This window comes from Amycolatopsis sp. cmx-11-32, from assembly GCF_047608695.1.
Taxonomy (GTDB): domain Bacteria; phylum Actinomycetota; class Actinomycetes; order Mycobacteriales; family Pseudonocardiaceae; genus Amycolatopsis.
Map to the genome: position 1 here is coordinate 342,124 of NZ_JADNQN010000008.1, position 40,666 is coordinate 382,789.

Annotated in this window: 37 protein-coding genes; 13 read left to right on the forward strand and 24 right to left on the reverse strand. The window is 68.3% G+C overall.

What is annotated here, in order from left to right:
- The first annotated feature begins 26 nt into the window (after positions 1 to 26).
- Complete coding sequence (gene lpdA, locus ACM6LR_RS25185; protein WP_414941013.1) at positions 27 to 1,412, forward strand: dihydrolipoyl dehydrogenase; 1,386 nt, start codon at positions 27 to 29, stop codon at positions 1,410 to 1,412.
- A 619-nt stretch (positions 1,413 to 2,031) separates the two neighbouring features.
- On the opposite strand, the gene ACM6LR_RS25190 is transcribed toward lpdA, so the two are convergent.
- Together ACM6LR_RS25190 and ACM6LR_RS25195 are read right to left on the reverse strand one after the other, a co-directional pair.
- Entirely contained in the window at positions 2,032 to 2,403 is a 372-nt protein-coding gene (locus ACM6LR_RS25190; RefSeq protein ID WP_026467493.1) for a PH domain-containing protein, read from the reverse strand.
- A 28-nt stretch (positions 2,404 to 2,431) separates the two neighbouring features.
- Positions 2,432 to 2,767, reverse strand: coding sequence for a hypothetical protein (locus ACM6LR_RS25195; RefSeq protein ID WP_414941012.1), 336 nt, complete (start codon positions 2,765 to 2,767; stop codon positions 2,432 to 2,434).
- 203 nt (positions 2,768 to 2,970) lie between these two features.
- On the opposite strand from ACM6LR_RS25195, the gene ACM6LR_RS25200 reads away from it, so the two are divergent.
- Positions 2,971 to 3,741, forward strand: coding sequence for an FHA domain-containing protein (locus ACM6LR_RS25200; RefSeq protein WP_414941010.1), 771 nt, complete (start codon positions 2,971 to 2,973; stop codon positions 3,739 to 3,741).
- An 18-nt stretch (positions 3,742 to 3,759) separates the two neighbouring features.
- Here the strand turns inward: ACM6LR_RS25200 and ACM6LR_RS25205 are convergent, their stop codons facing one another.
- The 3 genes from ACM6LR_RS25205 to ACM6LR_RS25215 form a co-directional block, all read right to left on the reverse strand.
- Complete coding sequence (locus tag ACM6LR_RS25205; RefSeq protein ID WP_414941009.1) at positions 3,760 to 3,927, reverse strand: hypothetical protein; 168 nt, start codon at positions 3,925 to 3,927, stop codon at positions 3,760 to 3,762.
- Positions 3,928 to 4,082: 155 nt separating this feature from the next.
- The gene (locus ACM6LR_RS25210; protein ID WP_414944621.1) at positions 4,083 to 5,168 is read right to left on the reverse strand and encodes a winged helix DNA-binding domain-containing protein; all 1,086 of its coding nucleotides are present in this window, start codon (positions 5,166 to 5,168) and stop codon (positions 4,083 to 4,085) included.
- Positions 5,168 to 6,304 (reverse strand): epoxide hydrolase family protein, encoded by a 1,137-nt coding sequence (locus ACM6LR_RS25215; RefSeq protein ID WP_414941007.1) that lies wholly within the window; start codon positions 6,302 to 6,304, stop codon positions 5,168 to 5,170. Before ACM6LR_RS25215 ends, ACM6LR_RS25210 begins: the two co-directional genes overlap by 1 nt.
- Before the next feature lie 62 nt (positions 6,305 to 6,366).
- Here ACM6LR_RS25215 and ACM6LR_RS25220 point away from each other — a divergent pair, with 62 nt between their 5' ends.
- Positions 6,367 to 7,320, forward strand: a complete 954-nt coding sequence (locus tag ACM6LR_RS25220; RefSeq protein ID WP_414941005.1) for a helix-turn-helix transcriptional regulator — start codon at positions 6,367 to 6,369, stop codon at positions 7,318 to 7,320.
- On the opposite strand, the gene ACM6LR_RS25225 is transcribed toward ACM6LR_RS25220, so the two are convergent.
- Complete coding sequence (locus tag ACM6LR_RS25225; protein ID WP_414941004.1) at positions 7,298 to 7,759, reverse strand: GNAT family N-acetyltransferase; 462 nt, start codon at positions 7,757 to 7,759, stop codon at positions 7,298 to 7,300. The genes ACM6LR_RS25220 and ACM6LR_RS25225 overlap by 23 nt on opposite strands.
- A 100-nt stretch (positions 7,760 to 7,859) precedes the next feature.
- Here ACM6LR_RS25225 and ACM6LR_RS25230 point away from each other — a divergent pair, with 100 nt between their 5' ends.
- Positions 7,860 to 8,771 (forward strand): NADP-dependent oxidoreductase, encoded by a 912-nt coding sequence (locus ACM6LR_RS25230; protein ID WP_414941003.1) that lies wholly within the window; start codon positions 7,860 to 7,862, stop codon positions 8,769 to 8,771.
- Positions 8,772 to 8,853: 82 nt separating this feature from the next.
- On the forward strand, positions 8,854 to 9,750 hold the full coding sequence (locus ACM6LR_RS25235) for a LysR family transcriptional regulator (protein ID WP_414941002.1): 897 nt from the start codon (positions 8,854 to 8,856) through the stop codon (positions 9,748 to 9,750).
- A gap of 4 nt (positions 9,751 to 9,754) precedes the next feature.
- Here the strand turns inward: ACM6LR_RS25235 and ACM6LR_RS25240 are convergent, their stop codons facing one another.
- From ACM6LR_RS25240 to pstC, 6 genes are all read right to left on the reverse strand, one after another.
- Entirely contained in the window at positions 9,755 to 10,498 is a 744-nt protein-coding gene (locus ACM6LR_RS25240; RefSeq protein WP_414941001.1) for an SDR family oxidoreductase, read from the reverse strand.
- 8 nt (positions 10,499 to 10,506) lie between these two features.
- Positions 10,507 to 11,274: an oxidoreductase gene (locus tag ACM6LR_RS25245; protein WP_414941000.1), complete on the reverse strand. Its 768-nt coding sequence runs from the start codon at positions 11,272 to 11,274 to the stop codon at positions 10,507 to 10,509.
- A 176-nt stretch (positions 11,275 to 11,450) separates the two neighbouring features.
- Entirely contained in the window at positions 11,451 to 12,989 is a 1,539-nt protein-coding gene (locus tag ACM6LR_RS25250; protein WP_414940998.1) for a substrate-binding domain-containing protein, read from the reverse strand.
- A complete protein-coding gene (locus ACM6LR_RS25255; protein WP_414941190.1) occupies positions 12,986 to 13,786 on the reverse strand; it encodes a phosphate ABC transporter ATP-binding protein in 801 nt (266 codons plus the stop codon). Before ACM6LR_RS25255 ends, ACM6LR_RS25250 begins: the two co-directional genes overlap by 4 nt.
- A gap of 41 nt (positions 13,787 to 13,827) precedes the next feature.
- On the reverse strand, positions 13,828 to 14,964 hold the full coding sequence (gene pstA / locus ACM6LR_RS25260; protein ID WP_414944622.1) for a phosphate ABC transporter permease PstA: 1,137 nt from the start codon (positions 14,962 to 14,964) through the stop codon (positions 13,828 to 13,830).
- A complete protein-coding gene (gene pstC, locus ACM6LR_RS25265; RefSeq protein ID WP_414940996.1) occupies positions 14,961 to 15,950 on the reverse strand; it encodes a phosphate ABC transporter permease subunit PstC in 990 nt (329 codons plus the stop codon). The genes pstA and pstC overlap by 4 nt, the downstream gene beginning before the upstream one ends.
- 217 nt (positions 15,951 to 16,167) lie before the next feature.
- On the opposite strand from pstC, the gene ACM6LR_RS25270 reads away from it, so the two are divergent.
- The 3 genes from ACM6LR_RS25270 (at position 16,168) to ACM6LR_RS25280 (ending at position 21,565) form a co-directional block, all read left to right on the forward strand.
- A complete protein-coding gene (locus tag ACM6LR_RS25270; RefSeq protein WP_414940995.1) occupies positions 16,168 to 18,528 on the forward strand; it encodes a hypothetical protein in 2,361 nt (786 codons plus the stop codon).
- Complete coding sequence (locus ACM6LR_RS25275; RefSeq protein WP_414940994.1) at positions 18,525 to 19,439, forward strand: sortase; 915 nt, start codon at positions 18,525 to 18,527, stop codon at positions 19,437 to 19,439. The genes ACM6LR_RS25270 and ACM6LR_RS25275 overlap by 4 nt, the downstream gene beginning before the upstream one ends.
- Before the next feature lie 230 nt (positions 19,440 to 19,669).
- Positions 19,670 to 21,565: a S8 family peptidase gene (locus ACM6LR_RS25280; RefSeq protein ID WP_414944623.1), complete on the forward strand. Its 1,896-nt coding sequence runs from the start codon at positions 19,670 to 19,672 to the stop codon at positions 21,563 to 21,565.
- Between the two features lie 70 nt (positions 21,566 to 21,635).
- On the opposite strand, the gene ACM6LR_RS25285 is transcribed toward ACM6LR_RS25280, so the two are convergent.
- On the reverse strand, positions 21,636 to 22,736 hold the full coding sequence (locus ACM6LR_RS25285; protein ID WP_414940991.1) for a substrate-binding domain-containing protein: 1,101 nt from the start codon (positions 22,734 to 22,736) through the stop codon (positions 21,636 to 21,638).
- Between the two features lie 156 nt (positions 22,737 to 22,892).
- The gene (locus tag ACM6LR_RS25290) at positions 22,893 to 23,300 is read right to left on the reverse strand and encodes a DUF1508 domain-containing protein (protein ID WP_414944624.1); all 408 of its coding nucleotides are present in this window, start codon (positions 23,298 to 23,300) and stop codon (positions 22,893 to 22,895) included.
- 221 nt (positions 23,301 to 23,521) lie between these two features.
- Between ACM6LR_RS25290 and ACM6LR_RS25295 the strand changes: the two genes are divergently transcribed.
- A complete protein-coding gene (locus ACM6LR_RS25295; protein ID WP_414940989.1) occupies positions 23,522 to 24,262 on the forward strand; it encodes an SDR family oxidoreductase in 741 nt (246 codons plus the stop codon).
- 87 nt (positions 24,263 to 24,349) lie between these two features.
- On the opposite strand, the gene ACM6LR_RS25300 is transcribed toward ACM6LR_RS25295, so the two are convergent.
- The gene (locus ACM6LR_RS25300) at positions 24,350 to 25,387 is read right to left on the reverse strand and encodes an SDR family oxidoreductase (protein ID WP_414944625.1); all 1,038 of its coding nucleotides are present in this window, start codon (positions 25,385 to 25,387) and stop codon (positions 24,350 to 24,352) included.
- A 71-nt stretch (positions 25,388 to 25,458) separates the two neighbouring features.
- On the opposite strand from ACM6LR_RS25300, the gene ACM6LR_RS25305 reads away from it, so the two are divergent.
- The 3 genes from ACM6LR_RS25305 (at position 25,459) to ACM6LR_RS25315 (ending at position 28,044) form a co-directional block, all read left to right on the forward strand.
- Positions 25,459 to 26,358 carry a LysR family transcriptional regulator gene (locus ACM6LR_RS25305; RefSeq protein ID WP_414940987.1) on the forward strand — a complete coding sequence of 300 codons (900 nt, stop codon included), beginning with the start codon at positions 25,459 to 25,461 and terminating at the stop codon, positions 26,356 to 26,358.
- 99 nt (positions 26,359 to 26,457) lie between these two features.
- Positions 26,458 to 26,904 (forward strand): hypothetical protein, encoded by a 447-nt coding sequence (locus ACM6LR_RS25310; protein WP_414940986.1) that lies wholly within the window; start codon positions 26,458 to 26,460, stop codon positions 26,902 to 26,904.
- Positions 26,905 to 26,970: 66 nt separating this feature from the next.
- The gene (locus ACM6LR_RS25315) at positions 26,971 to 28,044 is read left to right on the forward strand and encodes a hypothetical protein (RefSeq protein ID WP_414940984.1); all 1,074 of its coding nucleotides are present in this window, start codon (positions 26,971 to 26,973) and stop codon (positions 28,042 to 28,044) included.
- Here ACM6LR_RS25315 and ACM6LR_RS25320 read toward each other — a convergent pair.
- From ACM6LR_RS25320 to ACM6LR_RS25350, 7 genes are all read right to left on the reverse strand, one after another.
- Complete coding sequence (locus ACM6LR_RS25320; protein ID WP_414940983.1) at positions 28,010 to 29,455, reverse strand: ATP-binding protein; 1,446 nt, start codon at positions 29,453 to 29,455, stop codon at positions 28,010 to 28,012. The genes ACM6LR_RS25315 and ACM6LR_RS25320 overlap by 35 nt on opposite strands.
- Positions 29,452 to 30,141, reverse strand: a complete 690-nt coding sequence (locus tag ACM6LR_RS25325; protein WP_414940982.1) for a winged helix-turn-helix domain-containing protein — start codon at positions 30,139 to 30,141, stop codon at positions 29,452 to 29,454. Before ACM6LR_RS25325 ends, ACM6LR_RS25320 begins: the two co-directional genes overlap by 4 nt.
- 22 nt (positions 30,142 to 30,163) lie before the next feature.
- On the reverse strand, positions 30,164 to 30,526 hold the full coding sequence (locus ACM6LR_RS25330; RefSeq protein WP_414944626.1) for a hypothetical protein: 363 nt from the start codon (positions 30,524 to 30,526) through the stop codon (positions 30,164 to 30,166).
- A gap of 127 nt (positions 30,527 to 30,653) precedes the next feature.
- On the reverse strand, positions 30,654 to 32,432 hold the full coding sequence (locus ACM6LR_RS25335; RefSeq protein ID WP_414944627.1) for a choline/carnitine O-acyltransferase: 1,779 nt from the start codon (positions 32,430 to 32,432) through the stop codon (positions 30,654 to 30,656).
- Entirely contained in the window at positions 32,429 to 33,277 is an 849-nt protein-coding gene (locus ACM6LR_RS25340; RefSeq protein WP_414940979.1) for a class I SAM-dependent methyltransferase, read from the reverse strand. Before ACM6LR_RS25340 ends, ACM6LR_RS25335 begins: the two co-directional genes overlap by 4 nt.
- Before the next feature lie 16 nt (positions 33,278 to 33,293).
- Positions 33,294 to 34,145: an arpA protein gene (locus tag ACM6LR_RS25345; protein ID WP_414940978.1), complete on the reverse strand. Its 852-nt coding sequence runs from the start codon at positions 34,143 to 34,145 to the stop codon at positions 33,294 to 33,296.
- Between the two features lie 150 nt (positions 34,146 to 34,295).
- The gene (locus ACM6LR_RS25350; RefSeq protein WP_414944628.1) at positions 34,296 to 36,893 is read right to left on the reverse strand and encodes a bifunctional FO biosynthesis protein CofGH; all 2,598 of its coding nucleotides are present in this window, start codon (positions 36,891 to 36,893) and stop codon (positions 34,296 to 34,298) included.
- A gap of 143 nt (positions 36,894 to 37,036) precedes the next feature.
- Between ACM6LR_RS25350 and ACM6LR_RS25355 the strand changes: the two genes are divergently transcribed.
- Positions 37,037 to 38,629: a transposase gene (locus ACM6LR_RS25355; RefSeq protein ID WP_414944629.1), complete on the forward strand. Its 1,593-nt coding sequence runs from the start codon at positions 37,037 to 37,039 to the stop codon at positions 38,627 to 38,629.
- A gap of 4 nt (positions 38,630 to 38,633) precedes the next feature.
- Here the strand turns inward: ACM6LR_RS25355 and ACM6LR_RS25360 are convergent, their stop codons facing one another.
- Positions 38,634 to 39,392 carry an SDR family oxidoreductase gene (locus ACM6LR_RS25360; protein ID WP_414944630.1) on the reverse strand — a complete coding sequence of 253 codons (759 nt, stop codon included), beginning with the start codon at positions 39,390 to 39,392 and terminating at the stop codon, positions 38,634 to 38,636.
- An 8-nt stretch (positions 39,393 to 39,400) separates the two neighbouring features.
- Entirely contained in the window at positions 39,401 to 40,198 is a 798-nt protein-coding gene (locus ACM6LR_RS25365) for an alpha/beta fold hydrolase (RefSeq protein ID WP_414944631.1), read from the reverse strand.
- Positions 40,199 to 40,666: the final 468 nt, after the last annotated feature.

Consider the following 40,666-nt stretch of genomic DNA (forward strand, 5'->3'; position numbering starts at 1 on the left):
TCCCGGTGAAGAGTAGGTTTCGAGGTATGAGTGCACACTATGACGTCGTTGTCCTGGGGGCCGGTGTCGGCGGGTACGTGGCGGCGATCCGGGCATCGCAACTGGGGCTGAGCGCGGCGGTCGTGGAGGAGAAATACTGGGGCGGGGTCTGCCTGAACGTCGGCTGTATCCCCTCGAAGGCACTGCTGCGTAACGCCGAACTCGCGCACATCGTGACCAAAGAGGCGAAAACCTTCGGGATCCAGGTCGAGGGTCAGGTCACCTTCGACTACCAGGCCGCCTTCGACCGCAGCCGCAAGGTCGCGGACGGTCGCGTCAAGGGCGTGCACTTCCTGATGAAGAAGAACAAGATCACCGAGTACGACGGGCACGGCACGTTCCTCGACGCCAACACCATCGAGGTCAACGGCGAGCGGATCACCTTCGACAATTGCGTGATCGCCACCGGTGCCAGCGCGCGCCTGCTGCCGGGCACCACGCGCAGCGACCGCGTGGTCACCTACGAACAGCAGATCATGGAAAACGAGCTGCCGGAAAGCATCGTCATCGCCGGCGCGGGCGCGATCGGCGTCGAATTCGCCTACGTGCTGCACAACTACGGCGTGAAGGTGACCATCGTCGAATACCTCGACCGTATCGTCCCGCTCGAAGACGCCGAGGTCTCCGCCGAACTCGCGCGCCGCTACCGGAAGCTCGGCATCGAGGTGCTGACCTCCACCAAGGTCGAAACGATCGACGACACCGGCGAGCAGGTCCTGGTCACCGTGTCGAAGAACGGCGAGCAACGCGTCCTGGAAGCGGACAAGGTGTTGCAGGCCATCGGTTTCCAGCCGAGGATCGAAGGATACGGTCTGGACAAGACCGGCGTGGAACTGACCGAGCGCGGCGCCATCGCCATCGACTCGCGCGGCCGCACCAACGTCCCGCACCTCTTCGCGATCGGCGACGTCACCGCGAAACTGATGCTCGCGCACGCGTCGGAGTCCATGGGTGTCGTCGCCGCCGAGACCATCGCGGGCGCCGAGACCATGGAACTCGACTTCGTGATGATCCCGCGCGCGACCTACTGCCAGCCGCAGATCGCCAGCTTCGGCTGGACCGAGGAGCAGGCCCGCGAAAAGGGCTTCGACGTCCAGGTGGCGAAGTTCCCCTTCTCCGCCAACGGAAAAGCGCACGGACTCGGCGAGGCCGTCGGTTTCGTGAAGATCCTCAGCGACGCTACGCACGGCGAGTTGCTGGGCGCGCACCTGATCGGTCCTGAGGTGACCGAACTGCTGCCGGAACTGACTTTGGCGCAGCAGTGGGACCTTACGGTGCACGAGATTTCGCGGAACGTGCACGCTCACCCGACTTTGGGGGAAGCGGTGAAGGAAGCTGTGCACGGGCTGGCGGGACACATGATCAACATGTAGTGCCCCTCGTGAGCGGTAAGGGCGGTTGCGGCATGGGCGAGCGGGGAAGATTCAGGACGTTCAACCCAGATCGACCCGCTCCTCGATCAGCTCACCCAGACCGACGCTTTCGGCCAGCCGCATCACCGGCACGATCCCCGCGCATGACACGAGATTCTCTTCATCGAACCTCACCGACACCGCGCCGGCACTATGAGACAATCGCATCCAGCAGATGCCCTCTCGCTCAGTGGATCATTTTCCTTCGCAAGAACAATCATTCCAAGCCAGAGGGCATCTGCGCGCCCACGACACGACAAACCAACAACATCCGACGGTGGATCCAGGTTCGACGTCCTGAATCTTCCCCGCTCAGCCGTGTCGGGGTTGATCAGCGGAGGATCGGGACGTTGAGTGTCCCCGATCTTCCGTTGACCAAGGTCCGGACCGGAGTAGCCTCGCGACGATGTAGGAATTGGGACACTGGACGTCCCAATTCCTACATCGTCAGCTCTCGGGCAGGTAGGCAATGCCAGTGTCAGGTCCGTCCGCACGCGACACGCATGCCAACTCGCGACCCGCCGGACCCAACGCCCTCCCTCTTGCCGACCAAGCAAGTAGTCGACTACTTGCGGGGGAGCTAAAGGGTGTGGGTGGCGATCAGTTGGCCGATCGCCCGGATGTCCGAGCCCCGGAACTCCAGTCGTACGTTTCCCAGCCCGCTGAACCAAAGGTCCAGCTCGGCGTCCAGGTCGAAGGTGCCCGCGGTTTCGATCGAGAACGCCTGGATCCGGTTGTAGGGCAGCGAAGTGAAGTCCTTCTTCTTGCCCGTCATGCCCTGGACGTTCACCGCGATCAGCCGCTTGTTCGTGAACACCACGAAGTCGCGCACCGCCTTGAACGACGAGATGATCTCTTCCCCGGGGATGATGATCGGCTGCACCGTCGGCGCGATGTCCTTCGGTTTGCACGGCGTGAGCTTGAAGACGGTGTCCTTGGAGAAGTCAATCATGCTTCCCACAGTACGGAATTCCGACGGATCAGGCCTTGGGCGTGAACTTCACGACCGCCTTGCCGTCCTTGACCGCGTTCACCGTGTAGGCGATTCCGTTCGTCGCTCCGGCGCTGCCGCTGAAGGATGATCGCGTACCGCTGGGGAGGGCGGCCGAGAGGGTGACACCGTCGGCCGACACGGAATCGACCGCGATGTGGGTGACACGCAGCCGGGCTTCGAAGGCGATTTTGTCCTTCGGCTTCAGGATGACCTCGCAGTCGCCGTCCCGGCATGCCTTGAGGTCGGTGCCGTCGGCGGCGACCAGCGGGCCGTCCGGCCGGGCGATGCCCGACGACGACGGCGGAGCGATCGAAGACGGCACAGGCGAAGGTGCAGACACAGGAGTGGGCGAAGACGCAGGCGGCGAAGCGGCCGGAGGCTCGGATCCGCAGCCGGCCAGGGCCGCGGCGGACACGAGCAGGAAGCCGGCCACACGCAGAGTAGACATAGGCTGAACCTAAGCGACGCCACCGGGACCCCTCCCCGGCGGCGGCTCGCATACTGCCGGGGACAGGAGGAGGCACGATGAAGCGGCTCACCACGGCACACGAAAGCCTGGCGCTCGGCGTGCCCCGGTCGGCTCCTGGCGCGGTGTTCGCCCTCACGCTCGCGGGCGGCGTCTCCGTCGATCCCGGCGAGGGCGGCGAGATCTCGTTCGGGCGCAACCGGCCGCAGGTCGACGTCTGTGTGGGGGAGAACGACCTGCAGGTCAGCCGCAGGCACGGGCTGCTGAATTTCACCGGCGGGCATTGGTGGGTCAGCAACACCGGCCAGCTGCCCATCCGCCTGCCGAACTCCCGGTGGCTGTCCCAGGGCGAGGAGCCGATTCCTCTCTCCGACGGTTACACACCGCTGTTCGTCCGCGGCTCGGGCCGCCGTGAACATCTGCTCGAGTTGTACGTCGCCGGTCCTGACGGCGGGCAGCCCGCCACCCGGCACGGTGACGTCACCGTGCCGCCCCGCCGCTGGCGCCTCAGCGCGGACGAACGCCTGGTCCTGGTCGTCTTCGGCCAGCGCTACCTGTTGCACGACCTCAACCCGCAGCCACTGTCCCGCCGGCAGACGGCCGTGGTGCTCGGTGAACTCCGCCCCGACGAGACGTGGACCAGCCGCCGCGTCGAGCACATCGTCATCGACGTCCGGGCGCGGTTGTCCGCCGGAGGTGTTTACGGCCTCCGGCGCGAGGAAGTCGGCGAACCGGTGGGCAACGCGTTGAACGACAACCTGTTGCGCGAACTGGTGCTCTCCACCACCCTCGTCCCACCGGACCTCGTCCTGCTCGACGCGCTGGGCTGATCAGTCCACTGAGGACGGTCAATTGACGCCTTCCATCGCCGCCTTCGCGACGTCGCTGCCCCTGTCCGCTTCGCCGGCGACCTTCACCAGTGCGGCCGTCGCCTGGTCCCGGCTTTCCTCGGCTTTCACGCGTCCCGCCGATGCCGCGTTGACACCGAAGAACGCGCCCACCACCGTGCCGATCACCGCATGACCGCCGCCACCGCGATGACCGCGAGCGCGCTCAGCCCCGCCAGCACCGTCATGAATCCGTAGTTCTTGCCCATGGCCCGCTCCCTTCAGGCTCTTGAGGCAATGCTTCGCCCGAACGCCACCACTCGTTACGGCAAAAGGCCGGACCGTTACCCGTCGATGCCGAAACGTACGTCATGGCTCTCGCCCGGCACCACGAATTCCAGTAGGTGTGTGCCTTCCTCGGCGATCAAATCCTGATCTCGCAACGGTTTCCGCGATTCGATCGTCAGAGTCGCCTCTTTGATCGCCCAAACGGCCAGGAAATCGCCATCGACGAGCAGGGTGCCCCGGCGGCCACCGTTACCCGGTGGCAACGGCACGCGGCGGCCGTCGGGGATCACCCGCGCGCGATCGGCGTGGGAAAGCAGGACGTTGTCGTACTCGGGCAGGAACCGGGGTGGAGCGGGGGTCTCCGGATCGGGTCGTGGAGCGTCCGGGACGTCGAACAGTTCCTTCCCCTCGGCGTCGGTGAAAGTGCGCAGCCGCGGCCGGAGCCGTTCGAAGACCTCCTTGAGTTTGGTCAGCCCCGACCAGATCCGCGCGTCCCGGACGGTCGCCGGGCCGAACGCCGTGAGGTAGCGCAGCACCAGGTCGTCGAGGGAGACGCCGTCCGTGATCGGCTCGCCGATCCAGTCTTCGAGCAGGGAGAACGCGACCGGGCCGCGCTGTCCCCACAGGCCACGCGGTGTCACGTGCGCCAGCGGAAGGAGGCTGTTGACCGCGTAGGCGAGGACGGCGGGATCGGCGTCGGGCCACCGGTCCGCCAGGGCCGTCCGGATCTCGGGGCGGGTGTGGGGCCGCTCGGCCAGTAGCCGCCGCCCCGCTTCGGCGATCGCGGCCAGGTCGAGCCCGGCGACCTCCCGCGAGTAGTGGCCGAGGAAACCGCGCTCGACCACCGGTTTGATGGTGGGCCACAGTGCGAGGCCGTCTTCGGCCGTCACCAGGTGCACGGTTCCCCGCATCAACGTCGACCGGACGACCTCGCGGGCGACCAGCGGCTTCGCCAGGTCGTCCACCCGGAAGTCCCGCAGCCGCGACCACAGTCCCACATAGGACGAGTCGGGCGCCTGCGCCTGGAGGCCGGCCAGGTGCTCGATCGCGGCGACGGCGGGCAGGTCGGAGCGATCCAGCAGGAGCTGCCGGGCCAGGGTCGCGCGGTTGAGCGCACGCGGGCTCAGCGTCTCCGTCGCCATCAGCGGTGCCCGCGAAAGAAGGTGCGGAGGTCTTCGGTGAGCAGCTCGGGGACCTCCATCGCCGGGAAATGGCCACCGGTGTCGTACTCGGACCAGTGATCCAGCGGACCGTCCTGGAGGCTCCGGATCGTGGTGTCCGCGGCGAAGACGGCGATGCCGCGTGGCGGTCCGGTTGGCGCCTCGCCGCCGTCGTCCCAGCCACCTTGGGACAGCTGCCGATAGACCTCCATGCCCTCGTACGTGGCGTGCGCGGAGGAGGCGCCCGCGCCGGTGAACCAGAACAGGCTGACCAAGGCCAGCAGGTGATCGCGATCGACGGCGTCGTCCGGCAGTTCCTTGGCCGGATCGGTCCACTCGGCGAACTTCTCCACGATCCACGCGAGCTGGCCGGTGGGGGAATCGTTCAGCGAATAGGCCAGCGTCTGCGGTCGCGTCGCCTGGAGGTGCAGGTACCCGAGGCCGTTGGTTTGGAACTTGTTGAAGCGCTCGCCGCGTTCGCGGTCCTTCTCCGCGAGGCCGTCCAGGTCGACGCCCTCGCCGAACGGCATGCCGGCGCTGGTGCCGGTGAGGTGCACGCCGGTCACCCGATGCGGGGCGATCATCGACAGGATGCCCGCGACCCCGGCGCCGGCATCGGTGCCGTGGACGCCGAAGCGTTCGTAACCGAGGCGATCCATCAGCGTGGTCCACGCCTGGGCGACGCGGAACAGGTTGCCCCAGCCGGGTCCCCGCACCGGCGTCGAGAAGCCGTAGCCGGGCAGCGACGGGATGACCAGGTGGAACTCGGTGCTCAGCTCGTCGATGACGTTCCGGAATTCGAACGGCGAACTCGGCCAGCCGTGCGTGAGGAGCACCGGCAGCGCGTCCGGGGCGGTCGAGCGGACGTGCAGGAAGTGGACGGTCTGGCCGTCGATCTCGGTGGTGAACTGCGGGAACTCGTTCAACTCCGCCTCTTGGGCACGCCAGTCGAAGCCGTCGGCCCAGTACTCGGCCAGCCCCCTGAGGTAGGCGACCGGGGCGCCACGGCTCCAGTCGCCGGTGACCTCGTGCGGCCAGCGGGTGCGGCTCAGGCGGTCCTTGAGGTCGTCCAGATCGGCCTGGTCGATCGCGATGCGGAAGGGCTTGATCTCGGTCATGAGAGTTAAGCTAGAACCCATCGCGGAAAGGTTCGTTCCGCAATGGCGGACAAGGTGAACTCATGGCGGAAACTTCGGCGAGGCTCCTGCGGCTCCTGTCCTTGTTGCAGGCGAGACGGAACTGGACGGGACCGGAACTGGCGGACCGGCTCGGCGTCACGACCAGGACCATCCGGAACGACGTCGAGCGGCTGCGCGGCCTGGGCTACCCGGTCGACGCCACGCCCGGCGTTTCCGGTGGCTACAGCCTGGGCGCGGGCGCGGCGATGCCGCCGTTGCTGCTCGACGACGAGGAGGCCGTCGCGGTGGCGATGGGCCTGCGTACGGCCGCGGGCGGGACCATCGCGGGGATCGAGGAGACATCAGTGCGCGCCCTGGCGAAACTGGAGCAAGTGCTGCCTTCGCGGCTGCGGCGCCGCGTCGAGGCACTGAATTCCGCGACGCTCGCGGTGCAGGGCGGCGGCCCCACGGTCGATTCCGAGGTGCTCACGGTCATCGCCGACGCCTGCCGTGACCGCGAGACCCTGCGGTTCGATTACCTGGGCCACAACGGATCCGAGACGCGGAGGCAGGTCGAACCGCATCGCGTCGTGCACCTGAGCCGCCGGTGGTACCTCGTCGGCTGGGACGCGGACAAGCAGGACTGGCGCACCTTCCGCGCGGACCGGATGCGGCCACGTACTCCCAACGGGCGACGCTTCGAGCAGCGTGAACCACCCGAAGGCGGTGTAGTCGCTTACCTTCAGCGTGGTGTGGGCGCGGCGCTGTGGCGGCACCACGCGACGATCCGGCTGCACGTCCCGGCCGCCGAAGCCGCCGCCAAGGTGCCGCCCGCCGTCGTGGTCGAAGCCGTCGACGACGAGACCTGCCTGCTCAAGGCGGGTGCGGACACGCTGGAGTACCTGGCGCTCTATCTGGGCTTGCTCGACGCCGACTTCGAGCTGGTCGACTCTCCGGAATTCGCCGGGCACCTGCGCAAACTGATCGGCCGGTTCAGTCGCGCGGTGGACGCTTGACGTCGAAGACCAGTTCCGGTCGCTCCCAAGTGATCTTCGGCGGCTGGGGCGAGACGATACCGACGCGGCGCGCGCCCATCCGCTCGTAGAAACCGGTGGACGGCGGGTGGGAAACGACCCGGATCTCGGACATGCCGAGGTCCGCGGCCTGCCCGAGCATATGCTCGACCAGCCAGGCGCCGATGCCGGTGCCCTGGGCGGAATCGGCGACGAACAGCAGGTCCAGCTCGGCCGGATACTCGATGAGGCTGTAGAAGCCGACCACCTCGCGCTGCGCGTGGGCGACGAACGCGGGGTGGGTGGCGAGGTAGTCCTCGGTGATCCGGTACCCCTCGAGAATTCGCGCGTACTCCCCTTGGTAGGCATCGGATTCGTGCATCAGCGTGGTCAACCGGCCTGCGTCGGAAGCGTTTGCCCTGGAGATGCGGTAGCTCGTCACGTCGGCAGCTTAGAACGTCACACCGACAACTCTTGACCTCCAGTTAGCCAGAGGTATCAGGCTGGGTCCCGACAGCTGGGGAACGAAGTGGAGGGACAAGATGAAAGCGGCCGCGTTCACGGAAGCCGGTGGCCCGGAGGTACTTCGGGTACTGGAGCTGGAGGAGCCGCACGCCGGGGCGGGGGAGGTCCGGGTGCGGGTGAAGGCGGCGGGAGTGCAGCCGTACGACGCGGCCGTGCGGGCGGGCTGGGAACCCGCCGGGCTCGAGCTGCGTTGGCCGCGTGTCCCGGGGAACGAATTCGCCGGGGTCGTCGACGAGGCCGGTTCCGGGGTTACCGGCCTCGTCGCGGGGACCGAGGTGCTCGGTTTCACCGCTGTGCGGGCTTACGCCGAGTACGTCGTGGTGCCCGCGGAGAACGTCACGCCGAAGCCGCCGGAGATGCCGTGGGAGGTCGCGGGCGGCTTCACCGCGGGGACGCAGACGGCGTACCTGGCGTTGGACGCCCTGCGGATCGCCCACGGCGAGACACTGCTGATCCACGGTGCGGCCGGCGCGGTGGGCACGGCCGCCGTCCAGCTCGCCGTGCTGCGCGGTGCGCGGGTGATCGGGACGGCGAGTGAGGCGAACCAGGACTACGTCCGTTCGCTCGGCGCCGAACCGCTGGTCTACGGCGATGGCCTCGCCGAGCGGGTGCGTGCTCTCGCGCCGTCCGGTGTCGACGCGGCGCTGGACGGGGCGGGCGGGGTCGCGTTCGACCTCTCGCTGGAGCTGGTCGGGAACCCGGACCGCGTGCTCACCCTGGTCGATCACGCCCGTGCGCCCGAGGCCGGGGCGCGAGTGGTCACGGGGACGCGGTCGGCCGAACGGCTGGGGATGCTGGCGTCGTTGTACGCCAAGGGGGAGCTGCGGTTCTTGGTGCGGCGGACGTATCCGTTCGGCGAGGCCGCCGCGGCGCATCGGGAGATCGAGACGGGGCACGGCCGGGGGAAGATCGTGCTGACGTTCCCGTAGGGGTGAGGCAGGGCGCGGCGGCGCGGGAGGAAGCCGCCGCGCCTTTTGTCTACGATGACAACGATGGCAGGGAGGGAACCCGATGAGTCTTCGCCAGTACGAGTACGCCCTGGCCGTCGCCGAAGAGGGTTCGGTGACGGCGGCCGCCGAGCGGCTGCACGTCGCCCAGCCGTCGGTGTCCCAGCAGATCCGCGGCCTGGAACGGGAACTCGGCGTGAAACTGTTCGCCCGCACCCCGACCGGACTGGTGCCCACCGTGGTCGGCCGCGCGTTCCTGCGTGAGGCCGAGGTCGCGGTGAGGGCGTCGCGGCGGGCGCGGGCGACCGCGCGGGCCGGTGCCGAAGACCTGGTGGGCGAGCTGGTGGTCACGGTGCAGATGGGCTTCGGCACCCGGCAGCTGCCGGGTGCGCTGAGTGCGCTGCGCCGCCGCTTCCCGAGGCTGGAGGTCACCCTCTTCGAGGAGCCGAGCGCCGCCGAAATGGAGCGGCTGTCGCGCAAGGGCGTCCTGGACCTCGCCCTGATGGCGGCGTGCGAGCAGAGCCCCGAAGACGCCCACCACCTCGGCCACGAAGAGTTCGTCGTGGTGCTGGGCGCCGGGCACCGGCTGCTCACCGCGGACCGGGTCGAGCTGCGCGAGCTGGCGGGCGAGCCGTGGGTGCGGTTCGACCGCGACAGCGCGCTCGACAACGTGCTGCTGTCCGTCCTGCCGGACGGCGGGCCCGCCCTGACCACGGCCGCCCGCGTGTCCCAGACGGCGACGGCCGCGCGCTGGGCAGCCCACGGGCTTGGGGTGACCCTGGTCCCGGCCTCCGCCGTGCCTCACGACCAGGAACACCTCGTGCGCCCGGTGTTCCCGGCCGTGTCCCAGCCCGTGATCGCCGTGCTCCGGCCCGGCGCGGGCCCGGCGGAGACCGCCCTGCTCGAACTCCTTTGTCAGGAGATCTGGCACGAATCCGGTTCCCTCTCAAGGGTTTCCTGATCGCTCAGAGCTGCGTGGCGCCGCCGTCCACGACGAGCTCGACGCCGGTGCTGTAGGTGGCGTCGAAGGCGAGGAACGCGGCCGCCCTGGCGATCTCGCCGGGGGTGCCGAAACGCCGCATGGGGTTGTCCGCGACCAGGCCCGCCTTGAACCGCTCGAACTCCTCCTCGGGCATCCCCTCCAGCACGATTCCCGTGTCGATGGGGCCGGGACTGACCGCGTTGACCCGGATCCCGCGCGGCAGCAGTTCGGTGCCGAGGGTGCGCGCCATCGACCGCATCGCCGCCTTACCCGCCGCGTAAGCACTGGTCTCCGGCATGCCGATGGCGTTCGCGACCGACGTCGTGAGGACGACACCGGCGCCCGTGCTCAGCAGCGGGGCGAGCTTCTGCACGGTGAAGTAGGCACCCTTGACGTTGACCGCGAACAGCTCGTCGTACACCTCCTCGGTCATCGACTCGAAGGGCATCGCGCGGGCGATCCCCGCGTTGACGAACAAGGCCTCGACCGTGCCGAGTTCGCCCTTCACGCGGTCGGCCAGCGCGTCCAGGTCGAAGAGTGACGCCACATCGCCTCGGACCGCTACCGCGTTCTCGCCGAGCCTTTCGCGAGCTTGGTCGAGCGTTGTCTGGGAACGACCGGTGATCACCACCCGAGCGCCGCGGTCGATCAGCAGTTTCGCCACGGCGAAACCCATTCCGCTGCCGCCGCCGGTGATCACCGCGTTCTTTCCGCTGTATTCGTTCATGATTCGCCTCAGCCCCGGGGGAATTCGCCACCGTCGACGATGATCGTGCTCGCGGTCAGCCAGCTCGCCCGCTCGGACACGAGGAACGACACCGTGTCGGCGATGTCGCCGGGCAGGCCGTCGCGCCCCAAGGGCACGGCGGGGATGTCGCTCTGGTCCGGCGTCCCGCCCATGCCCGCCCACTGCTCCCGCGTCGCTTCGCCACCGGGAGTGGCCGTCCGGCCGGGGGACACGGTGTTGACCCGGATCCCGAACGGAGCCAGCTCCAGCGCCAGTCCCCGGCTGTAGTTCTCCAGTGCCGCCTTCGCCGCGGTGTAGTGCAGGAACGGCCCGACCGGGGTGAGGACCGCGGCCGAGGAGACGTGCACGATCGCCCCCGAACGCCGGTCCCGCATTCCCGGCACCAGCAAGGAGTCCAACCGCACCGACGCCAGATAGTTCAGATCCAGCGCGTCCTGCCACTCCTCGTCGGGGATGGCCGAGCTGCCCTGGTGCGGTCGTGCCCCGCCCGCGTTGTGGACCAGGACGTCCACCCCGCCGAGCACCTCCCGGGCGGCCTCGGCGAGCGCCTCCGCTCCGGCCTTCGTCCGTACGTCGGCCGCCACGAAGGAAGCCCCCTCCGGCACCGTGTCCGTCGCCGACCTGGCGGACGTGAGCACCTCGGCGCCCGCGTCGAGGAGCTGGCGCACGATGGCCGCCCCGATCCCGCGGGAGCCACCCGTGACCAGGGCCCGCTTTCCGGCGAGTTCCCGTGTTCCGTTTTCGGGCGTGGTCATACCAGTGTTCCTTTCGATCCCAAGAATTGTCCGCTCGATGGAAAAAGCGTATGTCCGGGGAAGAACGAAAGGCAAAGACGAAATGTCAGTGGCCCCCATAGGGGATTCCTATGGCGGCGGTTGTGGCGGGACTCACGGCTCCACTGGGCAGTCGCGAGGCTAACCGTCTTTACCACTTACGATCCGCGCGCCTTCCGGATCACCCCGCGCACCACCAAAGGCGCCACGATCGCCACCAACAGGACCAGCGCCGCCCAGCCCCCGAAACCGCCGAAACCGCCGTCGTCGTAAGCCGCCGGAGAGGCCTCTCTCCAGTTCTTCGAACCGCCGCCCGCGGACTCCTCGTCCGGACCGGCCGCCGTCGTCGCGGTCTTGTCGCCGCTGGCCGGGCCCGCGCTCGGGGCTGCCGACGGACCCGCGGCCGCGCCAGGGCCCGTCTTGGGTTTGCCGTCCGGGTTGATGATCCCGGCGGCCACCAGCGGGTCGGGCGGGCTGGCGGCGCCGTCACCGAGGCTGCCGTGGAAGGTCGGGTTCCCGCAGTTGCCCGGGTTCAGCTGTTTCGCCGGTCGCCCGGTGAGCCGCGCGTTGGCGTTCATGATCTCCTGCGACAGGTTCGGCGGCAGCGGCGAATAGCCGATCCGGGCCATGTTGACCTGGCCGTCGCAGGCGACGTGTTCGAGGAACGCGGTGATCGTGTCGGTCTTGCCCTGGTCGCCGTAGCCGCCGCGGCAGGTGTCACGGCCGCTGGTGCACGGCATCATCACGTACGAGTACGCCGAGATGGGGTACGACTTCGGATCGGTGTTCGAGTAGACCTTGTCCAGTTTCTGGCTCAGGTCCTGGCGGAGTTCCGCGTGCTTCAGTGCGGCCGCGATGTTCTCCGCATAGGGTTGCGTGTACTGGCCGGCCCCGTTCTGCACCCACGCCGTCGGCACCTTGTACAGCTGCGCGTAGGCGAATTCGTCGTAGGCGATCGAGAACGGGATGGTCGCTTGGTCGATCGCCTTGGCGATCTGGTCCGAGTCCGCGAGCAGCCGGTACCACTCGGCGTCCGGTCCTTGCCCGGGAAGCTGGATGGGGCGCACGCCGTCGGGCAGGTTGCCCATGCCGTTGCCGACGTTGCGGGAAACGAATCGCTGGTAGGCGTCGGGGGCGGCGTGGGCGATGAAGTCGTAGAACAACGCCGTCGTTCCCGATTGGCCGGTCCGGCCGACCAGGGTGATGGGCTGATCCGGCAAGGCCTTCCCGCCGTTGGTCGCGGTGATGGCCGGGTCGCTCCAGCGGGTGACGTCCCGGCTGAAGATCCGGCCGATCACCTCCCGGCTGAGGTGCAGGTAGTCGACGCGCTTGCCGCCGAGATCGTTGACGTTGTACATCAGGGCGATCGCACCGGCGACATCTGGTACGTACTGGTAGCCGCGGGTTTGCGCGGACAACCCGCCACCGCCCGCCGCGATGAGCGAGGAGACCTCGGCCTCGGTTCCGGCGAAGTCGACTGTCCGGTCGCCGAACTGGTTGACCCCGGCGGGTGAGTTGTTGGCCGAGTAGTTGACCGGGATACCGCGCGACGTCGCACCGTTCTGCCAGTCGTTCATCGCCGGACCGACGTAGCTGGACCCGGAGCCGGTGATCCTGGTGAGCGCCGCGGCGCCGGGAGTGATCACCAGCGACAGCAACACCGTGACCCCGCCCAGCGCGGCCAGCCTGCGGATCATCCGAATCGCCCGTTCACGTAGTCGTGGGTGCGTTCGTCCGACGGCGCGTTGAAGATGGTGTCCGTCGGGCCGTGCTCGATCACCCGGCCGGGTTCGTTCTCGGCCGCGAGGAAGAACGCGCAGTGGTCCGAAACCCGTTGGGCCTGCTGCATGTTGTGCGTGACGATCACGACCGTCACCTCATGCCCGATCTCGGCGATGGTCTGCTCGATCCGCCGGGTCGACGTCGGGTCGAGCGCGGAGCACGGCTCGTCCATCAGCAGCACGTTCGGCTGCACGGCCAGCGATCGCGCGATGCAGAGCCGCTGCTGCTGACCGCCGGACAGCGCGCCGCCGGGCGAACTCAGCCGGTCACGAACCTCGCGCCACAACCCGGCCCGTTCGAGGCTCTGCTCGACCAGCGCGTCCTTGTCCCCGCATTTGACGCCGGCGAGTTTCAGCCCGGCCAGCACGTTGTCGCGAATGGACATCGCCGGGAACGGGTTCGGCTTCTGGAACACCATGCCGATCCGCAGCCGGACCTGCTGCGGGCGCGTTCCGTCGGCGTAGATGTCCTTGCCGTCCAACAGGACCTCACCGGTCAGCGACGCCGACGGCACGAGTTCGTGCATGCGGTTGAGGATGCGCAGGAAGGTCGACTTGCCGCAGCCGGACGGACCGATCAGCGCGGTCACCTCCCGGGCGGGCATCCGCAGCGACACCCCTTCGAGGACCAGGCGGTCACCGAACCAGGCGCCGATTTCACGCGACTCGAGTTCCGCCGCGCCGGGCGGCGGCCCGCCGGTCAGCTCGACCAGCGGGCGCGCCGGACTGTCCACGTAGGACACTTCAGTGTCGGTCACCGGTTCTCCTGTGTCTTGACGGTAATTCTTTTCGCCTTGCGCATCGACCGGTCGCGGCCCACCACCCTGGCGATCGCGAACAGGCCGAAGATGAGCAGGATCAGCACGAGCGCGCCGACGTAACCGCGCTGCTGGACGTTCTCCAGCGGTTGCTTGATGAACCGGTAGATGAACAGCGGGATGCTCTCCTGCGGATCGGAGAACGGGTTGGCGTTCATCCCGAGCGTGCCGAACGAGGTGAACAGCAGCGGCGCGGTCTCGCCTGCCACCCGGGCGATCCCGAGGATCACGGCGGTCGTCACCCCGGTCCGCGCGGTAGGCAGTACCACGGACCAGACCGTGCGCGCCCGGCTCGCGCCGAGCGCCAAGGAAGCCTCGCGCAGGCCGTCCGGGACGAGGCGGAGCACCACGTCCACCGTGCGGGTCACGGTCGGCAGCATCACCATCGTCAAGGCCAGCGTGGCCATCAAGCCGTTGTAGCTGAACAGACCCACGCCGGCCTGGATGCCGGGGATGATGAGGGCCGCGTAGACGAACAGACCGGCCACAATGGATGGCAGCCCGCTCATCGCGTCGACCATGATCCGGACCGGACGGCGGAACCTGGATCGGGTTTCGTTCAGGAAGACGGCGGTGAGCACGCCCAGCGGGACGACGAGGACCAGCGTCAGCGCGGTCTGCTGCAGGGTTCCCACGATCGCGTGCAGGCCGCCGGTGTCGGTCACCGGATCGGTCGGCGCGACCGTGGACATGTCGTGGGTGAAGAAACTCCAGCGCAGGTAGGGCGCGCCTTCGACGACGATGTAGATCAGCAGCGACAGCAGCGGGGCGAGCAGGACGAGCGCGCCGGTGACGACGACGGTGGACACGAGCCGGTCCGACGCGGCGAGCCTGTCCAGCCGGTCGCGGGTCACCAGATAGAGCATCGCCAGGTAGAGCAGGTACGCGACGATCAGGTCGGCCAGCCAGCCGGGGGAATCCAGCAGCAGGTGCATGACGAACCAGGTGAGCAGCGTGGCCGACACGGCGCAGCCGAGCGCGGCGAGACGGTCCTGCCTGGTGGTTTCCGACGGACGGCGTCTGACGAGCTTGCGCGGCGCCGGGGTGACCGGGGGAGTCATGGTCGCCCTCATGCGTCCACCCCCGCGCCCGAGCGGCTCCTGGAGATGATCACCGACGCGGTGAAGTTCGTCGCCAGGGTGAAGACGAACAGCACCAGGCCCGCGGCCATCAGGCCGGACAGCGCGAGCCCGGACGCACCGGAGTTGTTGGCGATGAACCCGGAGATCGTCGCGCCGCCGAATTGCAGGACGTGCTTCGTGATTTCCGGAACCTGCGGCAGCAGCAGGGAAACGGCGATCGTTTCGCCGAGCGCGCGACCGAGTCCGAGCATCGAACCACCGATGATGCCACCCCGGCCGAAGGGCAACATCACCGTTTTGACCATTCCCCAGCGTGTACTTCCCAGTGCGAGCGCCGCCTCCTTCTCACCGGGTGGCGTCTGCGCGAACACCTCCCGGATCACCGACGTCGTGATCGGGAGCACCATCAGCGAGACCACCAGGCCCGCGATGAACATCGACTGGATGTAAAGCGCGTTCTCCTTGGCCGAGAACAGCGGGAACCAGCCGAGGTTTTCGGTGAGCCACAGCGAGATCGGCACGATCTGCGGTCCGAGGAAGGCGAAGCCCCACAGGCCGTACAGCAGACTCGGGATCGCGGCGAGCAGGTCGACCAGTCCGGTCAGGAACCCGCGGATCCTCCCACTGGAGTACTCGGTGATGAACAGCGCGGCCAGGATGCTCAGCGGTACCGCGATCAGGACCGCGATCAGTGCGACCACGATGGTCCCGTAGAGCACGCCGAGCACGCCGAGGACGCCCGAGGCCGGGTCGAACCGGATCGTGGTGAAGAACCCGAAACCACTGGTGTCGAAGGCGGACCCGGACCGGTAGACGAGGAAGAAGCCGATGACCACGAGAATCGCCAGCATGGTCAGCCCGGCGCCGGTGGTTACCCGGCGGAACACACGGTCCGCCCGTGAGAGGACTTCGGTGAGCACGCGCCGCACCGGTGCTCCCGGTGGGGACGGATCGGGCCGGGGTGGCGCGATGGTCACGAGCGGCCTTCCTTCGTGTTGGCAGGTAAAGGAGTTCAGGGCACACCACGTCGCCCCTCGATGCGGCCAGTATGTGGTGCCCGCGTCCGGGAAAGGTGTCCACGCGGAGAACGCCCGACGGGGCGTTTGTGAATCAGTGCGGCGGACGGTCCGAGCCGGTTGACCCCCGACGGGTGGCTCGGGGACTTTGGGTCTCGTGAAACTTGGGGAGTCGTCCGTGTTCCTGGTCCGCGCAAGACGCGTCGGTATCGTGCTGATCTGCGGGATACTGGCGGTCGCGGGTGTGTCGGTTCCCGCCGCGCAGGCACAGGCGCCCGCCGACCCGCCGTACCGACTCAAAACCGAACCCGCCGATCTCTCGGCTGTCCAGAACGGCGACCCGGTGCGGATCACCCTTTCCGGTTTGCCCAAGGGAGCGAGGGCGAAACTCGTCATCTGTCCGAAGGATGTGCCGGACAACCTGGTGAAAAGGGCCTTCGTGCCGCCGTGGCCGAAAGACAGCACACTTCTCACCAGGGTGCAGGCTTATTGCCAAGACGAATTCGGTGACGAATTCGCCGGCAAGAACGCGGGTATGCAGTCGATGGAAAGGGTGCGGAGCAGCACGACCGGCGACATCGTTTTCGACACCACGATCCCGCGCGGTACCTTGCGACCGCATCCCGTGTCCTGGGATCCGCTCTACACCACCTACGAAAAAGCGGTGAATCCCGGGGACAGGTTCCCCAAGGTCCCGTGGGCGGACAACCCCGCGGTCGTCGATCCGGCGACCGGCGCGAAGACCAGGAGGCAGTTCTCCTTCACCTGTGACGAGAACAATCCCTGCAGCGTCACGATCCAGATCACCGCGCAGGACGCCACGGGCAAGCCGGTGACCTGGGTCGACGACTCGATCAAGTTCACCCCGTACCTGCCGGGTATCGGAGTCAAGGGCTGCAAGGGGATCGGCAGGCATACGCTCAACGCCAGCATGCCGGAGCGGCTCGGGCGGGCCGCGGTCGCCTGGAACCAGGCGTTGTGCGCTCCCACCCAGGCCGACCAGCCCGCCAACATCGTGAGTGAGACCGAAGACACCGGGCTGACCGCGTTCGACAAGGGTGCTTCCGATCTCATGATCACCGGAAGCGGGAACGCGCTGGCCGCCCAGACCGTCCGGTCGAGGGAGTACGTCCCGGTCGGGGTCAACGCGGCGGTGATCGCCGCGGTCGGCTGGTCTCCGACCGATGTCGATGACGACGGAAACCCTCTCGGTTCGAAGCTCACCAGCACGACGTCGTTCACCAACGACGAACTGGCGAACATGTTCACCAAGGGCGGCCAGAACCCCGACGCCGCCGGTCGGGGCGGCATCTTCAAGAACGGTGCCCCGCTGGTCGACCGCAATGCCGGGCTTTCGGCCATCAAGGATGGCCAGCCCGCCGGGGTGGTCGCGGCGAACCGCCGGTCCGGTTACAACGGAAGCGCCGACTTCTTCGGGGTGACCGGGGAGTCGGGACCGGGGACGATCCCGTTCGCCCTGAGCAAGGTCCTCGCCGGGACCGCGCCGGAGGCCTGGGTCTTCCCGGTGCTGGGCTCGGACTACTTCGGTGACCTGGACGGGAAGTCCCCCGGTGTGATCGCCGATCTGAGCGCGCTCGATCCCGGCAAGTCGCAGGTGCACAACGTCGATGCGAAGACGGGTCAACTGTCGGTGCGCAAGACCGTGGACAACGCCGTCGCCGGGCGGGGAAGCGATTGCGACGGCGGCTGTGTGAACTGGGTGATCACCGATCTCGCCACGGCGACCGTCAACCGCTGGACACCGGTGGCGCTCCCTGACGGCAAGGGGAACTTCGTCGCGCCGACCGAGCAGAGCCTTCAGCTGGCGGCCGACACGATGAAGATCGGCCCCGACGGAACGGCCGAGGTCGGCACCGTGACCAAGGACGGCGCGTACCCGCTCACCTTCGTCGAATATTTGGCCGCCCCGGTCAATCCGCTGATCGACGCGACCTGCAAGCCGATGACGGAGAAGCAGGACCAGTTGAAGTCGTTCGTCAACCTCGCGGCCGGTTACGGGCAGGCGCTTCTTCCTCCCGGTCTGGCCCGGTTGAGCCCGGGTCTGGCCGCCACCGCCGCCGCGCGCGTCGCCAAGATCGGCACCGGTACGGCCGAAAAGGCCTGCCAGGAGAAGGAAGAGGCGAAGAACCCGCCACAGCCGGGAGCCACCGGCGCGACGCCGGCTGTCAACTTCTTGCCGAACAATCCCTCCGGTGGTCCCGGTTCGACCGCCGAGACGCCGGCCGCGGCCGCCACCGGACCCGTTCCCGCCGCCGCGCCGACTCCGGAAAGCGTCGCCGCGGCGAAGAATCTCGCCGACTCCATCGACATCCCGAAGTTCGCGGGGGCTGGGGCGCTGGGTGCCCTCATTCCCTTGGTGGCCTTGGTGATCCTGGCGACGCTCCCGTCCGCGACGGCGTACCTCGCGGCCGGGCGACCGGTGCCGACGTGGCTGACCAGGGCGCTGGCCGAGATCGGCGCCGCGTTCGCCATGCTGTTCGGCCTCTTGCGGGGCAAGCGGTCCGGCGGCGTCGCGTGAGCACTTCCGTAAAAGACCGGCAGACGGCGCCGGAAGACGTCGAGGAGGAGCACTTCCTGCGGTTCGGTCCCGGCTGGATCGGCGCGGTCGTCTTCGCCTGGCTGGTCACCACCCTGGTGGCACTGGCCTTGGTCGTCTACGCGCTCGGCCCGATGCTGCAGTCGAGTGACCAGCGGAAGGCGCTGACCGGGATCCGCGGCGAGATGGATGTGGCGCTGGGCGCCAGCCAGAGCCTGTTCGGTGCCGCCCCGCCCGCCAAACCGGTCGAGTTCGGCAAGCCGGTCGCGGTCATGGAGATTCCTGTCCTGAAGGTGCAGCAGGTCGTCATCGAGGGCGCGTCGAGCGGCGAGACCGCTTCCGGTCCCGGCCACGTGCCGGGGACGGCCGGGCTGGGGCAGCCGGGCAACGCCGTGATCGCCGGTCGCAACGCCGGTTTCGGCGGCCCGTTCGGTTCGCTCGACACCCTGGAGAAGGGTGACGAGATCGTCGTCGCGACGACGCAGGGCAAGTCCGTCTACCTGGTGACGGACACGGCCACTCGACCCCTCGACGAGGGGGCCGACTACGGCAAGACCGAAAACGACCGGCTGACGCTGGTGACGTCGGCGTCGTGGTGGCCACTGGCCTCGGAAGAGGCGACCGTGGTGACCGCCGTCCTGGAGGGGAGGCCGTTCAAGCCGACCCCGCAGAACGGCAGGGCGGACGCGCGGGACGGCCGGACCGGTGACGGCGACGCGTGGGCCGGGCTGGTGCTGGCCTTCGGCGGATTCGTGGCGGCGGCGGCCGGGGCGACTTTCCTTTATCGCCGTTGGCGTCCGGTTTCGACCTATGTCATCACCGGACCAGTCCTGCTCACGCTGGGCGCGCTCGCGGCCTTGGCGCTTTGGCGACTGTTTCCGGCCTGGGCTTGATCCGGGATTTCGGTCTTTTCGGGCCGGACTCGTTCCCAGGATGTGGATCTTCACCCGTTCCCGACTTTGGTCGGTGGACTCCTCACTGACAGCTCTTTAGATTCTCCCCATTACACCCGGTCAGGGGTAACTCATTCGGGCAACCGGAGGAATTCTTCTGACGGAGTGTCACGCCATCAGCGTGCTTTGAGCCGGAGCGCGACTGGATTGCTGAACACAGGGAGAGTTCGATGAGCAGATTCAGCCGAGTGGTCACATGCTCGGTTCCGGTCGCGGTCGGTGCGTTGCTGCTGTCGACCGCGGTTTCCGGTGCCCAGCCGTCGGAGGAGGCCCGCACCCAGGCCGGGATCACCGCACTGCAGAGCATCAAGCGGAGCCTCACCCCGGCTGAGCGGAAGCAGTCGAGCCAGCTCGTCATCGAAAAGCGCCTTCGCGCGGACAAGGGCCTGGCCGGCAAACTTCCCGAGTACCGGACCGGGCTGGGCGTGAGCAACGCCGGCACCGTCGCGGTGGACATCAAGGGCACCGGCCAGTCGCTCGTGAACGCTGTCAAGGCGGCCGGCGGCACCGTGCGCTACGCCTCGCCCGCCGGCGCTGTCCGGGCCGACCTCCCGCTGAACGCCGTCGACACGATCGCCGGCCGCGGCGACGTCGCCGAGGTCAAGGCCGCTTCCCAGGCGATGACCTGGAACGAGTCCGCGCCGCAGGACCGCCGTCAGGCCCCCGCCGCCAACGCGGCCGCCGCGCCGCAGGTCGCCGAGGGCGACAAGGCACACGGCTCCGACACCGCCCGCACCAAGTACGGCGTGACCGGCGCGGGCCAGAAGGTCTGCGTGCTCTCGGACGGCATCAAGTCGCTCCAGGCGTCCCAGACCGCCGGTGAGCTCCCGGCCGTCGACGTCCTCCCCGGCCAGGCGGGCAGCGGAGACGAGGGCACCGCGATGCTGGAGATCATCCACGACATGGCGCCCGGCGCCGCGCTCGGTTTCGCGACCGCGTTCACCAGCGAGCAGAGCTTCGCCGACAACATCCGCGCGCTGCGCACCACCGGCAAATGCACGATCATCGTCGACGACGTCTCCTACTTCGACGAGTCGCCGTTCCAGGACGGCCCGGTCGCGAAGGCCGTCAACGACGTGACCGCCGCGGGCGCGCTCTACTTCTCCTCAGCGGGGAACTCGGGCAACCTCACCGACGGCACCAGCGGCTACTACGAAGGCGACTTCCGCGGCTCCAGCACCAAAGTCTCCGGGATCACCGGTACGCCGCACGACTTCGACCCGAGCGGCACGACCCAGCTCTACAACGCGCTTTCGCCCGGCTCGCTCGGCCGTTACGTCACCCTGTTCTGGTCCGACCCGTGGGGCAAGGCCACCAGCGACTACGACCTGTTCGTCCTGAACTCGTCCGGTTCGGTCGTCGCCTCCAGCGAGGGCTCGCAGAACGGCACGCAGAACCCGTACGAGATCGCCCAGGTCCCGGCCACCGGCTCGGGCTTCAAGGTCGCCGTGGTCAAGTACAGCGGCGCCGACCGGTTCATCGCGCTCAACGTGATCCGTGGCCGCTTCGTCGCCTCGGGTTCGCTGAAAGCCTTCAGCACGAACGGCGTCACTTCCGGTCACTCGGCCGCGGTCAACGCCTTCAGTGTCGCGGCCGCCCCGGCCGCCGGTGCCTTCGGCCGCGCGCTCGAGACCGGTGACCCGGCGAACCCGACCGGCCCGTTCCCCGGCCTGTTCACCGGCGCCAGCAAAGGGGAGCGGTTCACTTCGGACGGTCTGCGCCACCAGTTCTACCACCCGGACGGTTCGGTGATCACCCCCGGCAACGTGTCCTCGACCGGTGGTGCGACGCGGAACAAGCCGGACATCACCGCGGCCGACGGGGTGGCGACCTCGGTGAGCGGCTTCCAGCCGTTCTTCGGGACCTCCGCCGCCGCGCCGGGTGCCGCGGCCATCGCGGCGCTGCTGCTGCAGGGCAAGCCGACCGCCACCCCGGCGCAGATCCGGACGGCGCTGACGTCGTCCGCGATCGACCTCGGTGCCCCGGGCTTCGACCCGGTGACCGGTGCCGGCGTGATCATGACCGGTCCGGCGCTCGACGCGCTGGGCGTCGCCCCGAAGAATTAGCACGACAGCGAGAAGAACGGCCCGGTGTGCGAGAGCACGCCGGGCCGTTCTCGTTGTCATTTCAGCACAGTCAGGACTTGACGCAGGACAGGCCGTTCGGGCCCGAGACGGTCAGGAAGCCGTACTGCTTGATCTTGGCGGCGTACGCGCCACCGCACAGGCGGCTGGCGGTCGAGGCCGAGTCGCCGTTGTCGAAACCGACGGCGCGCTTGGCCTGGTCGTAGCTCGGGGTGCGGCTGTCGACCACGTTGAAAACGCTGCGCGAGCCCAGGAACGCCGTGGTGAACGCCGGGGTGTAGTTGCCGGCGGAACCGGCGACCGGGGAGCCGTTGAAACCGGCGCCGGTCAGCGGGTTGACGGTGAAGCCCGCACGCTTGTCCGGGGTCACCGCGTTGCCCTGCGCGATCCACTGCGCGATGGAGAACGGCGCGATCGCCCGGGAGCGGTCGGCGGCGGCGATGGAGTTGCCGTCGTGCTCCTGGAAACGCTTGATGGTGACCGGCTTGGTGGTCGGGTCGAAGCCGAGGACGGTGCCGGTGAAGAAGCTCAGCGTGCCGGAACCGGTCTGCGGGAGGTAGACGACGATGGCGGCATTGGCGCCACCGACCTGGTTCCAGTTGGTGATGGAACCGCTGTAGATGCCGCGCAGCTGCGCCAGCGTCAATGACAGGCCCGCACCCGAACCGGTGGCCGAGGAGGCCCAGGTGACACCGTCGGTGGCGAACGCGTAGAACTCGAAGGTCGACGGGTCGGACGAGCTACGCGCCGAGGACGACCGCGCAATGTCGATCTTGCCGTTGAGCGCCTCGGCCGAAGCCTTCAGCGCGGCCTTGCCCTGCGAGGAACCGTTCGGGGCCGGGTTGCTCGTGCTGTAGACGACCTGGTCGGCGAACGGGTCGGCCGGAACGGTGAACGTCTGGGTGCCGGAAAGCAGCGGCGGCACGTTGACGTAGTTGTCGGGGTCGGTGTTCCAGGCCGCCTTGGACGCCGCGGTGTTGGCGTCGGCGAGGATCGCGCCGGTGATGTCGGTGGTGGTGTCCGAGCCTGCCGCGGCGATGACCTCTTCGAGGCCGTTGGCCGGGGCGACCGCCGAGGCGGTGCCGGTCAGGGTGAGGCAGGCACACGCGGCGATCGCGGTGGCGCCGAGAAACCGAGTGGTACGAGCACGCATCTTGTTTGCACTCTTTCTCTAGTCCCCAAGTCGTCACGGGATTCCGTGACTTGCCGCAATCCTCGCTCCGTAACACTGTCCTGCGACGGTGCTTCGCGTTCCCGCCCGACGTCTTGGTGGTTAATCTCCAGGGAACGCACTTTCCGTGATGGGCCGTCACGGAAAACGATTCGGTGAATTTCCGGCGGAATTGCGGCGGTATTTCCGGCGCCAATCGGCTATGGTCTCGATCCCTTCACCGATCGCCGCCTCGGCGGTGGCGGACCGGAAACGGTCGAGCCCGCGCTGCGCCTCGATACGTCGCCCGTACGCGTGGCTGGCGATCGCCACGATCCGGTTGTCCGTATGCAGGCGCCAGCGCCAGCGACCTCCGCTGAGATGACTGAAATCGCTGGTCAGCTCGACTATGTGCGTGCTGAGCCAGGTGATCGCGACAAGGCATTCCTCGGCCCGCGGATAGTCGGCGGGGGCCGAGCCCAACGACACGTTGTTGCCGCCGAGCAGACGCCATCGGATGGTCTCTTCGCCGGTCTGGACCAGCTGAAAGCGTGGATTCTTCTTCACCGTTCACCGCTCCGGCGACGATGTGAACGGTGTGAATTCCCCCTGGGCACGTCTGTAAAATCGCCCCGACGCGGTGAAGGGGTTACCGTTTTTCATGAAGGCGCGACGGCCGCCGGGTGAACGTTTTATCCCGGCGGGCGCCCGCTAGCCTGAACGGACGCGGGTAATCGGAAAACAAGCACCGAGCCGGATCGGTCCGGTACGGTCTGCGAGGAGGATCGATGGGCAACGGCAAGACCGCGGTCGTCACCGGGGCGGGCTCCGGACTCGGCCGGGAGATCTCCCGCGCGCTACTCGGCGCGGGCTACCGGGTCGCGCTCGCGGGCCGCCGCGCGGACGCGCTGGCCGAGACCGCCGATGGGGACGCGGGAGCGCTTCCCGTGCCCACCGATGTCGCCGATCCCGATTCCGTCGCCGCGTTGTTCGAGGCGGTGCGCGCGGAGTGGGGACGGCTGGATCTCCTGGTGAACAACGCGGGCGTGTCGGTGGGCGGGACGGTCGACGAACTGTCCTTCGCGGACTGGAAACGCGTCGTCGACACCAACCTGACCGGAATGTTCCTGTGCGCGCAGCAGGCCGTACGGCTGATGAAGACGCAGGAACCGCGCGGCGGCCGGATCGTCAACAACGGTTCGATCTCCGCGCACGCCCCGCGTCCGGCGAGCATCGCCTACACCGCGACGAAACACGCGGTCACCGGGCTGACGAAGTCGATCTCCCTCGACGGCCGGGCCTGGAATGTCGCTTGTGGACAGATCGACATCGGCAACGCGGCCACCGAGATGACGCTGCGGATGGCCGGCGGCGTCCCGCAGGCCGATGGCGGCGTCAGAACCGAGCCGACCTTCGACGCCCGGCACGTCGCGGACGCCGTGCTGTACATGGCCGGGCTGCCGCTGGACGCGAACGTCCAGTTCCTGACCATCACGGCGACCACGATGCCGTACCTCGGGCGGGGCTGAAGGGGACTTTCCCCTCGTCTCACGCGGTGAAGGGCGCTTTCATCGCATCGCATGCGGGGAAAGTCCCCTTCAGCTCAGCCCTCGAAATCACGGGATCACCTTCGCCTTCCGGAACTCGTCGAACAGCCGGAAGAACATCGCCGACGTCTCGGCGTATTCGTGGAAACCGGCCCTCCGGGCCTTCGAACCGTCCGCGAACATGTCGTAGTCCCAGCCGAACACGAAGTCGGCGAAGCCCCACGACGACGAAACTGCGCCGTACGGCACCTCCAGCCCGTACTTCGCGGCGATGGCGGTCCAGAGTTCTTCCTTGTCCGCCATGACGACGCCCAGCGACATCGGCAGCGGCGGCGCGACCTCCAGGCCGAAGTACGCGGCGATCCGAGGCCAGAGTTCGCTCCACCGGAACAGATCACCGTTCGCGATGTTGTACGCCTCGTTCGTCGAGCCGGTCGCCGCCCAGGTCGTGGCCTTCGCCAGCAGCCCGGCGTCGGTCATCTCCAAGAGACTGTCGTACGCGCCGGGTTTGCCGGGGAAGCGCAGCGGCAGGCCGAGTTCCTTCGAGATCGACGCGTAGACGGCGATGGCCAGCGCGAGGTTCATCGGGTTGCCCAGCGCGGTACCGCCGACCACCGACGGCCGGATCGCCGACCACGTCCAGGTCTTCCCGTCTTGCCGCCGCTCCAGGAATTGCTGTTGGTCCACGTTGAACTCGGGCGGCATGTGCCCGGCGTCGGATTCGCGCGCCGGGGTCTTGAACGGGCCGAGGTGGGCGCCGTAGACCTTGTAGCCCTGCATGAGGCTGATGTGGCGCAGACCGGGCGCGGCCCGCTCGATCGCGTCGACGAGATTGGTCAGCATCGCCAGGTTCGGCGGGACCAACTCGGCCCAGGTCGGCTTGTCGACATAAGCCGCGTAGAACACGTGCGTGACGTCGTCCAGGTCGCCGAGCTTCGCCAGGGTGCCTTCCGCGTCGAGCAGGTCGACGGCGATCTGGCCGGGGCCGCCGCGCCGCGACAGGCCGATGACCCGCCAGTCGGACTGGGTCTCCAGGTGCTCGATCAGGTTCTTGCCGATGACCCCGTTGGCTCCGGCGACCAGTGCGACCTTGCGTTCTTCGTTCATGTCATCGAGCCTGGACTCGCCAGGAGGATAAGTCCAAGGCATAGATATCACCGCTTCGATAAACTCTCTTTATGACCAGCTTGCGGCAGCTCGAGTACCTGGTGACCGTCGTCGACACCGGCTCCTTCACCCGGGCCGCGGAGTTGCTGCACGTGACGCAGCCCGCGCTGTCGCATCAGGTGCGGGCGCTGGAGAAGGGTGTCGGCGGCCCGCTGCTCGAACGCCTGCCGCGCGGTGTCCGGCTCACGCCGATGGGACGCGCCATGCTGCCGCACGCCCGCGCCACCCTCGCCGACGCCGATCGCGCGCGGTGCGCGGCCCGGCAGGCGTCCGGGCTGCAAGCCGGGGAACTGCAGATCGCCACGGTCTACTCGGTCGGTCTCGGTGTCCTGCCCTCGGCGTTGCGGGTGTGGCGCAGGGAGCGGCCGGACGTCGACGTCCGGCTGGTGGAGTTCCGGCACGCGGACGAACTCCGGGACGCCATGGCGGCGGGGGAGGCCGATGTCGCGGTCGGCCCGGTCCCGTCGGGCTGGGTAGGGCCGGTACGCGAACTCGGCACCGAGGAGTTCGTCGTCGTCCTGCCGATCGACGGACCGCGTGAGGACGACGGCACCGGCGTCGTCGACCTCGCGACCCTCGCCGACTGCGCTTGGGTGCACTACGCGCCGGGCAACGGCCTGGCCGACCTCGTCGACCAGGCCTGCGCCGCGGCGGGATTCCAGCCGAGGGCCGCGGTCCGGACCGAACAGACCGCGGCGGCCCCGGTCCTCGCGGCGGCGGGTCTCGGTCCGGCGCTGGTCCCGGCCAACGTGCTGCCCCCAGGCTTCCACGGTCGCGTCCTGCGGCCCGAACCGGCGATCCGGCGCACACTGGCCGCCTACTGCCGGAGCGCGCCCGACCCGCTGACCTCGGCGTTCATCGACGTCGTCGCCGGGAAGTGCACGCTCGGGCCGGCACACGGAACCCGCTGACAGGTCCACATCTCCGAACCTCGTCGCCTCGTGGGCGCCCTACCGGCACCAGGGTCATGCCTATCTCCCGAAGCTCACCGTCTGAGCGAAGATGTCCCCATGCTCACTGTGGGGAAGACGCTGGTCGTGGCCGCGGTCGTGCTGACCGCGGCCTGTGACCCGGCACCGCCGGAAGAACCGGAAGAAAAAGCCGCCGTCCACACCGATCCGGCGCCGGTCGCCGAGGAGTTCCCGGAGGTCGGCGAGATCGTCGAGGCGTCCTGGGTCGAGGAGAGGGTGGGCGTCTCCGAAGGCCGTATCGAGGCGCCTGGTCCGACCGATCTCCGATTGTCCGCTGTGGTGCAGCTGCGTCTCGAAGCCGTGTCGAAGGTGATGAGCGGCAAGGAATGCCACGCCGGTGCCCCGGCTGTACCGGAGTCGCTGGAGGCACTCCTTCCCACTGGCGTGGCGTGGCTCTCCTGCGAGCTTCCCGCGACCGGCAAGGCACGGACCGCGTTCGTGGCCGCCGGTTCCGAGCGGGCCTTCCTGACTTACACGACGATGTAGCGAAGTCGTGCGGAACCGTTGATCTTCGGTCACGGTGGCCGCACGCCCCGTTCCTAGCTTGGCGTCATGACCACCTTGCTCGAACGGGCCCCGGCTCCCGCTCCTGAGAAGACCCCGCGGCGGAGCATCACGGCCCTGTTCGCGGTCGCCGTCCTCGTCGCTGGGTACACCGGGTTCCGGTCACCGGGGAACTGGGCGGCGACCCTGCAGTCGGTCTCGCTGTACGACGGCTTCCACCGGCGCTTCCTCGTCGGCACGCTGCTGTACCCGTTCGGCCACGACTATCTGGTCTTCGTCGTCGCGAGTTCCGCCGTCCTCGGTGGACTTCTGACAGCCGTGGCGATCGCGTTCTTCCGCAGCCGCACCGAAAGCCGTCGATTGCTGATCGTCGCCTGGCTCCTGCTGCCGACGGGCGGCTACCTGTTCCACGAGATCGGCTATTTCGACCAGGTGCTGTATCTGCTGCTGTTCGGAGCTTTGTGGGCGCTGCGCCGGAACCGGCCGGTGCTCGCGAGTGTCCTGATGGCGCTTTCGGTGACAGTGCACGAGATCGCGCTGCTGACCGTGCTGCCGGTGTTCGGTTTCGTTTTACTGCGGCGATTCCCGTTCCGCCGCGCCTGCGCGCTACTCACTCCGCCCGCGGTGCTCGGAACGGTGATCCTCGCGCTGCCGCCGTCCGCTCCCAGCGCCGTCGAGAAGCTTCGGCAGGCGCTGGCAGGAGCGGACTTCGCCTACCGCGTCGACGCGCTGGACCTGTTCGGGCGCACGCAGGCCGAGAGCTGGCGGATGTACTCGATCACCAACGTGCTGCTGTACCTGGTGCCGATCGTGATCGTGGTGGCCGGCGGCTTTCTGTTCCTGCACCGCCCGACCCTCGCGGCCGCGGTGCCCGTAGCCGCCATCACGGCGCCGGCGCTGCTCGCGTTCGGCGGCTGGGACGACGCCCGCTGGGGCTTCCTGCTGGTGACCAACTTCGTCGTCGTGCTGTGGCTCTGGCTCGGTCGTCGAGAACTGCGGCTGTCCCAGATGGGCGTGCTGACCGCGCTCTTCCTGATCCTCACGCACGTCCCGATGCCGTACTTCGACGGTTACGCGCCACGCGGGCTCACGCTGGTGACACCCGTGGAAGGCTTACGGTGAAGACGGCGCCGCGGTCGTTGCGGACTTCCAAGGACCCACCGTGGATCAGCGCGTTCTCCCTGGCGATCGCCAGTCCGAGCCCGCTGCCTTCGGTCGCCTGACGGGCTTGATCGCCCCGGACGAACCGGTCGAACAAGATCGGGAGCAGGTCCTCGGGGACCCCCGGTCCGGAGTCGGAGACCCTGATCGTCACGGTGCCCGGAGAACCGTCGATGGACACGGTGATCGGAGGACGGCCGTGCCGGGCGGCGTTGGCCAGCAGGTTGCCCACGACGGTGTGGACGCGGCGCGGGTCGGCGAAGACGGTGGTGTCCCCGGTGCTCGTGACCTCGACGGCCGCCCCCGGCACGCTGACCTCGATCGCGTCTTCGACCAGCGCGGGCAACTCGACCGGTTCGGGCCGGAAATCGGCGGAACCCGCGTCGAACCGGGAGATCTCCAGCAGATCCTCGACGAGCCGCGCCAGCCGCCGGGTCTGCGTGCCGAGCAGTTCGGTCGCGCGGGTCCGGGTCACGGGGGTGGCGCTGCCGAGCGTGTCGACCGTGGCGACCATCGAGGCGAGCGGGGTCCGCAGGTCATGGGCGACGTCGGCGACGAAACGCTGCTGCTGGCGGTCCTTGGCGCGCAGGTCCTCGATCGACTCGCTGACCCGCTGGGCCATGATGTTGAACGAGTCGGCGAGATCGGCGAGTTCGTCACGGCCTTTCACCGGGACGCGCACCTCGAAGGCACCGTTGCCAAGGTCGCGGGCGGCGGAGGTGACGCGGCGCACCGGCCGCTGGATGTTCCACGCGGCGAACACGGCCGCGAGGACGCCGAGCGCGGTCACGCCGAGCGCGATGTACACCAGCTTCCGCCGTTGCGCGGCCAGATCGATGTCCAGCGGGGTGAGGTCGAAGAACTGCACCACCCAGTAGTCGACGAAATTCCCGCTGACCACGAGGAGCCGCCTGCCGGTTTCCGGGTCGACGGTGGTCGCCGTCAGCAGATCCATCGTCTTCGCGGTGCGGACCAGCACCCGATCCTCGATCGACGCCACGAGCCCCAGTCGATCGCCGACGCGGACCGGCACGGGCTGCGGCCGGTACCAGAAGTCGGTCGAGGCGAAGTTCACCAGCTCCGCCGAGCCATCGGGCCGCTTGGTGAACAGCGCCCACTCGTGCGTCCTGTCGGACATCGCCACGGCGAACTCGTTCAGGGTGAGTCTGTTGTCCATCACCGCTTCGAGCCCGCGCCATGACTGTTCGAACATCGCCCCGAACGTCATCTTGGCACTGAAGACGAAGCTGTCGACGGTGTCCGCTTCTTGCAGTTTCGACGCGCTGAAGACCATCACCGCGGTCGCCGTCGTGGTCACCAGCACGACCGCCGCCGTCACTTTCGTCCGGAGCCCGAAGGACGGCCGCCTCACTGGTCCACCAGGCGGTAGCCGAGGCCGCGCACCGTCTTCAGCACCACGGGATTCGCCGGATCGTCCTCGACCTTGGCCCGCAACCGCGCGACCGCCGCGTCGACGATCCGCGAGTCGCCGACGTAGCCGTAGTCCCAGACCCGTTTCAGCAGCGTCTGCCTGCTCAGCACCTGGTTCGGATGCTCCGCGAACTCGACGAGCAGGCGGATCTCGGTCGCGGTAAGCGCCAGTTCGAAGTTGTCGCGGGTCACGCTCATCGCGGCGGCGTCGATCTCCAGCCGCCCGATCCGCAGCGTCCCCGCCGACGGGCCGGGAGCGGTGACCGCGCGACGGCCGATCGCCTTGAGCCGGGCGTCGATCACCCGCGGTTCGGCGGGTTTGACCACGTAGTCGTCGGCGCCGCATTCCAGCCCGGCGACGACGTCGATCGGATCGCCGCGCGCGGTCAGCAGTACCAGCGGCAGCCTGCTGCGCGCGCGGATCCGGCGGCAGACCTCGAAGCCGTCCATCCCGGGCAGCATCACGTCGAGCAGCACGAACTCGAGTTCGAGCCGGTCGGTGAACAGCACCTCCAGCGCCCGCTCCCCGGTCGGGGCGACGACGACGTCGTGCCCGAGTACTTTCAGCGCCAGCGTGAGCGCTTCGGCCAGGGCTTCGTCGTCTTCGACGAGCAGGATGCGCGGCATGGGTCTCCCAAGATCGAAATGCTCACCGATCGTAAGGGCGCTCCGCCGCGCTCGCCGCCAGCCGGTGCGGAACCGTCGCAGAGCCGTGCGGTCTCGTCACAAACGTCAGATCGGTGTCGACCGTGATTTGCTGTTCCGGGTCGCCCTTGGCCGCGACGACCGACAGCAGTTTCGCGCCTGGCTCGGTCGTCTGCGGTGCCGTGCCGCAGTTGGTCTGTGTCAAGACGATCGCCCGATGTCCCAGCGCGGCCTCGACCGGCCCGGACTTCACCGTGACGCCCGTGTCGAGACAGCCCGCGGACGCGGTGCCGATGATCGGTCCCGATGCCGGACCGCGTGCCTTATGACCACCGGATCCGGAGCGGGTGTGTGGAAAGAGGGACACTCAACGTCCCTCTTTCCACACACCCTCTCAGCTGACACCACCTTTGCCCTTACCCCTCACTAGTTGCCCAGTGACCGGCCCGTTCGCCGGACTCACGTGAGTCACGCGGGAGACTGGGCAGGCGACATCAGGCGAGCAACTCCTGCAATTCCGCGACCGCCGTGGCGAGTTCCGCCGCGAACAGCTCCATCTCGTGCGCCACGTGCTTCGGCGTGCACAGGTAGACGTTCAGCCGATCCGGCAGCAGTACGTACGCGACGCCGATGCACTGCGGGCTGGTCGACCCGAAACCGAAGTACCGGATGTTCACCGACGGCGCCGAGCTGGTGCTCAGGTAGTCGTTGCGCATCTTCAGCCAGCCCGGCGACGAGTACAGCGCCGGGGGTTCCTCGACGCCGCGCCGTTTCTGGATCAGCTGCAGCTCCCATAGGTGCTGCTCCGGCGCGTCGCCCGCCTGACATTCCTTCGCCCGCGTGACGTGCTTCGCGGCCGCCGCGCGGAAGGCCGCTTGACGCGTCTGCCGGTCCGCGTTCGAGTCGTCCATCACCCTGACGAACCACTGCACCTCGGGCGTCACCACACGCATCGCTTCGGTGCGCCCGTTCTGGAACTGCCGCGTCGCGATCGACTCGTAAGTCGTGCCGGTGATCCCCTTCGCGCGCTTGTGCGCGAGCTGATACGCCATCTGCGCGAAGCCGTCGGGGGACATCCCCAACTCCTTCGCCCGCTTCGCGCCGAAGTCGGTGAAGGACACCGTCTTCGTAGCGGTCGCATCGGCGTACGCGGCGAAGGCCGCTGCCGCGGCACGGGCGTCCTCGCGAAGCGCGTCACCCAAGACGAACTCGATGACCTCGGTCGCCGGGACGCCGTCGGCGGGCGCCCGTTCCAGCCGCGTCCCGCTCAGCACCGCGTCGGTGAACCCGAGGATCGTGGTCCCGTCCAGTTCGCAGTGCTCGACGTTGATCCCCGCCGTGCCGTCCTCGAACACGATCAGCGAGACGGCCTTGTCGAACCAGCGGTTGCCGCTGTCGCCGTGCAGTAGTTTGTCGCACGCCTCCTGCGTGTCCGCCGGGGTGAAGTCCTCCAGGCACAAACAGAACAACGCGGTTTCGATGTCGTCGAGCGCGGCCGCGTTCCCGGCGGTGAGCAACGCTTCGCGCGTCGCCGCCCATTCCGCCCTTGCTTTGGTGGTGAAGTGCCCGGCGGCGGTCTCGGGATCCTCGACGAAAGTCTCGGACTTCACGATCGCCTGCAGTCCCGCGGCCAGCTGTTCGGGGGAATAGGGGCGGCCGTCCGGCGCGATGACGTCCATCCGGAACGGGGTGTCGCGGTGGAACACCACGATGTGCCGCGCCCTCGACGGCCCTGGCCACTCCTCGCGGTACGGCGTGCGCGCGGTGTCCTGCACGGCACCGGGAATCCGCGTCGCCGAGAACAAGTACTTGTGCTGCACCATCGACTGCGGCTGCCCGCGCAGCACGATCGGCGGCACCAGTTCCTCGTCGAGCTTCAGCTTGTAGTCCACCGCCGACGCGGCCAGTTCGGCCGCCCGTTCCAGTTGCCCCAGCGGGGACTCGGAGAACAGGAAGAAGAAGTTCGCGTTGAGCGCGATCCGGTCGCGGCGGCCGAGGTAGCGGTACGGCCAGAAGGTGTCGAGCCAGCTTTGGACGCCTTCACGGCTGTCGTAGGACTCGAGCGCGCTCTGCAGTTCGTGCGCCGGGCTTCCTTCCGCGAGGAACTCGGCGACGGCGCCTTCGGTCTCCGCGAGCTCACCGGGGGTGAGCAGCGGCGAGCACCACTCGAGGAACCGGCGGCAGGTGTCCTCCAGGCTGGGGACAGGAACCCGCGGCAGGACGTCCTCGTTGCCGAACGTGCGGGTGGACAGTTCCGGACTGCTCACGATCATCCTTGATCTCGAAGGGGCAGGGCGTTCAGCGCGGAGGCGAGCCCGCCGGCCGCGCCGTTCGGCCGGGAGACGAACAGCCGCGCGTACAGCCGGCCGTCGGCTTCCAGCCCACGCGGGTCGACACCCGCGATGGACAGATTGTCCAGGATCTGCGTTCGTTCCTCTTGCGAAGCGAACCTTCGCTGCCGGAAGACGCCGTCGACCCCGGCGGTGTCGTACTCCAGATCGGTGAGGCTCGCGGCGACCGGTTCGTAGGAGAACATCCGGAGGACGAAATGCGCCATCCACGGCCGGTTCTCCCGCGCGATCCGCACGAGACTCTTCTCCGTGACGTAGCCGATGCAGCCGGTCGAGATGACGATGTCGACGCCGGCCAGCAGCGCACGCTGCTCCTCCGTCGGGTCTTCGCTCTCCAAATCCGCGTGGATCGCGTCGTCGATGAAGCCCGCGGCGAGCGCGTAGTCCAGCGCGGGCGCCGAGGTGTCGAGGCCGATGAAGCGGACTCCGTCGCCGACGGCGAGCCTCTCGACCATCCGCCGGTCGTGCGCGATCAGGTCGTCCCGGCTCAGTGACTCGCCGTCCGCGTAGTGGTCGTACAGCCCCTCCATCGAGGTGTCACACCGGTACAACGCCGCGTTGACGCCGTAGGAACAGCCGAGGTCGAGCACTGTCGGCACTTTGACGTCGGCTTCGGCGCGGTACTCGTCGATCAGCTTCGCGAAATAGGCTTTGGCCTGCTGAGGGATGTTGTAATCAAGCCTGCGCAAGGTGTCGTAGAAGGCACGCGGATCGGGCTCGGTGTAGATGTGGTCGAAGGAGATCTTGCCGGTCGAATCCAAAGGCACGGGCCGGGCTCCTGACTTAGTCGAGCAGCTGATCGCCCCGGACGGCCGCTGACGCGACGTGTTCGGGCAGGACCCGGCCGAACAGCTGTCTAGTCCGCTCCGGACTGCCGGTGACCCCAGGACGTTCGCTGTAGGCGAAGATCGCGGAATGGCGTGCTGTTGCTCCTAGAACACTACTCACGCGGTGCAGGGAGAAACGTCCGCGAAACAGCTGAAGATCACCGGGACGCAGAGTGAGCCGACGGATCATGTGATCGCCTTCGCCCGCCAGGACCGCGCGGACGTCGTCGAAGTTCTCAGCCTTCTCCGAGCGGATGTTCGGACAATATTCGAAGACTCCGCCGTCTGCGGCCTCCTGCGTGAGCATGCTGACGGTGAACTCGTTGGTGTCGAAATGCCACGGATGGGAGCGGCCCGGTTCGATCACGTTGAGGACAAGACCGGACAGCGGATCGGCGAGTTCGTAGAGGACGGGGAGTTCGAAGCAGTCGGCCACGAACCGCTGGAACTCGTGGCTCGAATACAGCTGCTGGATGATCGCGGTCGCCGGGATCTGGTCGCGTGCCACGAAGGCGTTGCCGCGTTCCATGATCGTGCGGCCGGGATGGCCTTCCGGCAACGGAGTGTCGATGGCGGTGTTGTACGCGTTGACCCGTTCGATCCTCGCGTACGCCTCCGGTGCGATCTGCCCGCCTTCGTGGCGAAGGACGTCACGCAGCTCCGGGCGGATGAAGTCGGCCAGCACACTGCAGCCCGTTTCCCGCAGTTCGGCGCGGGTCCGGGAAACGATTTCGCGCCAGGCGGGGCTTCCCGGTTCGGACAACGGATAGCGGGCGGTGTCGGCCACCCGGACTGCGCTCGCGGTCATCGACGTCCTCTCGGCTGCCCGGAAGTGATTCTCGGGTTTAGCACAGAAAACGCCGGGGGCTCCCGCTCCTTGTGAGCGGTGACACACGGAACGTGAAGGCCCCCTCGCCCCGAACTGTACGCGGGTAAGGGGGCCTTCACGGACTTTTCGTCAGGTGGTGACAAGCGGCAGCAACGGCCGCCGGACCGCGGTCGCGACGCCGTCCGACGTGGCGGCCGCGGCGATCCGCTCCGCCGTCGGCGTGCCGTACTCGGTGGTCCGCTGCCGCAGCGGACGTCCCAGCGGCTCGACCATCGTGCGCATGTCGCTGATCGTCTTGTACGACCCGTTGGCCGCACCCGCCATCCGGCTGATCGTCTCCTCCATCAGTGTCCCGCCGATGTCGTTGACCCCGCCTCGCAGCACCGCGCGGCTGCCCTCTTCGCCGAGTTTCACCCAGGAACTCTGGATGTTGTCGATCGTCCCGTGCAGCAGCAACCGGGACAGCGCGTGCACCGCGCGGTTCTCGCGCAGCGTCGTCCCGGCCCTGGCGAGCCCGGCGAGGTAGATCGGCGAACTCTGGTGGATGAACGGCAGCAGCACGAACTCGCTGAACCCGCGTCGCCCGTTGCGCTCCAGGCCTTCCCGCTGCAGTTTCGCCAGCAGCTTCAGGTGCCCGACCCAGTGCGCCGGGGTGTCGACGTGGCCGTACATCATCGTCGACGTCGTCGTGATGCCGAGTTTGTGCGCGGTGGTGACGACGTTGATCCACTCCGAGGTCGGCAGCTTGCCCTTGGTCAGCACCCAGCGGACGTCGTCGTCGAGGATCTCCGCCGCCGTGCCCGGCAGCGAGTCGACACCGGACGCCTTCGCCTGCGCGAGCCAGTCCTCGATGGAGAGGTTCGTCCGCGAAGCGCCGTTGACGACCTCCATCGGGCTGTAGGAGTGCAGGTGGATGTCCGGCTGACGGCGTTTCACCTCGGCCGCGAGATCGAAGTACGCGGTGCCCGGCAGATCCGGGTGGATGCCGCCCTGCATGCAGATCTCGGTCGCGCCGGCGGCCCACGCCTCGTCGACCCGGTCGCCGACCTGCTCCAGCGAAAGGGTGTACGCGTCGGCGTCGGTGCGCCGCTGGGCGAACGCGCAGAACCGGCAACCGGTGTAGCAGACGTTGGTGAAGTTGATGTTCCGCGTGACGACGAAGGTGACGTCGTCACCGTTCACTTCGCGGCGCAGGTCGTCGGCGATCTCGGTGAAGGCGTCCAGCTCCGGCCCGTCGGCGTGCAGCAGCGCCAAAGCCTCGTCGTCCGACAGCCCGGCGGGGTTCTTTTCCGCGCTGCGCAAAGCATCCCGGATGTCGGTGTCGAACCGCTGCGGCGCGGTCTTGATGTTGCCCTTGATCTCCGCCCAGTCGCCGTAGACCGAGTCGAAGTCGCCGCGCCGGTCTTCCGTGCGGCCGATGGTGTCGACCTCGACGTGCAGATCGGTGCGCCCGGCCTCCTGCCAGCCGCCGTCCGGCTCCTGCCACGGGATGCCCACCGGGAAGGCCTCTTCGATCGCGAGCCCGGTCTCGGCCTCGGTCAGCGGCGCGAGATGCGCGTTCATCCGCGGGTCCAGCCACGGTTCGCCGGTCTTGACGTACTCCGGGTAGATCGGGAGCCGCTCGCGCACGGTGAACCCGAGTGCCTCGGTGCGGCGTTTGAGTTCGTCGATCCGCGGCCACGCGCGCTCGGGGTTCACGTGGTCGGGGGTCAGTGGGGAGACGCCACCCCAGTCGTCGATACCCGCGTTCAGCATCAGTTCGTACTGCTGGCCGATGAGGTTCGGCGGCGCCTGGATGCGCATCTTCGGGCCGAGCACGAGCCGCGCGACGGCGATGGTCGCGGCGAGTTCTTCGAGATCGGCGTCCGGGGTCGCGCGCATCTTCGTGTCCGGCTTCGCTCGGAAGTTCTGCACGATGACTTCCTGGATGCCGCCGTAGGTCTTCGCGACCTTGCGGATGGCGAACAGCGCGTCGGCGCGCTCCTCGAAGTTCTCACCGATGCCGATCAAAATGCCCGTCGTGAACGGCACCGAACTGCGGCCGGCGTCTTCGAGAACGCGCAGGCGGACGTCGGGGTCTTTGTCGGGCGAGCCGTAGTGCGGGCCGCCCTTCTCGGTGTAGAGCCGCTTCGCCGTCGTCTCCAGCATCATGCCCATCGACGCCGACACCGGCTTGAGCCGCTGGAAGTCCTGCCAGGTCAGCACGCCCGGGTTGAGGTGCGGCAGGACGCCGGTCTCCTCCAGCACCCGGATCGCCATCGCGCGGACATAGGACAACGTGTCGTCGTAGCCGTGCGCGTCGAGCCAGTCCTTCGCCGCCTTCCAGCGGTCCTCCGGACGGTCACCGAGGGTGAACAGCGCTTCCTTGACGCCCATCGCGGCACCCTTGCGCGCGATGTCGATGACCTCGTCGGGGGAGAGGAACGGTGACTCGACGCGACCAGGGACGGTCGCGAAAGTGCAGTAACCGCACCGGTCCCGGCACAACCGGGTCAGCGGGATGAACACCGAACGGCTGTAGGTGACCACGCCGGGACGACCGGCCGCGACAAGGCCGGCGTCACGGACGCGGGAGGCGTGCTCGGACAGCGTCTTGAGATCGTCGCCGCGCGCCTGGAGCAGGATCGAGGCCTCGGTGAGGTCGAGGGTCTTCCCGTCGCGCGCCCTGGCGAGCGACCGGCGCATCGCGGTGGTGGTGGGGGTGTTCACGTCAGCATCGGATGCCATTCCCGCACGCTATGGCCGGACTCGCTCCAGCTGCCAGTGCGCATCCCGCCACCACGTGACCCACACGGCTGTCGTCACTGTTTTCGCTGGTCAGAGCGCGATCTGGGTTGCCGATCAGCGGGCCGGGGTGTATTACCTAAAGTATGGCCTCGGTGATCGGCAAGAAGGTCGGTGGGCGGACGTACTACTACCTCGTCACCTCCGCGCGGGTCGACGGCGAGCCCCGCGTGGTGTCCCAGCGCTACCTCGGCACCGCCGAGGAGATCGGGCGCGCGATGGACGGCGACGTCTCCGCGCCCGGCGAAGCGCGGCACCGGACCTTCGGCGACGTCGCGGCTGTGTGGGCGACGCTCAAGCGGCTCGACTTCGTTCGCAGGGTCGACGACGCCGTCGGAACCCAGCGCGCCGCGACCACCTTGGGAACGCATCTCGCGCTCGCTGTCCTGCACCGGGCGACAGCGCCGGACACGGAACTCGCCTCGTGGTGGGAGGACGGCGTCGCGCGCGAGTTCCTGAAGGCCGATCTGGCGAATCACTGGCGAGCGCTGCAACGCCTCACCCCGGAACGGCTCACCCGGATCGAGACCGCCGTCGCCGACGCGGTGCTGTCCTGGCTGGGAACGGGGAACGCCGCGCTCGCCGTCGACGTGCCGCAGTTCGCCTCCTTCACCACGGTCGATCCCTGCCGCTGCGAACTCGCCGGGCTCGGGCTGGTGGTGACCAAGGACGGCGCGATCCCGCTGGCGTCGCACGCGTACCGGAGGGAAGGGGCGCCGCCGTTCGCCGCGCTCGCGGACGACCTCCGGGAGCGGTACACGGCGGGCGACGTCACGCTGGTCTTCACCGCCGGTCAGGCCGCGCAACTGGACCTCGGACGGCATTTCGTCGGCGCGCTGCCGCTCTCGGAACATCCGGACCTGCTGGCGAAACCGGCGTCCGCGCGCAAGCCCGTCGACCCTGAGCGCTTCGCCGGGCTGACGGCCCTCGACACCAGAGCCGTGGTCGCGGGCGTACGGCGGCGCGTGATCCTGACCTACTCGGAGACCCTGCACAACGCGCAGGCCCGCGCGTTCGGCGACGAACTCGGCACCGCGACCCGCGAACTCGCCGGCCTCGACGCCGCACTGGCGGCGGGCACCTACCGGGGCGACCGAAGCCAGGTGAACGCCGAAATCGCGCGGATCACGCGCGGCCGCCGCGTCGAACGGGTGCTCTCGCCCTCGATGGCAGGCACCAGACCGGGGGAGATCCGGCTGACCTGGAAGGTCGACGACGCCGCCGTGTCGCGGCTCCACGACGAGTTCTTCGGCAAGCAGGTATTGGTCACCGACCACGACTGGCCGGTCGGCGAGGTCGTCACCGCCTACCGCGCCCGGACCCACCTCGACTCGACGTTCCGCTGGTTGACCGGCTCCGCCGTCGCCGGTCCGACCCCGCGCTGGGACTGGAGCCCGCACCGGATCGCCGTGCACACGCTGGTCACGGTGCTGGCCTCGACGGTCACCCACCTCATGCGGCGCGAGGCCGACCGCGCGGGGATGAACCTGTCGGTCCGCGAACTGATGGACATCCTGGCCGGGATAGGGGAGACGGTGTTGCGCTACCCCTCCACCGGCGGCCGCCCGCGAACGCGGCGCCTGCTGACCGAGCGGAGCCCGGAGCAGCAGGCGCTCTTCACCCTTTTCGGTCTCACCCAGACCCCGCCCCACCACCCTCAACGGTCAGGCTCTGCCTGACTGGCTACTCCGAGCGGTGAATCTGCAGCGCGGAGAAGGTCTGCACCACCGGCATCAACTCGATGACGTTGATGTTCACGTGCTCCGGCTGCGAAGCCGCCCAGAAGACGGACTCGGCCACGTCGGCGGCTGTCAGCGGCGTCGTCCCCTTGTAGACGTTGTCGGCCTTGCCCTGGTCGCCCTCGAAACGGACGACGGAGAACTCCGTGCCACCGACCATGCCGGGTTCGACGTTGGTCACCCGGACGCCGGTCCCGTGCAGGTCCGCGCGCAGGTTCAGGCTGAACTGGTGCACGAACGCCTTGGTCGCGCCGTAGGCGTTGCCGCCGGGGTACGGGTAGGTGCCCGCGATCGACCCGATGTTGATCACGTGCCCGCGGCCGCGCTCGACCATGCCGGGCAGCAGCGCGCGGGTGAGGTGCGCGAGACCCTTGATGTTCGTATCGATCATCTGGTCCCAGTCGTCGAGCTTCGCCCGGTGGGCGGGCTCGAGGCCCTTCGCGAGGCCCGCGTTGTTGACCAGCAGGTCGACCTCGGCGAACCCGGCGGGCAGCGTTCCGGGGAGAGCGGCCACCGCGTCGGCGTCCCGGACGTCCAGCTCGATCGGCAGGACGTCCTCACCCAGCTCGTCGGCCAGCTTGTCGAGCCGGTCCTTGCTGCGCGCGGCCGCGACGACCTTGGCGCCGTCGGCGGCGAACCGGCGGACGATCTCGACGCCGAACCCCGCGCTGGCACCGGTCACGAAAACGGTCTTCTGGGACATGGAGACGATCACCCAACTTCTTTCAGGAACCGTGCGAACACGGCGTCGAACTCGGCCTCGCGCTCCAGGTTAGGCATGTGAGCGGCGCCCTCGATCACCGCCAGGGTGGAGCCGGGGATGAGGTCGCGCATCAGCTCGGCGTCCGAGACGGGCGTGAACTCGTCCTCCGCCCCGACGACGACCAGGCTCGGCACGGCGACCTTCTTGAGGCTCTCCCGGTAGTCGGGCCGCTCGGCCCGCCCCCTGAGCGCCGCCGCCGCTCCTTCCGGGGGAGTCGTGCGCATCATCCGCCGGACGTGCGCCGCCACGTCCGGCATCGTGCGGACGTTCTCCGGCGAGACCATCTTCGTCAGCACCTCGTCGGCGTACCAGCCGATGCCCTCGGCGAGGACCCGGTCCGCGGTCTCGTTGCGGACGCGCTTGCCCTCTTCTGTTTCTTCCTGAGGGGAGGTGTCGGCGAGCAGGAGCCCGAGGACGCGCTCGGGATAGGTGCGGTGGAACTCCATGACGATCTGCCCGCCCATGGAGAGGCCGCCGAGCACGAACCGCTCGATGCCCAGGTGATCGGCGAGGCGGGCGATGTCCGCGGCGAAGACGTCGAGGCCCGTCTTCCCGGGTACGACGGTGGTCTCGCCGTACCCGCGGAGGTCAGCAGTGATGACCCGGTAGCCCTCCTGGCTGAAGCGTTCGGCCTGGGGACGCCACATCGACCGGTTGAAGGGGTGGCCGTGGACGAGGACGACGGGCAACCCGGTGCCGAGGTCGTCGTAGGCGACGGTGATGCCGTCGAGTTCCGCAGTGCTCATGACTCGACGCTAATCGGAGCAATCGGGGAGATCAATACGGTGCAATGTACTCGGAGCAATGTTTCTTCCTGGCGTTCACCTGGGGTGCCCCTGGAGCGATCACCGGGTGATCGTCGGGAGGTGACCGGTTTCCAGCCTTTGACCTGCGTAAATGTCGTTAAGGTACCCCCCTGTTTCGGGCCCCTGGGGGCCATGTAAAGTTCTCCAAGTCGCCAGGGAAACCGGGTGGCCGCGGGACACGAACCAAGCTCTCACCTCAAGGTGATTGAGTGGGTGTCCCACCAAAACTGCTAGGAATGACTGCTTCGGATGAGGCCGCGTGGTGTGGTGTGATTCGGGGTGTGTTGCTTGAGAACTCAACAGTGTGCTAGTGAATTAAGCCAGTAGAGCTTATGTATGTGAACCTCGTTTGAGGTTTCTTTGAGTGCAAGTAAAATTTGCCTCGATCAAATTTGACATTGTTGGAGA

Bases quoted from the DNA above. Each gene is read 5' to 3' on its own strand.
- lpdA (WP_414941013.1), top strand. From the start codon at position 27: ATGAGTGCACACTATGACGTCGTTGTCCTGGGGGCCGGTGTCGGCGGG.
- ACM6LR_RS25190 (WP_026467493.1), bottom strand. From the start codon at position 2,403: ATGATTGACTTCTCCAAGGACACCGTCTTCAAGCTCACGCCGTGCAAA.
- ACM6LR_RS25200 (WP_414941010.1), top strand. From the start codon at position 2,971: ATGAAGCGGCTCACCACGGCACACGAAAGCCTGGCGCTCGGCGTGCCC.
- ACM6LR_RS25210 (WP_414944621.1), bottom strand. From the start codon at position 5,168: ATGGCGACGGAGACGCTGAGCCCGCGTGCGCTCAACCGCGCGACCCTG.
- ACM6LR_RS25215 (WP_414941007.1), bottom strand. From the start codon at position 6,304: ATGACCGAGATCAAGCCCTTCCGCATCGCGATCGACCAGGCCGATCTG.
- ACM6LR_RS25220 (WP_414941005.1), top strand. From the start codon at position 6,367: ATGGCGGAAACTTCGGCGAGGCTCCTGCGGCTCCTGTCCTTGTTGCAG.
- ACM6LR_RS25230 (WP_414941003.1), top strand. From the start codon at position 7,860: ATGAAAGCGGCCGCGTTCACGGAAGCCGGTGGCCCGGAGGTACTTCGG.
- ACM6LR_RS25235 (WP_414941002.1), top strand. From the start codon at position 8,854: ATGAGTCTTCGCCAGTACGAGTACGCCCTGGCCGTCGCCGAAGAGGGT.
- ACM6LR_RS25240 (WP_414941001.1), bottom strand. From the start codon at position 10,498: ATGAACGAATACAGCGGAAAGAACGCGGTGATCACCGGCGGCGGCAGC.
- ACM6LR_RS25245 (WP_414941000.1), bottom strand. From the start codon at position 11,274: ATGACCACGCCCGAAAACGGAACACGGGAACTCGCCGGAAAGCGGGCC.
- ACM6LR_RS25250 (WP_414940998.1), bottom strand. From the start codon at position 12,989: ATGATCCGCAGGCTGGCCGCGCTGGGCGGGGTCACGGTGTTGCTGTCG.
- pstA (WP_414944622.1), bottom strand. From the start codon at position 14,964: ATGAGGGCGACCATGACTCCCCCGGTCACCCCGGCGCCGCGCAAGCTC.
- ACM6LR_RS25280 (WP_414944623.1), top strand. From the start codon at position 19,670: ATGAGCAGATTCAGCCGAGTGGTCACATGCTCGGTTCCGGTCGCGGTC.
- ACM6LR_RS25285 (WP_414940991.1), bottom strand. From the start codon at position 22,736: ATGCGTGCTCGTACCACTCGGTTTCTCGGCGCCACCGCGATCGCCGCG.
- ACM6LR_RS25295 (WP_414940989.1), top strand. From the start codon at position 23,522: ATGGGCAACGGCAAGACCGCGGTCGTCACCGGGGCGGGCTCCGGACTC.
- ACM6LR_RS25300 (WP_414944625.1), bottom strand. From the start codon at position 25,387: ATGAACGAAGAACGCAAGGTCGCACTGGTCGCCGGAGCCAACGGGGTC.
- ACM6LR_RS25305 (WP_414940987.1), top strand. From the start codon at position 25,459: ATGACCAGCTTGCGGCAGCTCGAGTACCTGGTGACCGTCGTCGACACC.
- ACM6LR_RS25310 (WP_414940986.1), top strand. From the start codon at position 26,458: ATGCTCACTGTGGGGAAGACGCTGGTCGTGGCCGCGGTCGTGCTGACC.
- ACM6LR_RS25315 (WP_414940984.1), top strand. From the start codon at position 26,971: ATGACCACCTTGCTCGAACGGGCCCCGGCTCCCGCTCCTGAGAAGACC.
- ACM6LR_RS25325 (WP_414940982.1), bottom strand. From the start codon at position 30,141: ATGCCGCGCATCCTGCTCGTCGAAGACGACGAAGCCCTGGCCGAAGCG.
- ACM6LR_RS25335 (WP_414944627.1), bottom strand. From the start codon at position 32,432: ATGATCGTGAGCAGTCCGGAACTGTCCACCCGCACGTTCGGCAACGAG.
- ACM6LR_RS25345 (WP_414940978.1), bottom strand. From the start codon at position 34,145: ATGACCGCGAGCGCAGTCCGGGTGGCCGACACCGCCCGCTATCCGTTG.
- ACM6LR_RS25350 (WP_414944628.1), bottom strand. From the start codon at position 36,893: ATGGCATCCGATGCTGACGTGAACACCCCCACCACCACCGCGATGCGC.
- ACM6LR_RS25355 (WP_414944629.1), top strand. From the start codon at position 37,037: ATGGCCTCGGTGATCGGCAAGAAGGTCGGTGGGCGGACGTACTACTAC.
- ACM6LR_RS25360 (WP_414944630.1), bottom strand. From the start codon at position 39,392: ATGTCCCAGAAGACCGTTTTCGTGACCGGTGCCAGCGCGGGGTTCGGC.
- ACM6LR_RS25365 (WP_414944631.1), bottom strand. From the start codon at position 40,198: ATGAGCACTGCGGAACTCGACGGCATCACCGTCGCCTACGACGACCTC.